Source organism: Caballeronia ptereochthonis (assembly GCF_001545075.1).
GTDB classification, from domain to species: domain Bacteria; phylum Pseudomonadota; class Gammaproteobacteria; order Burkholderiales; family Burkholderiaceae; genus Caballeronia; species Caballeronia ptereochthonis.
On sequence record NZ_FCOB02000016.1, the window covers coordinates 111,902 to 166,460 of the forward strand.

General features: G+C 63.8%; 60 protein-coding genes and 1 tRNA gene (1 of these 61 only partly in view). 35 read left to right on the forward strand and 26 right to left on the reverse strand.

What is annotated here, in order from left to right; genetic code table 11:
* Positions 1-76: 76 nt before the first annotated feature.
* The 6 genes from AWB83_RS18185 to AWB83_RS18210 all read right to left on the reverse strand — a co-directional run bounded on the left by AWB83_RS18185 (position 77) and on the right by AWB83_RS18210 (position 5,998).
* Positions 77-1,141, reverse strand: coding sequence for a CobW family GTP-binding protein (locus tag AWB83_RS18185; RefSeq protein WP_087047010.1), 1,065 nt, complete (start codon positions 1,139-1,141; stop codon positions 77-79).
* A 132-nt stretch (positions 1,142-1,273) separates the two neighbouring features.
* Positions 1,274-2,473 (reverse strand): class I SAM-dependent rRNA methyltransferase, encoded by a 1,200-nt coding sequence (locus AWB83_RS18190; RefSeq protein ID WP_087047011.1) that lies wholly within the window; start codon positions 2,471-2,473, stop codon positions 1,274-1,276.
* A 35-nt stretch (positions 2,474-2,508) separates the two neighbouring features.
* Entirely contained in the window at positions 2,509-3,432 is a 924-nt protein-coding gene (xerC, locus tag AWB83_RS18195) for a tyrosine recombinase XerC (RefSeq protein ID WP_087047012.1), read from the reverse strand.
* 22 nt (positions 3,433-3,454) lie between these two features.
* Positions 3,455-4,174, reverse strand: coding sequence for a DUF484 family protein (locus tag AWB83_RS18200; protein ID WP_087047013.1), 720 nt, complete (start codon positions 4,172-4,174; stop codon positions 3,455-3,457).
* Positions 4,175-4,190: 16 nt separating this feature from the next.
* Positions 4,191-5,063, reverse strand: coding sequence for a diaminopimelate epimerase (dapF, locus tag AWB83_RS18205; RefSeq protein ID WP_087047014.1), 873 nt, complete (start codon positions 5,061-5,063; stop codon positions 4,191-4,193).
* 50 nt (positions 5,064-5,113) lie between these two features.
* The gene (locus AWB83_RS18210; RefSeq protein WP_087047015.1) at positions 5,114-5,998 is read right to left on the reverse strand and encodes a lipid A biosynthesis lauroyl acyltransferase; all 885 of its coding nucleotides are present in this window, start codon (positions 5,996-5,998) and stop codon (positions 5,114-5,116) included.
* A 278-nt stretch (positions 5,999-6,276) separates the two neighbouring features.
* Between AWB83_RS18210 and metK the strand changes: the two genes are divergently transcribed.
* Both metK and AWB83_RS18220 read left to right on the forward strand, forming a co-directional pair.
* Positions 6,277-7,464 carry a methionine adenosyltransferase gene (gene metK, locus AWB83_RS18215; protein WP_087047016.1) on the forward strand — a complete coding sequence of 396 codons (1,188 nt, stop codon included), beginning with the start codon at positions 6,277-6,279 and terminating at the stop codon, positions 7,462-7,464.
* A gap of 123 nt (positions 7,465-7,587) precedes the next feature.
* On the forward strand, positions 7,588-8,685 hold the full coding sequence (locus tag AWB83_RS18220; protein ID WP_087047017.1) for an alkene reductase: 1,098 nt from the start codon (positions 7,588-7,590) through the stop codon (positions 8,683-8,685).
* Between the two features lie 9 nt (positions 8,686-8,694).
* On the opposite strand, the gene AWB83_RS37290 is transcribed toward AWB83_RS18220, so the two are convergent.
* Positions 8,695-8,976, reverse strand: a complete 282-nt coding sequence (locus tag AWB83_RS37290; protein ID WP_087047018.1) for a hypothetical protein — start codon at positions 8,974-8,976, stop codon at positions 8,695-8,697.
* On the opposite strand from AWB83_RS37290, the gene AWB83_RS36820 reads away from it, so the two are divergent.
* Positions 8,914-9,312, forward strand: a complete 399-nt coding sequence (locus tag AWB83_RS36820) for a hypothetical protein (protein ID WP_167389126.1) — start codon at positions 8,914-8,916, stop codon at positions 9,310-9,312. The two genes, AWB83_RS37290 and AWB83_RS36820, sit on opposite strands and share 63 nt — an antisense overlap.
* Positions 9,313-9,360: 48 nt before the next feature.
* Positions 9,361-10,137: a phytanoyl-CoA dioxygenase family protein gene (locus AWB83_RS18230; protein ID WP_087047019.1), complete on the forward strand. Its 777-nt coding sequence runs from the start codon at positions 9,361-9,363 to the stop codon at positions 10,135-10,137.
* 12 nt (positions 10,138-10,149) lie between these two features.
* Here AWB83_RS18230 and AWB83_RS18235 read toward each other — a convergent pair whose 3' ends face one another.
* Both AWB83_RS18235 and AWB83_RS18240 read right to left on the reverse strand, forming a co-directional pair.
* On the reverse strand, positions 10,150-10,353 hold the full coding sequence (locus AWB83_RS18235) for a DUF3185 family protein (RefSeq protein ID WP_087047020.1): 204 nt from the start codon (positions 10,351-10,353) through the stop codon (positions 10,150-10,152).
* Positions 10,354-10,385: 32 nt separating this feature from the next.
* Positions 10,386-11,210 (reverse strand): mechanosensitive ion channel family protein, encoded by an 825-nt coding sequence (locus tag AWB83_RS18240; RefSeq protein ID WP_087047021.1) that lies wholly within the window; start codon positions 11,208-11,210, stop codon positions 10,386-10,388.
* 224 nt (positions 11,211-11,434) lie between these two features.
* Here AWB83_RS18240 and mgrA point away from each other — a divergent pair, with 224 nt between their 5' ends.
* Positions 11,435-12,478 carry an L-glyceraldehyde 3-phosphate reductase gene (mgrA, locus tag AWB83_RS18245; protein WP_087047022.1) on the forward strand — a complete coding sequence of 348 codons (1,044 nt, stop codon included), beginning with the start codon at positions 11,435-11,437 and terminating at the stop codon, positions 12,476-12,478.
* 66 nt (positions 12,479-12,544) lie between these two features.
* Here the strand turns inward: mgrA and AWB83_RS37540 are convergent, their stop codons facing one another.
* Positions 12,545-12,670 (reverse strand): hypothetical protein, encoded by a 126-nt coding sequence (locus AWB83_RS37540; protein WP_279629089.1) that lies wholly within the window; start codon positions 12,668-12,670, stop codon positions 12,545-12,547.
* Between the two features lie 311 nt (positions 12,671-12,981).
* Between AWB83_RS37540 and AWB83_RS18250 the strand changes: the two genes are divergently transcribed.
* The 12 genes from AWB83_RS18250 (at position 12,982) to dinD (ending at position 25,713) form a co-directional block, all read left to right on the forward strand.
* Positions 12,982-13,752 carry a ferredoxin--NADP reductase gene (locus tag AWB83_RS18250; RefSeq protein ID WP_087047023.1) on the forward strand — a complete coding sequence of 257 codons (771 nt, stop codon included), beginning with the start codon at positions 12,982-12,984 and terminating at the stop codon, positions 13,750-13,752.
* Positions 13,753-14,103: 351 nt separating this feature from the next.
* Positions 14,104-14,979: a sensor histidine kinase gene (locus AWB83_RS18255; protein WP_087047024.1), complete on the forward strand. Its 876-nt coding sequence runs from the start codon at positions 14,104-14,106 to the stop codon at positions 14,977-14,979.
* 11 nt (positions 14,980-14,990) lie between these two features.
* Complete coding sequence (gene rqpR / locus AWB83_RS18260; protein WP_087047025.1) at positions 14,991-15,644, forward strand: response regulator transcription factor RqpR; 654 nt, start codon at positions 14,991-14,993, stop codon at positions 15,642-15,644.
* A gap of 157 nt (positions 15,645-15,801) precedes the next feature.
* Positions 15,802-17,244: a branched-chain amino acid transporter BcaP gene (gene bcaP / locus AWB83_RS18265; RefSeq protein WP_087047026.1), complete on the forward strand. Its 1,443-nt coding sequence runs from the start codon at positions 15,802-15,804 to the stop codon at positions 17,242-17,244.
* Between the two features lie 243 nt (positions 17,245-17,487).
* Positions 17,488-17,964 (forward strand): (2Fe-2S)-binding protein, encoded by a 477-nt coding sequence (locus AWB83_RS18270; protein WP_087047027.1) that lies wholly within the window; start codon positions 17,488-17,490, stop codon positions 17,962-17,964.
* 62 nt (positions 17,965-18,026) lie between these two features.
* The gene (locus tag AWB83_RS18275; protein WP_087047028.1) at positions 18,027-20,408 is read left to right on the forward strand and encodes a xanthine dehydrogenase family protein molybdopterin-binding subunit; all 2,382 of its coding nucleotides are present in this window, start codon (positions 18,027-18,029) and stop codon (positions 20,406-20,408) included.
* 11 nt (positions 20,409-20,419) lie between these two features.
* Entirely contained in the window at positions 20,420-21,226 is an 807-nt protein-coding gene (locus AWB83_RS18280; protein ID WP_087047029.1) for an FAD binding domain-containing protein, read from the forward strand.
* The gene (locus AWB83_RS18285) at positions 21,226-22,119 is read left to right on the forward strand and encodes an AAA family ATPase (RefSeq protein ID WP_087047030.1); all 894 of its coding nucleotides are present in this window, start codon (positions 21,226-21,228) and stop codon (positions 22,117-22,119) included. The genes AWB83_RS18280 and AWB83_RS18285 overlap by 1 nt, the downstream gene beginning before the upstream one ends.
* A 12-nt stretch (positions 22,120-22,131) precedes the next feature.
* On the forward strand, positions 22,132-23,337 hold the full coding sequence (locus AWB83_RS18290) for a vWA domain-containing protein (RefSeq protein WP_087047031.1): 1,206 nt from the start codon (positions 22,132-22,134) through the stop codon (positions 23,335-23,337).
* Positions 23,328-23,870 (forward strand): SRPBCC family protein, encoded by a 543-nt coding sequence (locus AWB83_RS18295; RefSeq protein ID WP_087047032.1) that lies wholly within the window; start codon positions 23,328-23,330, stop codon positions 23,868-23,870. The genes AWB83_RS18290 and AWB83_RS18295 overlap by 10 nt, the downstream gene beginning before the upstream one ends.
* Positions 23,843-24,862, forward strand: coding sequence for an XdhC family protein (locus tag AWB83_RS18300; RefSeq protein WP_087047033.1), 1,020 nt, complete (start codon positions 23,843-23,845; stop codon positions 24,860-24,862). The genes AWB83_RS18295 and AWB83_RS18300 overlap by 28 nt, the downstream gene beginning before the upstream one ends.
* A 128-nt stretch (positions 24,863-24,990) precedes the next feature.
* On the forward strand, positions 24,991-25,713 hold the full coding sequence (dinD, locus tag AWB83_RS18305; RefSeq protein WP_279629092.1) for a DNA damage-inducible protein D: 723 nt from the start codon (positions 24,991-24,993) through the stop codon (positions 25,711-25,713).
* A gap of 47 nt (positions 25,714-25,760) precedes the next feature.
* On the opposite strand, the gene AWB83_RS18310 is transcribed toward dinD, so the two are convergent.
* From AWB83_RS18310 to AWB83_RS18320, 3 genes are all read right to left on the reverse strand, one after another.
* Positions 25,761-26,489, reverse strand: a complete 729-nt coding sequence (locus AWB83_RS18310; RefSeq protein WP_087047072.1) for a PepSY-associated TM helix domain-containing protein — start codon at positions 26,487-26,489, stop codon at positions 25,761-25,763.
* 178 nt (positions 26,490-26,667) lie between these two features.
* Positions 26,668-27,711, reverse strand: coding sequence for a serine/threonine protein kinase (locus AWB83_RS18315; RefSeq protein WP_087047035.1), 1,044 nt, complete (start codon positions 27,709-27,711; stop codon positions 26,668-26,670).
* Positions 27,712-27,781: 70 nt separating this feature from the next.
* Positions 27,782-27,994, reverse strand: a complete 213-nt coding sequence (locus AWB83_RS18320) for a hypothetical protein (protein ID WP_087047036.1) — start codon at positions 27,992-27,994, stop codon at positions 27,782-27,784.
* A 325-nt stretch (positions 27,995-28,319) separates the two neighbouring features.
* On the opposite strand from AWB83_RS18320, the gene AWB83_RS18325 reads away from it, so the two are divergent.
* Positions 28,320-29,582 (forward strand): MFS transporter, encoded by a 1,263-nt coding sequence (locus AWB83_RS18325; RefSeq protein WP_087047037.1) that lies wholly within the window; start codon positions 28,320-28,322, stop codon positions 29,580-29,582.
* A 226-nt stretch (positions 29,583-29,808) separates the two neighbouring features.
* Positions 29,809-29,991, forward strand: a complete 183-nt coding sequence (locus AWB83_RS18330) for a hypothetical protein (protein ID WP_041730863.1) — start codon at positions 29,809-29,811, stop codon at positions 29,989-29,991.
* Positions 29,992-30,100: 109 nt separating this feature from the next.
* Here AWB83_RS18330 and AWB83_RS18335 read toward each other — a convergent pair whose 3' ends face one another.
* Positions 30,101-30,805 carry a dienelactone hydrolase family protein gene (locus tag AWB83_RS18335; RefSeq protein WP_087047038.1) on the reverse strand — a complete coding sequence of 235 codons (705 nt, stop codon included), beginning with the start codon at positions 30,803-30,805 and terminating at the stop codon, positions 30,101-30,103.
* A gap of 544 nt (positions 30,806-31,349) precedes the next feature.
* Here AWB83_RS18335 and AWB83_RS18340 point away from each other — a divergent pair.
* On the forward strand, positions 31,350-32,495 hold the full coding sequence (locus AWB83_RS18340) for a branched-chain amino acid ABC transporter substrate-binding protein (protein WP_087047039.1): 1,146 nt from the start codon (positions 31,350-31,352) through the stop codon (positions 32,493-32,495).
* Between the two features lie 57 nt (positions 32,496-32,552).
* Here the strand turns inward: AWB83_RS18340 and AWB83_RS18345 are convergent, their stop codons facing one another.
* The gene (locus AWB83_RS18345) at positions 32,553-33,779 is read right to left on the reverse strand and encodes an MFS transporter (protein ID WP_087047073.1); all 1,227 of its coding nucleotides are present in this window, start codon (positions 33,777-33,779) and stop codon (positions 32,553-32,555) included.
* 155 nt (positions 33,780-33,934) lie between these two features.
* Here AWB83_RS18345 and AWB83_RS18350 point away from each other — a divergent pair, with 155 nt between their 5' ends.
* The 3 genes from AWB83_RS18350 to AWB83_RS18360 all read left to right on the forward strand — a co-directional run bounded on the left by AWB83_RS18350 (position 33,935) and on the right by AWB83_RS18360 (position 36,669).
* Positions 33,935-34,600, forward strand: coding sequence for a HugZ family pyridoxamine 5'-phosphate oxidase (locus tag AWB83_RS18350; protein WP_087047040.1), 666 nt, complete (start codon positions 33,935-33,937; stop codon positions 34,598-34,600).
* A 364-nt stretch (positions 34,601-34,964) separates the two neighbouring features.
* Positions 34,965-35,270: an H-NS histone family protein gene (locus AWB83_RS18355; protein ID WP_087047041.1), complete on the forward strand. Its 306-nt coding sequence runs from the start codon at positions 34,965-34,967 to the stop codon at positions 35,268-35,270.
* A 214-nt stretch (positions 35,271-35,484) separates the two neighbouring features.
* The gene (locus tag AWB83_RS18360; protein ID WP_087047042.1) at positions 35,485-36,669 is read left to right on the forward strand and encodes a cation diffusion facilitator family transporter; all 1,185 of its coding nucleotides are present in this window, start codon (positions 35,485-35,487) and stop codon (positions 36,667-36,669) included.
* Positions 36,670-36,678: 9 nt separating this feature from the next.
* On the opposite strand, the gene AWB83_RS18365 is transcribed toward AWB83_RS18360, so the two are convergent.
* The 3 genes from AWB83_RS18365 to AWB83_RS18375 form a co-directional block, all read right to left on the reverse strand.
* Positions 36,679-37,137, reverse strand: coding sequence for an Lrp/AsnC family transcriptional regulator (locus tag AWB83_RS18365; protein ID WP_008352298.1), 459 nt, complete (start codon positions 37,135-37,137; stop codon positions 36,679-36,681).
* Positions 37,138-37,232: 95 nt separating this feature from the next.
* Positions 37,233-37,868: a 3'-5' exonuclease family protein gene (locus AWB83_RS18370; protein ID WP_087047043.1), complete on the reverse strand. Its 636-nt coding sequence runs from the start codon at positions 37,866-37,868 to the stop codon at positions 37,233-37,235.
* Positions 37,865-38,509: an MBL fold metallo-hydrolase gene (locus tag AWB83_RS18375; protein WP_087047044.1), complete on the reverse strand. Its 645-nt coding sequence runs from the start codon at positions 38,507-38,509 to the stop codon at positions 37,865-37,867. The genes AWB83_RS18370 and AWB83_RS18375 overlap by 4 nt, the downstream gene beginning before the upstream one ends.
* Before the next feature lie 665 nt (positions 38,510-39,174).
* Here AWB83_RS18375 and AWB83_RS18380 point away from each other — a divergent pair.
* Positions 39,175-39,780, forward strand: a complete 606-nt coding sequence (locus AWB83_RS18380; protein WP_087047045.1) for a septal ring lytic transglycosylase RlpA family protein — start codon at positions 39,175-39,177, stop codon at positions 39,778-39,780.
* A gap of 62 nt (positions 39,781-39,842) precedes the next feature.
* On the opposite strand, the gene rsmI is transcribed toward AWB83_RS18380, so the two are convergent.
* Entirely contained in the window at positions 39,843-40,733 is an 891-nt protein-coding gene (gene rsmI, locus AWB83_RS18385; protein WP_087047074.1) for a 16S rRNA (cytidine(1402)-2'-O)-methyltransferase, read from the reverse strand.
* Between the two features lie 80 nt (positions 40,734-40,813).
* On the opposite strand from rsmI, the gene AWB83_RS18390 reads away from it, so the two are divergent.
* The 6 genes from AWB83_RS18390 to AWB83_RS18415 all read left to right on the forward strand — a co-directional run bounded on the left by AWB83_RS18390 (position 40,814) and on the right by AWB83_RS18415 (position 43,713).
* Complete coding sequence (locus AWB83_RS18390) at positions 40,814-41,167, forward strand: YraN family protein (protein ID WP_087047046.1); 354 nt, start codon at positions 40,814-40,816, stop codon at positions 41,165-41,167.
* Between the two features lie 126 nt (positions 41,168-41,293).
* Positions 41,294-41,881: a phosphoheptose isomerase gene (locus AWB83_RS18395; protein ID WP_087047047.1), complete on the forward strand. Its 588-nt coding sequence runs from the start codon at positions 41,294-41,296 to the stop codon at positions 41,879-41,881.
* Between the two features lie 23 nt (positions 41,882-41,904).
* Positions 41,905-42,711, forward strand: a complete 807-nt coding sequence (locus AWB83_RS18400; RefSeq protein ID WP_087047048.1) for a BON domain-containing protein — start codon at positions 41,905-41,907, stop codon at positions 42,709-42,711.
* Entirely contained in the window at positions 42,708-43,061 is a 354-nt protein-coding gene (locus AWB83_RS18405) for a c-type cytochrome (protein ID WP_167389128.1), read from the forward strand. The genes AWB83_RS18400 and AWB83_RS18405 overlap by 4 nt, the downstream gene beginning before the upstream one ends.
* Before the next feature lie 60 nt (positions 43,062-43,121).
* Positions 43,122-43,197 (forward strand) — tRNA-Ala (locus tag AWB83_RS18410).
* A gap of 108 nt (positions 43,198-43,305) precedes the next feature.
* The gene (locus AWB83_RS18415; RefSeq protein ID WP_087047049.1) at positions 43,306-43,713 is read left to right on the forward strand and encodes a VOC family protein; all 408 of its coding nucleotides are present in this window, start codon (positions 43,306-43,308) and stop codon (positions 43,711-43,713) included.
* A 3-nt stretch (positions 43,714-43,716) separates the two neighbouring features.
* Here the strand turns inward: AWB83_RS18415 and AWB83_RS18420 are convergent, their stop codons facing one another.
* Together AWB83_RS18420 and sap1 are read right to left on the reverse strand one after the other, a co-directional pair.
* Positions 43,717-44,268 carry a YaeQ family protein gene (locus AWB83_RS18420; RefSeq protein ID WP_087047050.1) on the reverse strand — a complete coding sequence of 184 codons (552 nt, stop codon included), beginning with the start codon at positions 44,266-44,268 and terminating at the stop codon, positions 43,717-43,719.
* Positions 44,269-44,558: 290 nt separating this feature from the next.
* Positions 44,559-44,903 carry a surface attachment protein Sap1 gene (gene sap1 / locus AWB83_RS18425; RefSeq protein ID WP_087047051.1) on the reverse strand — a complete coding sequence of 115 codons (345 nt, stop codon included), beginning with the start codon at positions 44,901-44,903 and terminating at the stop codon, positions 44,559-44,561.
* Positions 44,904-45,301: 398 nt separating this feature from the next.
* Here sap1 and AWB83_RS18430 point away from each other — a divergent pair, with 398 nt between their 5' ends.
* Positions 45,302-45,928, forward strand: a complete 627-nt coding sequence (locus AWB83_RS18430) for a LysE family translocator (RefSeq protein ID WP_087047052.1) — start codon at positions 45,302-45,304, stop codon at positions 45,926-45,928.
* The gene (locus tag AWB83_RS18435; protein ID WP_087047076.1) at positions 45,925-46,395 is read left to right on the forward strand and encodes an SgcJ/EcaC family oxidoreductase; all 471 of its coding nucleotides are present in this window, start codon (positions 45,925-45,927) and stop codon (positions 46,393-46,395) included. The genes AWB83_RS18430 and AWB83_RS18435 overlap by 4 nt, the downstream gene beginning before the upstream one ends.
* A gap of 2 nt (positions 46,396-46,397) precedes the next feature.
* Here the strand turns inward: AWB83_RS18435 and mnmE are convergent, their stop codons facing one another.
* Entirely contained in the window at positions 46,398-47,786 is a 1,389-nt protein-coding gene (gene mnmE / locus AWB83_RS18440) for a tRNA uridine-5-carboxymethylaminomethyl(34) synthesis GTPase MnmE (RefSeq protein WP_087047053.1), read from the reverse strand.
* A gap of 310 nt (positions 47,787-48,096) precedes the next feature.
* Here mnmE and AWB83_RS18445 point away from each other — a divergent pair, with 310 nt between their 5' ends.
* The gene (locus tag AWB83_RS18445) at positions 48,097-48,513 is read left to right on the forward strand and encodes a transcriptional regulator (RefSeq protein WP_087047054.1); all 417 of its coding nucleotides are present in this window, start codon (positions 48,097-48,099) and stop codon (positions 48,511-48,513) included.
* Between the two features lie 92 nt (positions 48,514-48,605).
* Here AWB83_RS18445 and yidC read toward each other — a convergent pair whose 3' ends face one another.
* The 4 genes from yidC to rpmH form a co-directional block, all read right to left on the reverse strand.
* Positions 48,606-50,276, reverse strand: coding sequence for a membrane protein insertase YidC (gene yidC, locus AWB83_RS18450; protein WP_087047055.1), 1,671 nt, complete (start codon positions 50,274-50,276; stop codon positions 48,606-48,608).
* Positions 50,277-50,284: 8 nt separating this feature from the next.
* Positions 50,285-50,620, reverse strand: coding sequence for a membrane protein insertion efficiency factor YidD (gene yidD / locus AWB83_RS18455; protein WP_208636768.1), 336 nt, complete (start codon positions 50,618-50,620; stop codon positions 50,285-50,287).
* A gap of 58 nt (positions 50,621-50,678) precedes the next feature.
* Entirely contained in the window at positions 50,679-51,152 is a 474-nt protein-coding gene (gene rnpA, locus AWB83_RS18460; protein ID WP_087047056.1) for a ribonuclease P protein component, read from the reverse strand.
* Positions 51,153-51,241: 89 nt separating this feature from the next.
* Entirely contained in the window at positions 51,242-51,376 is a 135-nt protein-coding gene (gene rpmH / locus AWB83_RS18465; RefSeq protein ID WP_006998755.1) for a 50S ribosomal protein L34, read from the reverse strand.
* 407 nt (positions 51,377-51,783) lie between these two features.
* On the opposite strand from rpmH, the gene dnaA reads away from it, so the two are divergent.
* The gene (dnaA, locus tag AWB83_RS18470) at positions 51,784-53,358 is read left to right on the forward strand and encodes a chromosomal replication initiator protein DnaA (protein WP_087047057.1); all 1,575 of its coding nucleotides are present in this window, start codon (positions 51,784-51,786) and stop codon (positions 53,356-53,358) included.
* A gap of 262 nt (positions 53,359-53,620) precedes the next feature.
* Positions 53,621-54,559: the 5' portion of a DNA polymerase III subunit beta gene (gene dnaN / locus AWB83_RS18475; protein WP_087047058.1), read on the forward strand. 165 nt of this gene lie beyond the right edge of the window; 939 of the gene's 1,104 nt are visible here — the first part of the coding sequence; the start codon lies at positions 53,621-53,623; its stop codon lies off the right edge, out of view.

The following is a 54,559-nucleotide window of genomic DNA, read 5'->3' on the forward strand; positions in this document are numbered from 1 at the left end:
TCGCGGCGGCGTTTTTCTTTTCAAGCCCGATTTTGCCCGCCGCGAACCGCGGAACTCCAGCGAGATGCGTGCCGATTTACTTGACGAGGCACGCGTCGAGCCCGTCGGTGATCAGATCCTTCGGCAGCTCGATGCCGATGAACACCATCTTGCTGTTCTTCTTCTCGATCGGCATCCACTTGCCGGCAAGATCGCTGCCCATCATCTGATGCACGCCCTGGAACACGACCTTGCGATCGACGCCCTTCATGTACAGCACGCCCTTGTAGCGCAGCAGGCGTTCGCCATAGATCTGCAGAATGCCGCCGAGGAAGTCTTCGAGGCGGTTCGGATCGAACGGCTTGTCGCTGCGGTACACGAACGACTTGATCTTGTCGTCGTGATGCGCGTGATGGTGGTCGTGGTGATGCTCGTGATCGTGGCTATGATCGTGACCGCAGGTCGAGTGATCATGATCGTGGTCGTGATCATGGTCATGGTCGTGCTCGTCTTCAGCGAGGAAATCCGGATCGATTTCGAGCTTCGCGTTCAGGTTGAAGCCGCGCAGATCGAAGATTTCCTTGATGTCCGCGTCGCCGAAATTCACGACCTTGATCGCCGCGCGCGGATTCATGTGCAGCAGGCGATGCTTGAGCGCGTCGAGCGCGGCGGCATCGACGAGATCGGACTTGGTGATGAACAGCCGGTCCGCGAAACCGACCTGACGCTGCACGACTTCCTGCTGGTCGAGCTGCGCATTCGCGTGCTTCGCATCGACGAGCGTGATGATCGCATCGAGCAGGAATTCGTCGGCGACGGTGTTGTCCATGAAGAACGTCTGCGCGACCGGGCCCGGATTCGCGAGGCCGGTGGTCTCGATCACGACGCGGTCGAAATCCAGCGTGCCCGCCTTCTTGCGGTTGGCGAGATCTTCGAGCGCACGCGCCAGATCGCCGCGAATTGTGCAGCAGATGCAGCCGTTGCTCATCTGGATGATCTGCTCGTTCGTATCCTGCACGAGGATTTCGTTGTCGATGTTCTCTTCGCCGAACTCGTTTTCGATCACGGCGATCTTCATGCCGTGCTGCTCGTTCAGGATGCGCTTGAGCAGCGTGGTTTTGCCGCTGCCCAGAAAGCCGGTCAGGATGGTTACGGGAATCATGGTGTCGCCTGTGTCCTTGTCTGTGTTCGGTCGTCCGTGTTGCGGGATGCGCTGAATCGGCTATTGAAACATATTTGTCAAGCCGACGCTTCGGCAGCCCGGCGAGCGCTCGTTGCGGCTAGATCGGGGCGCTCAAGCGATTTGCAACAGTAGCCCTTTCAGGTATTCGCCTTCCGGGAACGCCGTCAGCAGCGGATGATCGACGCCCGCGCCCAGACGCTTCAGGATGCGCGCATCGACGCGCGCGTCCGCCGCCGCGCTCGCGACGATCTTCTGGAACAGGTCCGAATCGATCGCGCCGGAGCACGAGTAGGTGAACAGCAGGCCGCCCGGACGCAGCAATTTGAAGCCGCTCAGGTTGATGTCCTTGTACGCGCGCGCGGCACGATCGACGGTTTCCTTCGATGGCGCGAACTTCGGCGGATCGAGCACGATCAGGTCGAAGCGCTGGCCTTCGTCGTAGAGACGCCGGAGCGTCTTGAAGGCGTCTGCATCCAGCCATTCGGCTTTTTCGGCGTCGAAACCGTTTGCCTTGACGTTCTCACGTGCCAGCGCGAGCGCCTCGCCCGACGAATCCACCGACACGACGCGCGTCGCGCCGCCCTTGAGCGCGGCGAGCGAGAAGCCGCCCGTGTAGCAGAAGCAGTTCAGCACTTCGCGCCCTGCCGCGTTCTGTTGCACGAGCACGCGGTTGTCGCGCTGATCGACGTAGAAGCCCGTCTTGTGGCCGTTGCGCACGTCGACGTGGTACCGCACGCCGCATTCGTTCGTGATCAGCGTCTCGGGCGGCGCGTCGCCGGCGAGCACGCCGGTCGTCTGTTCGAGCCCTTCCTTCTGGCGGATCGAGACGTCCGAGCGCTCGAAGACGTTCGGGCAGCCCGTCGCGCCGATCAGCGCCTGCACGATCGCTTCCTTCCACGCTTCGACGCCGGTCGCCATGAACTGGCAGACGAGCTGCGCGTGCGCGCCTTCATCGGCGACGTAGTAATCGACGATCAGTCCCGGCAGGCCGTCCGCTTCGCCGAAGATGAGGCGCGTCGCGCCGGTGTCCTTCACCATCGCCTGCCGGTGCGCGACCGCGCGCTGCACGCGCCGCTTGAAGAACGCGTGATCGACCGGCTCGCTTTCGTCGAACGTCCAGACGCGTGCACGGATCTGCGATTGCGGGCTGTACGAGGCGCGCGCGAGAAAGCGTCCGTCGGCCGCGCGCACGGCGACGGTCGCGCCCGGCGCGGGATTCCCGTCGATGCGCGCAATGGCGTTCGCGTAAATCCACGGATGGCGGCGAACGAGCGATTTGTCCTTCGCCGGTTTGAGCGTGATGGTGTTCATTGCAATGCGGATGAAGCGCACGAGGCGCTGTCGAATTAGTCGCGCTTCTTCGCGCGCGGATGCGCCGAGTCGTAAACGCGGGCGAGATGCTGAAAATCGAGCGACGTATAGACCTGCGTGGCCGTGATGCTCGCGTGGCCGAGCAGTTCCTGCACCGCGCGCAGATCGCCGCTCGACTGCAGGACATGCGTCGCGAACGAATGGCGCAGCACGTGCGGATGCACGTTCGACGGAATGCCCGCTTGGAGCGCAAGGCGCTTCACGCGCTCGCGCACCACGCCGGGCGACATGCGGTTGCCGCGCACGGAGAGAAAAAGCGCATGCGGATCGAGCCTGACGAAGTCGCCGCGCACGTCGATCCACGCGCGCAGCGCTTCGATCGCCTTCCTGCCGACCGGCACGGAGCGGCGGCGATTACCCTTGCCGAGCACGGTCACTTCCTCGTGCACGAGATCGAGCCAGCCTGCGGACCTGTGCTCCCTGGTATCGACGAAATAGACGTCGAGCCCGACCAGCTCCGCGAGCCGCAGGCCCGAGGAGTAGAAGAGTTCGAGCATCGCGTGATCGCGCAGCGCTTCGGGCGAGCCGGATTGCGGCGCATCCATGAGCGCCATGGCATCGTCGACGGAAAGCGCCTTCGGCAGCGTTTTTTCGCGCTTGGGCGCGCGCACCGTCGCGACCGGATTCGCTGGCATCTCGACGCGCTCGGCGAGCCAGCGGTAGAACGCGCGCCACGCCGACAGCCGGTGCGCGATCGAACGCGACGACAGCCCCGCCGCGTGCGCCCGCACGACCGCGCCGCGAATATCGGCGGCGGTGAGCGTCTGCAACGGACGGTCCTTGGCAAGCGCGCGCAGCTCGCTCAGCTCATGTGTGTAGCCGCGCAGCGTGTGCTCCGACAGACGCCGTTCGTGCTCGAGCATCGCGAGATAGGTGGCGATGGCGTCGGCGCTGTCCATTTTCGATGTGGTCGCTCGTTGCTCAGTGCGGCAGCAGGCGCGAGAGCGCCGCGCTCGCGAGCGCGCCGATCTGCGTCAGGAAGTCGGTGGCCATGCCGTCGTGGAAGCGCCGCGGATCGGGCGAGCCCATCACGAGCAGGCCGAAGCTTGGCGCATCGGGGCCGGTTTGCGGATCGCGCAAGGCGATGAGCGCGACGGATTCAACCTGGCGTTCCGTGTCGGGGGGCCCTTCGCTCGGCGCGACCGTCGCCGTTGCCGAGTTCGCGGCGCCGAGCCACTGCGCGGCGGCGAAGCCCGAATTCGCGCCGCAGTACGGTGCGGTGAGGCTGTTCGCGAAAATGCGCACTTCCTCTCCCACCTGGCGCGCGAAGTCCGCCTGTCGATAAGCTTCGTCGATGTCCCACACGCGCAGCGCGGCGTGCGGCACGTCGAATACTTCGCACAAGCCTCTGCTGATGGTGGCGGGCAACGCGTACGGGTCGCGCTGGGAAATCACGCGCACGGTCCAGCGGCTGAACTTGGTCGAGATGCTGTCGTTTTCGTGGCCATAGCGCAGCAACTCGGCCAGACGCCGCTCGAGCTGCTTGTTCTTTTCGCGCAGCATTTCCATCTGGCGCTCCTGCAGCGACACGGCGGCCTTGCCGTGCGGATTCGAGAGCCGGATGGTGCCGAGCAGCTCCGCGTGCTCGACGAAGAAATCGGGGTTGTCGAGCAGGTAGTCGGCGACTTCGCGTGGATTCATGGTGATGTGTATGGCGTTAGACGATGCGGTCGAGCTCGATCTCGCCCTCGAAGACCGTCGCGGCGGGCCCGGCCATGAAGAGCGCGGAGGATCCGTCGCGCGCGCCGTCCCAGCTGATCGTGAGCGTGCCGCCGTGCGTCTCGACGCGCACGGGCGTGTCGAGCAGGCCGCGGCGGATGCCCGCGGCCACCGCCGCGCACGCGCCCGTGCCGCAGGCGAGCGTTTCGCCCGCGCCGCGCTCGTAGACGCGCAGCTTGACCGAATGGCGATCGACGATCTGCATGAAACCCGCGTTCACGCGCTTCGGAAAGCGCGCGTGGCGCTCGATCAGCGGGCCTTCCGTCAGCACGGGATACGTCTCGACGTCGTCGACGACCTGCACCGCGTGCGGATTGCCCATCGATACGACGGAAATCCAGCGCGTTTCACCGTTCACGTCGAGCGGCCAGAGCGTGTCGTTGCCTTGCCGGCGCCCTTCGAGGCCTTGCGCGTCGAACGGCACTTCCGGCGGATCGAAGACAGGCGTGCTCATGTCGACGACGACCTCGCCGTTCTCCTGCATCGTCAGCGTGATGATGCCGTTTTGCACCTGTACGCGTACGCTCGATGCGTCGGTCAGCCGACGATCGCGCACGAACTTCACGAAGCAGCGCGCGCCGTTGCCGCAATGCTCGACCTCGCCGCCATCGCAGTTGAAGATGCGGTACTTGAAGTCGACGCCGCCGATCGTGGGCCTTTCCACGAGCAGCAGCTGATCCGCGCCCACGCCGAAATGGCGGTTCGCGAGCGCGCGCACCTGCTCGGGGCTCAGATCGAGCGCCTGCGTGTAGCCGTCGAGCACGACGAAGTCGTTGCCCGCGCCTTGCATTTTCGTGAATTTGAGTTTCATGGCCGCTATTGTATGTGACCCGTCACGTCGCGTTTCGCGCCGCTCACGCCTCAATAAAAGCTCGGCTCGCCCGGAGGCCGCGTCTTGAAGCGCTTGTGCACCCAGTAATATTGCTCCGGCATGTGCGGAATCTGCTCTTCCAGGAACGCGTTCATGCGGCGCGCGTCGGCTTCGTCGTCGCCGGTCGGGTAGTTGTCCCAGGGCTCGAAGATCTTGAGCCGATAGCCCTTGTAGTTCGGCAGCACCTCGCCGATGAACGGCACGACCTGCGCGCGGCCCGTCTTCGCGAGCCGGCCGACGGCGGTCAGCGTGCACGTCGGGATGCCGAAGAACGGCACGAACGTGGAGTTGCGCATGCCGTAATCCATGTCCGCGCCGAGCATCACGGGCTTGCGGTCGCGCAGCCAGCGCAGCACGATGCGCGCGCTGTCGGCGCGGCTCGCCATGTCCGCACCGAAGCGGGCGCGCTGGGTCTTCGCCAGTTCCTCGATCTGCGGATTCGAGAACGGCTGATACAGCGAGCCGCACTGCCGATGCAGCGAGTAATTGAGGAAGATCGAGCCCGCCTCGATGCCGACGAAGTGCAGGCCGAGAAACAGCGTGGGCGGCAGATCTGGATCGGTGAGATCGACGGCGCTGTCCACTTCGATCAGCTTTTCGAGCTTTTTCGCCGAGCCGAACCATTGCACGCTGCGCTCCACGTAGCTGCGGATCGCGTGCCGGAAGTGCTTCTGCGCGATGTCCTCGCGCTTCTCGTCGGACCACTCCGGGAAGCAGAGCTTCAGGTTTGTATGGACGATGCGCTTGCGGCGGCTCGGAATCTGATAGAGCAGCCAGCCGAGGCCGTCGCCGAAACGGGCGGTGATGCCGTAAGGGATGATCGCCAGGAACTTGAGGAACCCGATCGCGAGCGCCACGCCGATGCGCCCTAGCATGATGTGCTCCAGCGTACGGACTGTCGGCCGCTATGAACGGATGATTGGGATGGGGCGAATGGCGACAAGCGTTCGGCTCTGTGAAATCGAGGGAAACCGGTATAATAAAACCTTCGCCGAGTTAATGGACAACTTGCGGGGCGAAGCAGGCCGGAGTCTTCATGTGTTATATGAAGGCGCTGGCCTGGAAAATTGACATCCGCTAAAGCGTCGCCGCTTCAGACTCCGAACGAAGTCGGCTACGTGAATAACAACCGTACTCAACTGGAGTCTGAAGCGTGTCGAACGACTATCTCTTTACTTCCGAATCCGTTTCCGAAGGCCACCCGGACAAGGTCGCCGATCAAATCTCCGACGCCATCCTCGACGCCATCCTGTCGCAGGACAAGTATTCGCGCGTCGCGGCGGAAACGCTCTGCAACACCGGTCTGGTCGTCCTCGCGGGCGAAATCACGACCACGGCCAACGTCGATTACATCCAGGTTGCCCGCGACACCATCAAGCGCATCGGTTACGACAACACCGACTTCGGCATCGACTATCGCGGCTGCGCGGTGCTCGTCGCTTACGACAAGCAATCGCCGGATATCGCGCAAGGCGTGAACAAGGCGCATGACGACAATCTCGATCAGGGCGCCGGCGACCAGGGCCTCATGTTCGGCTATGCCTGCGACGAAACGCCCGAGCTGATGCCGCTGCCGATCCACCTTTCGCACCGTCTGGTCGAGCGCCAGGCGAACCTGCGCCGCGACGGCCGCCTGCCTTGGCTGCGCCCGGACGCGAAGTCGCAAGTCACCGTGCGCTACGTGGACGGCAAGGCGCATTCGATCGACACCGTCGTGCTCTCGACGCAGCACTCGCCGGACATCGACCTGCCGCAGCTGCGCGAAGCGGTGATCGAGGAAGTCATCAAGCCGACGCTGCCGAAGGAGCTCATCAAGGGCGACATCAAGTTCCTGGTGAACCCGACGGGGCGCTTCGTCATCGGCGGTCCGCAAGGGGACTGCGGCCTGACGGGCCGCAAGATCATCGTCGATACGTACGGCGGCGCGGCTCCTCACGGCGGCGGCGCGTTCTCCGGCAAGGATCCGTCGAAGGTGGACCGCTCGGCGGCTTACGCCGGCCGTTACGTCGCGAAGAACATCGTCGCCGCGGGTCTCGCATCGCGCGCGCTGATTCAGGTTTCGTACGCGATCGGCGTGGCGCGCCCGACATCGGTGATGGTCAACACGTTTGGCACGGGCCGCGTGTCGGACGCCGAGATCACGAAGCTCGTGCTCGAGCACTTCGATCTGCGTCCGAAGGGCATCATCCAGATGCTCGACCTGCTGCGCCCGATCTACGAAAAAACGGCGGCATACGGCCACTTCGGCCGCGAAGAGCCGGAATTTTCGTGGGAAGCCGCTGACAAGGCGCTCGCGCTCGCCGAAGCGGCCGGCACGGAACCGGTGGCGAGCGTCGCGTAACGCCATCGGCTGAACGGCAGGACGAAAACCGGCAGGCGTTGCGCTTGCCGGTTTTTTTATGCGCACGCGGCGCGTTTCTTGCGGTCCGGTTGGACAGCGAATCGGATTATCCGCGGAGCCGCCATGCCGTACGAAACGCTTCTTTCTCCCGTCACGATCGGCAATCTCGAACTGCCGAATCGCGTCGTGATGGCGCCGCTCGCACGCCGTCGCGCGTCGCAGCCGGGCAACGTGCCCACCGAAATGGACGCCCACTACTACGTGCAACGCGCGAGCGCCGGGCTGATCGTCACCGAACCCGCGCAAATCTCACCGCGAGGCCAGGGCGACCTGGCCACGCCGGGTACTCACTCGGACGCGCAGGAAGCAGGCTGGAAAAGCATCGCCGGCGCGGTGCACGCGCGACAGGGACGCATTGCGCTGCACTTGTGGCATGCGGGGCGCATGTCGCATCGGCGCTTGCAGGAGGATGGCGCGCCGCCCGTCGCGCCCTCCGCGATCCGTGCGCGCGGCGCGAAGGTGGTCGTGCAGGCGGACGACGGCACGCTCGATCTCGTCGATGCGGATGATCCTCGTCCTCTCGAAACGGATGAGATAGCTGGAATCGTGCTCCAGTACGTCGATGCTGCGCACCGCGCCGCTCGCGCGGGCTTCGACATGATCGAGATCGATGCCGCGAACGGCTATCTGCTGCATCAGTTCATGGCGACCGGCACGAACCGGCGCACCGATGAGTATGGCGGCAGCGTCGAAAACCGCGTACGGCTCGTTGTCGAGGTGATGGAAGCGGTATCAGGCGTGATCGGCGCGAATCGCGTCGGGATTCGCCTGTCGCCGGGGTTCACGGGCGCCGATATCGAGGACGACGAAGCACCGGAATCGTCACTGCGTCTGGCCGAAGAGCTGAAACGCATCGGCATCGTGTATGTGCAACTGGCCGAAGCCGACGACGACCTTCGCCGCGCCCTGCGCGATGCTTACGACGGCGCGATCATCGCGTCCGGCGACTGGACGGCTCGGGAAGCGAATGCGCGCATCGAACGCCGCGAAGCCGATGCCGCGGCATTCGGCCGCGCATTCGTCGCGAACCCTGATCTGGTGGAGCGTTTGAAGACCGGTACGCCGCTGGCCGAACCCGATCCGGTCACGTTCAACGGCGGCGAAAAGGGTGACACGGACTATCCGGCGCCGGATGAAGCGCAAGGAAACCGAAACGATTAGCGCGCACGTTCAACGCGCGGCGAACGCGTACCAGCCGGCGCTGCTGGTCGACAAACGGCGCGGACGGCGGCTCGTCAGCGCGGCGGCCTTCGGCTTGGGCGACGGCGCGCGCAACTGCGTCGGACGCCGCAACAGCGCCCGCAACGACACCCCGCGCGATGCCGTACGCGCGCGAAGGCTGAAGAAGAAACCGCGGAACCACGACCGGATGCCATCCACCGGATGCACGTGCTTCAACTGCTCGGCGAGCAACTGGGTGCGGGCGGAGTGATGGCGCAACGCGCGGATCATGCCGCGGCGGGCGGGACGTGCGGCGCGCGCGGCAGCACGAGTAAGGCCGATAGCGATTCGGTGGTTCATGTCAGCGGAAAGGTCGGTTGCGTGGAAGCAAACTCGACGATAGTCGTCTCAAAAATAGCGTTCAAGGAATTCGATTCAACTCGATTCGCCAAGTTGCACCAAATTGACGCGGCCAATGTACAAGACCTTTATTACCCGGGTAAGTCCGCGTTTTCCCTGCGTTTTTATGAAGCGGCTGCTGATGAATATGCAGCGATGCCAGCTCGCGCGGGCCTTTGCGCGGCGCCGGATTTACAATCCCCGTATTCGCCCCAATTCCGGATATAGCGTCGACGGCATGAATCCATTCGAAAGCCGCTGGGCGCACCAACTGAAATGTCTGATCAAAACTCGCTGAAATCGAAGAAAGAGCAGGTGCACGAGCTGCGCGAAACGGGCTTCGTCGTCGTGAAGGGGCTCGTCGCGAATGACCGTTGCGATGCCATGCGCGAGGTGGCGCGGCAACAACTCGCCGAAGCGGCCGCGCCGGTCGAGTTCGAAGCCGACCTGAAATATCCCGGCGCGCCCGATTCGAAAGACGCGCCCGGTGGCCATACCGTGCGCCGCCTGCTCGACGCCTACGCGCGGCATCCGCTGTTCGCGGAGTTCGCGACCTCGCCCGAAGTGCGCGGCTGGATGGAGCTCTATTTCGGCGAGACGCCGTACCTTTCGCGCGCGCATCACAACTGCACGATGACGAAGCACCCGGCGTACGGCAGCTTGACCGGCTGGCATCGCGACGTGCGCTATTGGGCGTTCGAGCGCGACGATCTGGTTTCCGCGTGGCTCGCGCTCGGCGACGAGACGGTCGATAACGGCGCGCTGTGGTTCGTGCCGGCATCGCACAAGCTGCCGTTCACGTCCGATCGCTTCGACGAGGCGAAATTCTTCCGCTCCGATCTGCCCGAGAACGCCGCGCTGATCCGCACGGCGGTGTCGCCCGAACTGGAGCCGGGCGACGTGGTGTTCTTTCATTGCAATACGCTGCACTCGGCGGGCAAGAATCTCACCGATCAGGTGAAGTTCTCGCTCGTCTTCACGTATCGCGGCGCGAGCAACGCGGCGCTGCCCGGCACGCGTTCGGCGTCGAAGCCCGAAGTGCCGCTGGTCTGACGTTTCGGCGTTTCAGCGTTTCGAGGGAATCGCCAGGCCGATCAGGCCCGCGAGCGTCGCGACGATCCCGCCCGCGATCAGCCAGATGGTCTTGTTCGTGGGCGAGCCCGTGAAGAAGCGTGCGACGTCGTTGGATAACGAATGAAACGACTGGCCGCCGAAATAGAGCAGCACAATGCCGCCAACCAGCAGCGCAACGGAAATCGCTCGGGTCATGAGGTGGTCTCGTTTCTGAAAGGCGCGTCAGGTTAGCTGGTCTGAACGGGCGCGTCCACTGGGGCCGCGGGCGCCGGCTCGCGCGTCAACGGCTGGATCTTGCGCAGCAGATCGGCCTGCACGGTCTGATGATCGCTCGCGCGTGTCCACGCGCCGAGATTGAACTTGACGCCGGTATCGGTGTAATCGGTCACCGCGACCCACGGCGCCGACGGCCCGTCCTGCACGATGCGCGGATCGTCGCTCATCAGCCTGCGCAATTCTCCGAGCACGTGTTCGACCTTCAGCCCGTGCTGCGCCTGAAAGTTGATGACGACGCGCCGGCGTTCGTTCGCGCTGTAGTTGGTCACCGGGTTCGCCCAGATCGTGCTGTTCGGCACGTACATGGCGATGCCGTCGGCCTTCGTGAGGCGCGTGGTGAAGAGTCCGATCTCGTTTACGGTGCCGGCCGTCGTGCCGATGCCTTCGATGTAGTCGCCGACGCGAAACGGCCGCAGCAGCAACAGCATCAAGCCGGCCGCGATGTTCTGCAGCGTGCCCTGCAGCGCGAGACCGATGGCGAGGCCGGCGGCGCCGAGCACGGTCAGGATGCTTGCCGCCGCGATGCCGAACTTGCCGAGCGCAGCCACGATGGCGACGACGCGGATCGCCCACATCGCGAGGCTGACGAGTATCGGCGTGAGCGTGGCGTCGACGTTGGTGCGGGCGAGCGTGCGACGCAGCGCGTTCGCGACCGCGTTCGAGATCCACCATCCAACGGCGACGATGATGATCGCAAGCAGGAGGTCGACGCCGTAAGTGACCGCGATGGCGGAAATGGTGTCGTAGGTGGGTCGCAGTCTGTCGATTGGGTCCATCGGTCAAGCTCCTTCATACGGAATCTGCATTGGTCCGGGTTCGTGCCCGATCGTTCCTTTGCCGGCTGTTCGGCCGGGTGCCGAATAGCGGGACGGCAGAGCGGCCCGTGCGCGCTCCGCCCGGATTGGCTTACCATTGACGCCCTTGGCAGGTGGCGTGCCCGTGTGCCCGCTGCCCTTCGGCCGCAATCCGTTCAATTCGCAATCCGCAGAGGAATTCCGTCATGGCCTACGAAGCAGCGTCCGAGCGATACACGCAGATGCAATACCGCACCTGCGGCAAGAGCGGTTTGAAATTGCCCGCGGTGTCGCTGGGCTTGTGGCACAACTTCGGCGACACGACGCCGATCTCCACGCAACGCGAGATCCTGCGCACCGCGTTCGATCTCGGCATCACTCATTTCGATCTCGCGAACAACTACGGCCCGCCGTACGGCAGCGCCGAGACGAATTTCGGGCGCATCTTCAAGGACGACTTCCGGCCGTATCGCGACGAGTTGCTGATTTCGTCGAAGGCCGGCTGGGACATGTGGCCCGGCCCGTACGGCCAGGGCGGCGGCTCGCGCAAGTACGTGCTCGCGAGCCTCGACCAGAGCCTGAAGCGCATGGGCCTCGATTACGTCGACATCTTCTACTCGCATCGTTTCGATGCCGACACGCCGCCAGAGGAAACCGCAGGCGCGCTCGCGACCGCCGTGCATTCCGGCAAGGCGCTCTACGTGGGGATTTCGTCGTACTCGGCGGCGAAAACGCGCGAAATGGCGAAGCTGCTGGCCGAGCACAAGGTGCCGCTGCTGATTCATCAGCCTTCGTACAACATGCTGAACCGCTGGATCGAAAAGGATCTGCTCGACACGCTCGACGATATCGGCGCGGGCAGCATCGCGTTCACGCCGCTCGCCCAGGGGCTTCTGACGAACAAGTATCTGAGCGGCGTGCCGCAGGACGCGCGCGTGAACAAGCCGGGCGGCGCCTCGCTCAAGCAGGAGCATTTGAGCGAGGCGAATCTCGCGCACGTGCGCAAGCTCAACGAACTCGCGCAGAAGCGCGGTCAGAGCCTCGCGCAGATGGCGCTCGCCTGGGCGTTGCGCGGCGGGCGCGTGACATCCGTGCTGATCGGCGCGAGCCGCGCGGAGCAGGTCGCGGAAAACGTCGGCGCGCTGAAGAACCTCGATTTCACGAAGGAAGAGCTCGCCGAAATCGATCAGCACGCGCAGGAGGGCGGCGTCAATCTGTGGGAGAAGCCGTCGACCGATCAGCGCATCTGACGCCCGGAGCGCGCGCAAGCCTTTCGGGAGAAAGGGTATTTCGGGATAGCGCGGGAACCATTGCTATCATGCTGGCTCGGCGGCTTTCGGCAGCGGCTTTTCGGCAGCAAGTGCGATCAGCGCCGGAATGCCGGCCGTAGCCAGCAATTTGCCAGCCGAAAGCGCCTTGTTTCCGCGCGCATGTTCGCCCACGAGGCCACGTGCGCGCCTTTGCCGCGACGGCGCCTGGCGCGGCGCCCGACGACACCGACCGGCTATCGGGTTAAAATACTCGATTGCGCCGGCTGTCTGGTTTTTCGCGCGACGTTCACGCAAGGCGCGGCGTGAATCGCTGCCTTCGCATCGAACGCGCGGCCATCCGTCACTATTCGATCGTCCTTTCGCGCAGCGCAGCGCCTTCGTAGCGCGCTCTCATCGCGGCGTCGGGCCCGGCGTGGCAGGGATTGCCCGCAAGTCAGCCGCGAGCGTCGGAGCGCCACCGTTTTCGCAAAGTTCAAGAAGCCATGAGCAACCTTAATTCTCAAACCGTTCTGAGCGTCCATCACTGGACCGACACGCTTTTCAGTTTCACCTGCACCCGCGACTCCTCGTTTCGCTTCGAGAACGGCCAGTTCACGATGGTGGGCCTCGAAGTCGATGGCAAGCCGCTCCTGCGCGCCTACAGCCTCGCGAGCGCGAACTACGAAGAGCATCTCGAATTTTTGAGCATCAAGGTTCCCGACGGCCCGCTCACCTCGCGCCTGCAGCACCTGAAGGTCGGCGATTCCGTGCTGATCGGCAAGAAGCCGACGGGCACGCTCGTCGCCGATAACCTGCTGCCCGGCAAGACGCTGTGGCTGCTGTCCACGGGCACGGGTCTCGCGCCGTTCATGTCGATTATCAAGGATCCGGACGTGTACGACCGCTACGAGAAGATCGTGCTGACGCACACCTGCCGTTTCGTCGATGAACTCGCGTACAAGGACTTCATCACGGAGCACCTGCCGGCGCACGAGCACATCGGCGAGATCGTCTCCGAGAAGCTCCTCTACTATCCGACCGTCACGCGCGAGGAGTTCGCGAACCGCGGCCGCATCACGGATCTGATCGAAACGAAGAAGCTGTTCGCGGATCTCTCGGTGGATCCGTTCTCGGTCGAGAACGACCGCGTGATGCTCTGCGGCAGCCCGCACATGCTGCGCGACACGCGCCAGTTGCTCGACGCAATGGGCTTCCAGGAAGGCAGCAATAATCATCCTGGCCACTATGTCGTGGAGAAGGCCTTCGTCGGCTGATTAGCAAGTCGCCGCATTCAGGAAAACCGGAGCTTCGTGTTCCGGTTTTTTTTCGTCCTCGACGGTGGCGCGGGGACGTCCGCTGTTACAAATTCGGCGCAACCGCCGGTTCGGCGTAGGTATTTTTCCTACGTATTGTGTGCGCCAAACTTGCCAAACGACATGAAGTTCGTCCATTGAAGCCTTGTCGGACACGGATCTATAATATTTTTGAGATATGATCCAGTCACGCTGAGACGACGAGCGCCACCGCGCAGTCCGTCTTCGATGTTACAGAGTGTAAATTTAGTTACGCCGCTCGTGGGTTCGCCGAGGACGTAGCTCCAGTTGCGCTCAAAGCGAGGATAGTAAATGAACCTGTCGGCCATGGCCCCGCTCGATGAGAGCCCGATTCGCCGCGCCCCGCTGCGCGGGGTTTCGTCGCCGGCGCCGGAATGTGCCGGTTCGTCTTTTGCCCTTCCTTCCTCCTCTCCTTATTCCGCGCTGATCGACGCCAAGCTGGAGGGCGATCGCCAGATCCAGCGCCTCACCGCCCGTGTCCAGGAACTGGCCGCCCTGCTCGCCGCCACCGAAGAGCGCGCGCGCCAGGCGCTTGCCCAGGATCTCCACGACGAAACCGGCGCCGCGCTCACCGTCGCCAATCTCGCGCTCGCGCGCGCGGAGCACTGGCTGCCCGCCGACGCGCCCGCCGCGCTCGGCGACGCGCTGCGTCAGGCGCGCGAAGCATTGGCGGATGTCAGCGAGACGAGTCATCGCATCGTCGAAGGGCTGCAAATGCCGACCTTCGATGCCGGCTTCGCATCCGTGCTCGACGGATGGATCGAGCGCTTTCGCGCGCGCACGGCGATTTCCGTCGATTTTTCCTGCCCGGCCGACGCACGGCTGGAACGTCTGTCGCACGACATGTCGCTCGCGCTCTTTCGCGTGACGCAGGAGGCGCTCGGCAACGTCGCGCGCCACGCGGGCGCGGCGAGGGCGAGCGTGAAAGTCGACGTCGACCGAAACGACGTGACGCTGACCGTCGAGGACGACGGCGTCGGCATCAGCGCGGCCGTGCGGCGCAAGGGCGGGCGCTTCGGTCTCTCCGGCATGCGCGCGCGCTGCGAGGCGCTCGGCGGCAGCTTGCGCGTGGTCGCGGCGAAGCCGGCCGGAACCAGCGTGCGTGCCCGCCTGCCATGGACGGCGGCGCGTCCCGGGCTGTTCGCGCTCAGCGTGGTCAACGCCTGAGGCCGCCCGCGATGCTCAGAATCCTGCTCGCCGACGATCACGCCATCGTGCGCCGCGGCGTCGCGCAACTGCTGCTGGAACGCGGCGTCGCAACCGAAGTATCGGAGGCCGAGACCGGCATGCAGGCGCTCGCGCTCGCCGCGCGCTGTCCGCTCGACGTCGTGATGCTCGATATCTCGCTGCCGGACGTCAACGGAATCGATCTGCTCAAGCGCATCAAGCGCGAGACGCCGCGCCTGCCGGTGCTGATGTTCTCGATGTATCGCGAGGATCAGTACGCGGTGCGCGCGCTGAAGGCGGGCGCGTCGGGCTATTTGTCGAAGACGGCGGACCCCGCGCTCATGATCGGCGCGATCCAGCAGGTCGCGGCGGGCCGCAAGTACGTGAGCCCGGAAATGGCCGAAGCGCTCGCGACCTACGTTTCGCTCGACACCGACCGCATGCCGCACGAGAAGCTCTCGGACCGCGAATATCAGACGCTGTGCATGCTGGCGTCCGGGAAACGGCTGACGGATATCGCGAACGCGCTATCGCTTTCCGTGAAAACGGTGAGCGTTTATCGCGCGCGGTTGTTGGAGAAGATGAAGCTGGCCAATAACGCAGAACTCACGTTCTACGTGATGAGCAACCGTCTCGTCGACATGAATCCGGCCATCGCTGGTTGAAGATTTATCGTGAATAAGATAAATCGCGGCTGAACTGTAAAAAATCACCACAGCAGCGCGCTACCTGCCCGATTTCTGGGCAATCTCCGAGTCTCCGATAAAATGGCGGGTTTTCCCGCAGCAAGGGCGCCCGCGCGCCAGAAGGAGACTCATCGCAATGTCGTTGTTCCGCAAGAAAAACATCGAGCACATGCTGGCCGGTGCGCACAGCACGTCGCTCAAGAAGACGCTCGGCGCCCTCGATCTGACCTTCCTCGGCATCGGCGCCATCATCGGCACGGGGATTTTCGTGCTCACGGGTACGGGCGCCGTGCAGGCCGGCCCGGCGCTCATGGTCTCGTTCATCGTCGCGGCGATCGCGTGCTGCTTCGCCGCCCTCGCCTACGCCGAGTTTTCATCGACGATTCCCGTCGCCGGCTCCATTTATACCTATTCGTACGCGACGCTCGGCGAGCTGGCCGCGTGGATCATCGGCTGGGATCTGATGCTCGAGTACGGGCTCGCGACGTCCGCCGTGTCGGTCGGCTGGTCGGGCTATCTGCAATCGCTGCTGTCGGGCTTCGGCATCTCGCTGCCGACCGCGCTCACGGCCGCGCCCGGCGCTCTGCCCGGTCATCTCACGTACTTCAACCTGCCCGCCTTTCTCGTGATGATGGCGATCACCTCGCTGCTCTCCGTCGGCGTGAAGGAGTCCACCCGCGTGAACAACATCATGGTCGCGATCAAGGTGACCGTCGTGCTGCTGGTGATCGCCGTGGGCGTGTTCCACGTCAAGCCGGCGAACTGGCAGCCGTTCATGCCGAATGGCTGGTCCGGCGTGTTCGGCGCCGCGGCCGTGATGTTCTTCGCGTTCATCGGCTTCGATTCGGTGTCGTCGGCGGCCGAGGAAGTGAAGAATCCGAAGCGTGATCTGCCGATCGGCATCATCTCGTCGCTCGCGGTGTGCGCCGTGCTGTACGTGGCGGTCGCGGCGGTCGTGACGGGCATCGTGCCGTCGGCGCAGTTCGCGAACAATCCGCATCCGGTTTCATTCGCGCTGCAGGTGGCCGGTCAGAACTGGGTGGCGGGCTTCATCGATCTCGGCGCGGTGCTCGGCATGCTCACGGTGATTCTCGTGATGAGCTACGGCCAGACGCGCATCATCTACGCGATGTCGCGCGACGGCCTCCTGCCCGCGCGGCTCTCGAAGGTGCATCCGCGCTTCTCGACGCCCTTCTTCACGACCTGGCTCGTGGGCATCTTCTTCGGGCTGGTCGGCGCGCTGGTGCCGCTCAACGTGCTCGCCGAGCTGATCAACATCGGCACCCTCGCTGCGTTCTCCATGGTCTCGATCGCCGTGCTGATCCTGCGCCGCACGCATCCGCAACTGCCGCGCGCGTTCCGCTGCCCGGGCGTGCCGGTCGTGCCGGTTCTGGCGGTCGCCTCGTGCCTCTTCCTGATGGCCAATCTTCAGGCGATGACGTGGATCGCGTTCGGCGTGTGGCTCGTGATCGGCCTCGCGATCTACTTCCTGTATTCGCGCCGAAACGCACTGCTTGGCCGGCCGGGCGCCGACGTCCCGCGCGCCAGGCCGACGAAGCGCGAAACCGTCGCGAACTGAGCGTTCCAACGACACCCGTTCCGCAGCAAAGCGCCGCCCGAGGGGCGGCGCTTCGCATTTGGGGGACGCGCGACACGCGCTGCGCCGCGAAATTGGGACGGGCGTTCGACGGATAGCGACGCCCGCGGATTTGTGTTTTACTCGTTGTCACAAGCACATAACACCAAATCCGGCTGAACGCTCACGGCGGCAGTAGGCAGGTGCGTGACGCGAAGCTGGTCCCATCCCCTAGGAGACAGTGAAATGGCGCTCAGCATCAGCCTGACGGTCAACGGAAAACCCGTGACCGCCACCGTCGAACCGCATCTTCTGCTCGTCCAGTTTCTCCGCGATCAACTGAGGCTCACCGGCACGCATGTCGGCTGCGATACCGCGCAGTGCGGCGCGTGCACCGTTCATCTCGATGGCCGCGCGATCAAGTCGTGCAACATGCTCGCCGCGCAGGCGGACGGCATGGCAGTGACCACCATCGAAGGCATGGCGAAAGACGGCCAGCTTCATCCGATGCAGGCGGCCTTCAGGGAATGCCACGGCTTGCAGTGCGGCTTCTGTACGCCGGGCATGGTGATGTGCGCGAGCGCGCTGGCCGCGCAATCGGCCAATCTCTCCGAGGAAGAAGTGCGCGAGCAGCTCGACGGCAATCTGTGCCGCTGTACCGGCTATCACAACATCGTGAAAGCGGTTCTGCAGGGCGCGCAAGCCATGAAAGCCGGCGCGTGACGTAATCCGCGCCGCGCAAACCCACATCTCCCAGATGAATCGCGCCTACACAGGAGACCGCGATGAATGCCCCTGAGCAATCAAAATTGATCGGCGCCGGCGTCAAGCGCAAGGAAGACTATCGCTTCCTGACGGGCGCGGGCCAGTACACGGACGACATCGTCCTGCCGCAGCAAAGCTATGGCGTGTTCGTGCGCTCGCCGCACGCGCACGCGAAGATCAAGAGCCTCGATATCGAAGCGGCGAAGGCGTCGCCGGGCGTGATCGGCATCTTCACCGGACGCGACATGGCGGGCGAGAACGTCGGCGGCCTGCCGTGCGGCTGGCTCATCCACAGCATCGACGGCTCGCCGATGCACGAACCGCCGCATCCCGTCATCGCGAATGACAAGGTGCTGCATGTGGGCGATCAGGTCGCGCTCGTCGTCGCGGAATCGGTGAAGGAGGCGAAGGACGCGGCCGAGCTCATCGAGGTCGATTACGACGTGCTGCCCGCCGTGGTGGACACGGCGAGCGCGTCGGACGCGGGCCAGCCGCTCGTGCATGACAGCGTGCCGAACAACGTCTGCTACAACTGGGGCCACGGCGACAAGGCCCGGACCGACGCGGCGTTCGCGCAGGCCGCGCACGTGACGACGCTCGACATCGTGAATCAGCGCCTCGTGCCGAATGCGATCGAGCCGCGCGCCGTGAATGCGAGCTATTCGAAGCACGACGAAAGCTATACGGTCTATGTCGCGAATCAGAATCCGCACGTCGAGCGACTGCTGATGGCGGCGTTCGTGCTGCAACTGCCGGAATCGAAGTTGCGCGTGATCGCGCCGGACGTGGGCGGCGGCTTCGGCTCGAAGATTTTCCTGTATCCGGAAGATGTCGCGCTGACGTGGGCATCGAAGAAGGTGGGGCGGCCGATCAAATGGACCGCCGAGCGCTCCGAAGCGTTTCTCTCCGACGCGCAGGGTCGGGACCACGTGACGAAAGCCGAACTCGCGCTCGACAAGGACGGCAAGTTCATCGGCATGCGCGTGCACACGACGGCGAACATGGGCGCGTATCTGTCGACGTTCGCCTCGTCGATTCCGACCGTGCTCTACGCGACGCTCCTCGCCGGCCAATACACGACGCCTGCGATCTACGCCGAAGTGAAAGCGGTGTTCACGAACACGGTGCCCGTCGATGCCTATCGCGGCGCGGGCCGCCCCGAAGCGACGTACGTCGTCGAGCGGCTGGTGGAAACCGCGGCGCGCGAGCTGAACATCGATCCGGTCGACTTGCGCCGTCGCAATTTCATCCGCGAATTTCCGTATGCGACGCCGGTCGGCCTCACCTACGACACCGGCGATTACGACGCCTGCCTCGATCGCGCGCTGGAACTCGCCGACGTGAAGGGCTTCGCCGCGCGCAGGGAAGAATCGAAGCAGAACGGCAAGCTGCGCGGGCTCGGCTATTCGTGCTACATCGAGGCGTGCGGGCTCGCACCGTCGAACGTCGCGGGCGCGCTGGGCGCGCGTGCGGGCTTGTTCGAAGCGGGCGAAGTGCGCGTGCATCCGACCGGCTCCGTCACCGTGTTTACCGGCTCGCACAGCCACGGCCAGGGACACGAAACGACCTTCGCGCAAGTCGTCGCGGACCGGCTCGGCGTCGCGATCGAGAACGTCGAGATCATTCACGGCGATACCGGACGCATTCCGTTCGGCATGGGCACGTACGGCTCGCGTTCGATCTCGGTCGGCGGCTCCGCGATCATGAAGGCGCTCGACAAGGTGGAAGCGAAGGCGAAGAAGATCGCCGCGCACCTGCTCGAAGCGGCGGCGGAGGACATCGAGTTCAAGAACGGCGTGTTCCGCGTCGCGGGCACGGATCGCACCAAGACCTTCGTCGACGTATCGCTCGCTGCCTACGTGCCGCACAACTTCCCGCTCGATCAGATGGAGCCGGGCCTCAACGAAAACGCGTTCTACGATCCGACCAACTTCACGTACCCGTCGGGCGCGTACGTGTGCGAGGTCGAGGTCGATCCGGACACGGGCGAGACGCGCATTCTGAAATTCACGGCGGTCGACGACTTCGGCAACGTGATCAATCCGATGATCGTCGAAGGGCAAGTGCATGGCGGGCTGGGGCAGGGCATCGGCCAGGCGATGCTGGAGCGCTGCGTCTACGACGACAGCACCGGCCAGCTGCTTTCCGGCTCGTTCATGGATTACGCGATGCCGCACGCCATCGATCTGCCCAGCTTCACCGTGGAAACGGCGAAGGGCACGCCGTGCACGCACAATCCGCTCGGCGTGAAGGGCTGCGGCGAGGCGGGCGCGATCGGCTCGCCGCCTGCCGTCATCAACGCGATTCTCGATGCGCTCGCGCCGCTCGGCGTGAAGGACTTGCAGATGCCCGCGACGCCGCATCGCGTATGGACCGCCATGCATAACGCCCAACACGCATAAGGAGACCGGCCATGTACTCATTCGACTATCAACGGCCGGGCGAAGCGAAGGCGGCGGTCGCGGCGCTTTCCGCCAACGGCGACGCCAAGTATCTCGCGGGTGGCCAGAGCCTCCTGCCGACGATGCGCCTGCGCCTCGCGCAGCCGTCCGCCCTCGTCGACGTGACGCGCATCGCCGCGATGAAAACCGTCACGCTCGATGGCGACAAGCTGACCATCGGCGGCGCGATGTGCCACGCGGATGTCGCGTCGAACCCGGACGTGAGGAAGGCGCTGCCGGGTCTCGCGGACCTCGCCGGCCGTATCGGCGACAGGCAGGTGCGCGAGCGCGGGACGATCGGCGGCTCGCTCGCCAACGACGATCCGGCGGCGTGCTATCCGTCTGCCGTGCTCGCGCTGAACGCGACGGTCGTGACGGACAGAAGGCGCATCGCAGCGGACGATTTCTTCATCGACATGTATCAGACCGCGCTCGAACCCGACGAACTGATCACCGCCGTCGAATTTCCGCTGGCCGAGCGTGCGGGCTACGAGAAGTTTCGCAATCCCGCGTCGCACTTCGCGCTCGTCGGCGTGTTCGTCGCGAAGTTCAAGGATGGCGTGCGCGTCGCCGTGACGGGTGCGGCGTCTTCGGTGTTTCGTCCGGCCGAGCTGGAAGCGGCGTTGTCGAAGGACTTTTCGGTCGCATCGGCGCGCAGCGTGACGATCCTGCCCGACGAGCTCAACGACGACATGCACGCCAGCGCGGACTATCGCGCGCATCTGATTCCGGTGCTCGCGGGCCGCGCGATCGAGCGCGCACTGTCGTTCCAGGCGTGATGCCGGGCGAGCCCGATTCCATCGACGACACGCTCGCGCGTCTGCGCGAGCATCGGTACTTTGCGAATCGCGAGCTCGCGACGGCGCTCTTTCTCGCGCTGAAAATGCAGCGGCCGCTGTTTCTCGAAGGCGAGCCGGGCGTGGGCAAGACCGAGCTCGCGAAGGCGGCGGCGGGCTTGTGCGGCACGACGCTCTTGCGCCTGCAATGCTACGAAGGGCTCGACACCGCGAGCGCGCTGTACGAGTGGGACTATCCGCGGCAGATCATGGCGCTGCGGCTCGCGGAAGCATCGGGCGAAACGCCGTCGAACGATTCGCTGTATCGCGGCGAGTTTCTGCTGAAGCGTCCGCTGCTGCAGGCGCTCCTGCCCGATCCGGAGAATCCCGACGCGCGCCGCGTCTTGCTGATCGACGAAATCGATCGCGCGGACGAGCCGTTCGAAGCGTTCCTGCTCGAACTGCTGTCGGACTTTCAGGTGTCGATTCCCGAATACGGCACCGTGCGCGCAGCCCAGCCGCCGCTCGTTGTGATGACGTCGAACCGCACGCGCGAAGTGCACGATGCGTTGAAGCGCCGCTGTCTCTACCAGTGGATCGGCTATCCGGAGCGCGATGTCGAACTGGCGATCGTCGCGGCGCGCGCGCCGGAAGCGGGTCAGACGTTGCAGACGCGCGCCGTGGCGTTCGTGCACGAACTGCGCACGATGGATCTGTTCAAGGCGCCGGGCGTCGCGGAAACGATCGACTGGTGCCGCGCGCTCGCGGCGCTGTCGGTTTCGGAGCTCGATCCGCAATCGGTGCAGGACACGCTCGGCGTGCTCCTCAAGTATCAGGACGATCTCGCGCGCATGGACGCCGATACGCTCGCGCGCTGTCTCTCCGCATCGGCTTGAGGCGTGACGATCATGGAGCCGTTCGCCCGCAACGTCGTGCATTTCGTGAGGCTTCTTCGAGGCGCGGGCCTCGGCATGTCGCCGGCGCATGCGGTCGATGCGCTCGACGCGCTGCGCTTCGTCGATCTGAACCGCCGCGATGATGTGCGCGCGACGCTCGCGTGCCTGCTCGTTCACGCGAGCGACGAGCGCGAGATCTTCGACGCGGCGTTCGATCTCTTCTGGCGAGATCCGGACTGGGAAGGCAAGCTGCGCGCGCTGCTCCTGCCGAAGGTGACGAACGGCATGCCGCCGCCGTTGCGCAACAACCGCCTCGCCGATGCGCTCGCCGCGCGTGCCGCTTGCGCGCGCGATCGACGCGAGCCGCCGTCCAAATCGAAGCCGGAAGAAGCGCATGCGCGCGTCACGTTCAGCTCGCAGGAACGCCTGAGTCATCGCGATTTCGATACGCTCAGCGCCGACGAATGGCGCAAGCTGCGGCATCAGATCCGCGCGCATCGGCTGCCGCTCGCGACCGAGCCGACGCGCAGGCTGAAGGCCGCGTCGCGCGGCACGCACGCGGACCTGAAGGCGAGCGCGCGTCACGCCGTGCGCTCGGGCGGCGACTGGACCGTGTGGAAATATCGCGCGGCGCTCGAGCGCAGGCCGCCGCTCGTCCTGCTGCTCGACATCTCCGGATCGATGAGCGCGTACTCGCGCGCCGTGCTCTATTTCTGCCACGCGCTCCTGCAATCGCGCGAGCGCCTGCAGGTATTTCTCTTCGGCACGCGCCTCACCAATGCGACGCGCGCCTTGCGGGAGCGCGATCCCGATGTCGCCATCGCGACGCTCGGGCAAAACGTGGCGGACTGGTCGGGCGGCACGCGCATCGGCGCGGCGCTTGCGGAGTTCAATCGACGCTGGGCGCGCCGCGTGCTTGGCGGCAGGGCGACGGTGCTGCTCGTCACCGATGGCCTCGATCATGAAGCCATCGACGTGCTCGATGCCGAGATGCAAAGGCTCAGGCGCTTCGCGCATCGGCTGGTATGGCTCAATCCGCTGTTGCGCTTCGCCGATTTCACGCCGCGCGCGCGAGGCGTGCGCGCGATCCTGCCGCATGTCGATGCGATGCTCGCGGCCCATAACCTCGACAGCCTCGGCGCTGTCGGTCGGGAACTGGCGGCGCTGTCGCGACGCAGCGCACCCCATACGCTCCTTGGAGACACGAGATGGAACTGACCGAAACACACACCTTGCCGGTGCCGCAGGCGCGCGCGTGGGAAGCGCTCAACGACACGTCGATCCTGAAGGTCTGCATCCCCGGCTGCGACAGCATCGAGGCGGACGGCGAGAACGCGTACAACGTCGGGATGACGGCGGCGGTAGGCCCCGTGAAGGCGCGCTTCAAGGGAAGAATGGAGCTTACGAATATTGACGCCCCGCATACTTACACGATCGTGTTCGAAGGGCAGGGCGGCGCGGCCGGCTTCAGCAAGGGCAGCGCGACAGTGAACCTCGAGCCTGGAGACGAAGCGGACACGACGAAGCTCATCTACAGCGCGAACGCGCAGGTCGGCGGCAAGCTGGCGCAAATTGGCTCGCGGCTCATCGACGGCGCGGCGCGTAAGATTGCGGGAGAATTTTTCAAGCGATTCAGCGCGCAGTTGCAGGGCGGGCAGGAATCGCAGGATGCCGCCGCCGGCGATGAAAGCGGCGACGAAGTGCAGGAAAAGGGAAAGAAATCATGGACAGCGTGGATCTCGAAGTCCTGAAGAACAGCGCGCGGTGGCTCGAGGAAGGGCATCGCATTTTGCTCGTCACGGTGGTGAAGACGTGGGGCTCGTCGCCGCGTCCCGAGGGCGCGATGCTCGCCGTGCGCGGTGACGGACACGTCGTCGGCTCGGTATCGGGCGGATGCATCGAGGACGACCTCATCGACCGCGTGCGGCAGCGGGGCATCGAGCAGACGAAGCCCGAAGCGGTGAAATACGGCATCAGCGCGGAAGAGGCGCATCGCTTCGGCTTGCCGTGCGGCGGGACGATCCAGCTCGTGCTGGAGCCTCTGACGCGCGAGAGCGGCATCGCCGAGCTGTGCGCGGCGGTGGAAAGCGGCAGGCTCGTCGCGCGCACGCTCGACATGGCGACGGGCGAGGCGCGCCTCGAACCCGCGCGGGCGACCGATGGCGTGCTCTTCGACGAGAAGCAGCTCCTGACGATTCACGGCCCGCGCTATCGCATGCTCGTGATCGGCGCGGGGCAGCTGTCGCGGTATCTGTGCAGCATCGCGGTCGGGCTCGACTATCAGGTCACCGTCTGCGATCCGCGCGAGGAATACACGGAAGAGTGGGACGTGCCCGGCACGACGATCGTGCGCACCATGCCCGACGACACCGTCATGGACATGAAGCTCGACGAGCGTTGCGCGGTGATCGCGCTCACGCACGATCCCAAGCTCGACGATCTCGCGCTGATGGAAGCGTTGAAGACGCCGGCGTTTTACGTCGGCGCGCTCGGCTCGCGGCGCAATAACGCGGCGCGGCGCGAGCGTCTGAAGGAGTTCGATCTGAGCGATGCCGAGCTCGCGCGGCTGCATGGCCCGGTGGGCATCTATATCGGCAGCCGGACGCCGCCCGAGATCGCCGTGTCGATCCTCGCGGAAGTGACGGCGGCGAAGAACGGCGTGTCGCTGCCCGAATTGCTGCAGGTGGAGGGCGCGAAGGCAGCGCGCGAAATCGCGGGGAAGGGCGAAGTGTGCCGCGTTTGAGCGCGCTGACATTATCGCGAAGACCGGCCGCGCCGATGGGATCAGCCAGATGGCTAACGCCCAAAACGTCGGACTGCTGCCAGTTCCGTGAGCGAGGGAAGCTGTAAATTCGTGAATCCGACGGAAAACTGCGCTGGCGGAACTTTCTCCAGGTGATCGACAAGGCAAAGGTGGCGTGCGAGCGGTCCGGCCACCGCGTTCGGGACCATTTTGTTGAACTCGACAAAATGGTCCCCCTTGGACCCGGCGCGATGCGCTCTGTCGCCGATTACAGACTTTCCCGCTACGCGTGCTATCTGATCGTGCAGAACGGCGATCCTTCGAAAACCGTGATCGCCAACGGCCAGACGTACTTCGCCTTGCAGACGCGCCGCCAGGAGCTCGGCGACGAGAAGGCATTCGCGGGCATGTCGGAAGATCAGCGTCGCCTGATGCTGCGTGGGGAGCTTACGCATCACACCAAGGCGCTCGGTGCCGCCGCGCGCGTCGCAGGCGTGACGACGGCGATGGATTATGCGGTAGTTCAGGACCACGGCTACAGAGGGCTTTATGGCGGACTGAGCGCGAAGGACATTCATATCCGGAAGCGCCTGAAGAAGAGCCAGAAGATCCTGGACCATATGGGAAGCACGGAACTCGCGGCCAATCTGTTCCGCGCGACCCAGACGGAAGAAAAGCTGCGACGCGACGGCGTCGCCGGCAAGCAGCGAGCCAATCAGACTCATCTGGACGTAGGGACCAAGGTCCGCGAAACCATTCAGGAACTCGGCGGCACGATGCCGGAGGCCTTACCTACTCCGGAAACAAGCATTCAACAGCTCGAGCGCGCGCAGAGGAAGCTGCCGCAGTGATCTTTCTTCGATGCGTTCGCCCTCGGTTAAGGGGACGGCCTCATCGATCAAATCAACCCGCAAACAATCGCCGCGACGAGCGAAACGGCGACGATCACCACGCCCGCCGTCCGGCGCTTGTTGAGCTCGGTCCACAGCAGCACGCCCGTCAGCGAGAGCAGGATGATGCTGCCCGCGAACGTATCGATGAGCAGCACCCAGCCCACGCTCAGGCCTACGCCTTTGTGCAGGTTGGTCATCATCGCGAGGAAGGTGTTCTCGGTGCGCTTCACGGAGACGAAGTTGTTGCCCACCCAGTATTCCGCCATCACGCTGCCGCCCGGCGACGCCACCATGACCGACCATTGCTCCGGCTGCATCGTGCTTTTGTCGCCCCAGCCGACCGGATGCGCGGGCTCGCGACGCGTGCGGCCCAGATTGCCTTCGATCTTCAATTCCTTCTTGAGCCACATGCCCATGTCGCGCGGCGTCTTGAAACCTTCGGCCGGCAGCGGCATCTGCACCTGAGAAACCTGGGGTTCGCCGGTGGAAATGCGCAGCGGCGGCGCGCGGTGATTCAGCAGGAAGCCCGTCACGCCGAACAGCAAGCCGAGCAGCGCGCCCCACAAGCCGATCCAGCCATGCACCTTGCGCAGCCATTTCAGGAACGTCGAGCGGCGCGAGCGGTTCTTGCGCACGAATTGCTCGGCGTCGTCGATCAGGCGGCCGTGCGGCCGGTAGTGCGTCGAGCCGCTCGTCACGGGCGGCTGCGGATTGAGGGTGTCAGGCGCGTTCACGCGTCGCTCCAGGGATTCGGGATTGGCCAGGCAAAGCCACGACCCGATCGGCAAGACGCGGACTCAGGCGCGGCGATCGATGAGTGGCGAGCAAATGAGAATTGTTATCATTACACGCGCGAAATCGCTTTTCAATCTTTTGCGATTGCCTGACAGTGCGCTTTTGTGACGAAAAATTTCAAACTGGCCACAGCGGGCCTTCCTGCATCGCGCCAACCTGCTCGCGCAATTCGAGGATGCGGTCTTCCCAGTAGCGCTGCGTGTTGAACCAGGGAAAGGCGGCGGGAAACGCCGGATCGTTCCAGCGCCGCGCGAGCCAGGCCGAATAGTGAATCAGCCGCAGCGTGCGCAGTGCCTCGATGAGATGCAGTTCGCGCGGGTCGAACTCGCAGAAGTCTTCATATCCGGCGAGCAGATCGGTGAGCGCGCGCGATGCGTCCGCGCGGCCGGCGGGCAGCAGCAGCCACAGATCCTGGATCGCCGGACCCATGCGGCTGTCGTCGAAATCGACGAAATGCGGGCCGGCTTCGGTCCAGAGCACGTTGCTCGGATGGCAGTCGCCGTGCAGGCGCAAATGCCGCACGTCGCCCGCGCGGTCGAAGCATTGCGCGACGCCTTCGAGCGCCATCGACACGACGGTTTCGTAGGCCTCGCGCACATCGGCGGGAACGAAGCCGTGCGTCAGCAGATAGTCGCGCGGCTCGTAGCCGAACGTCTCGATATCGAGCGTCGGCCGCTCGCGATATGGCTCGATCGCGCCCACCGCGTGAATCCGCCCGATGAAACGTCCGAGCCATTCGAGCGTGTCACTGCGGTCGAGATCGGGGGCGCGGCCGCCGCGCCGCTCGAAGACGGAAAAGCGAAAGCCGTCGAATTCGTGCAGCGTCGTGCCTTCGAGCACGCGCGCCGGAACCGCCGGAATCTCGCGTGCGACGAGACTCGCGACGAATGCATGCTCTTCGAGAATCGCCGCATTCGACCAGCGTTTCGGCCGATAGAACTTGGCGACGACCGGCGCGCCGTCTTCGACGCCCACCTGATAGACGCGGTTCTCGTAACTGTTGAGCGGCAGCAGGCGGCCGTCGGTGCGCACGCCCGTGGGCATCAGCACGCGGTCGAGCGCATCGAGCACGCACTCGGGCGTGAGGCCGGCGAAGGGCGGCGCGTCGTCGCCGTCATGCGGCAAGGGCGCGCCCTGGGAATCGGGATGGTTCGGGTTCATCCCGGCATTGTGCCCCGCCTTGGCGCCGACGACATCAATGCATCAGCGTATCAACGCGGCACGCCGTCTCTCAATGGACGACCGTGTTCGCCGGGCGCACGATGTCGCCCGTATCAATCAGGTCTTCGAGAAAGAACGGCTCCGTATTGAGCAGCTTGGTCACGCCGGGCTCGCCCGCGTACCACGCGACCATCGCCATGTCACCGAGAATGCGCATCACGATGCCGCGCGCACCATGAGGCACGGCAATATGCACGGAGCGGACAATCGAACCGATTTGCATGATGAATTCCCCGTTTCAACGCCGGCTGAGGATAGTGCGCCGGTCATATATTTCACCAAGCACAGGCTTTTAACGGCTCGTGCACCAGACTTTTCGCCGCGTCATTGTTGCGGGACGCGCGACGCGCGCGGCTTTCATGAACGATTGTGCTCTAACTTTAGCGCATCGCGGCGCGCGGACGCGATGCCAATCGCCGCGTTATGTTACCGATCGCAGGCGATTGGCAACAATTATCCGGTGATCGTCGCCGAAAGCGACCCGTCGTATTGGGCAAAACCCTTATATCGGCGTATCGTTGAGGACTTTGTTGGCGGAGACTTAAAACGTGAACGCTTCACCGGCGCCGCAGCCCCCGAATTCCGAAGGCAACGCAGACCGGTCTGCCGACGCGGCTCCGTATCTCGAACGCGGTTCACGTGCGTACTGGCGCGCTTCGCTTGCCCTGCTGTTCGCCGGTTATGCAACCTTTTCGCTGCTGTATTGCGTGCAGCCGCTGCTTCCCGAGTTTACCAAGGCATTCGGCGTCAGTCCGGCGGTGAGCGCACTCACGGTGTCGGTGAGCACGGCGGCGCTGGCGGTCGCGATTTTCATCGCGGGATTCGTTTCCGAAAGCTGGAGCCGTCACCGGCTGATGACCCTCTCGTTGCTCGCGTCGTCATTGTTGACGGTCGTCGCGGCCATGTTGCCCGACTGGCACGCGCTGCTCGTCGTGCGCGCGCTCGAAGGCTTCGCGCTCGGCGGCGTGCCTGCGGTCGCGATGGCGTATCTCGCGGAGGAAGTGCATCCCGAAGGTCTCGGTCTCGCGATGGGCCTGTACGTCGGCGGGACGGCCATCGGCGGCATGGCGGGGCGCGTGATCAGCGGCATCCTCGCGGATCTGTTCGGCTGGCGCGTCGCGATCGGCGGAATCGGACTGCTGGGCCTGCTCGCCACGCTCGCGTTCCGTTCGCTTCTCCCGCCGTCGCGGCGCTTCAAGCCGCGGCGCGGCGTCGGGTTTGCCCATCATCGGCGCTCGCTTGCCGGGCACTTGCGGCATCGCGGCTTGCCGTTCCTCTTCCTGATCGGCTTCGTGCTGATGGGCAGTTTCGTCACGCTCTACAACTATGTCGGCTACCGGTTGCTGGGCGCGCCGTTTCAGCTGAATCAGACGGAAATCGGCGCGATTTTCACCGTGTATCTGACGGGCGTGGTCGCTTCGCCCTGGTCCGGCAAGATGGCCGACGCCTTCGGACGCGGCCGCGTGCTGATCACCAGCCTCTTGCTGATGATGCTCGGCATCGCGCTGACGTTGTCGTTGTCCTTGCCGGTGATCATCGCGGGCATTGCCTGCCTGACGTTCGGCTTCTTCGCAGGGCACTCGGTCGCGAGCGGCTGGGTCGGACGGCTCGCCGCGCAGGCGAAAGGGCAGGCCGCCGCGCTTTATCTGCTCGCGTATTACATCGGCTCGAGCCTGATCGGATCGTATGGCGGCCACTTCTGGACCGCGTTCGGATGGCCTGGCGTGGCCGGATTGATCGGCGTCCTGCTGCTCGTGGGCCTGGCGGGCGCGGCGTACCTGAACCGGCGCGAGCGCGCTGCGGCCGCTTGAATCGCCGAAAGCGGTTTGAAATAAGAGGAATCTAAGGGTTTTTACGTGGCCGTTTAAATAGTGCCGCGCGCAAGGCCTTATGGCGTAAGGCATTTACCGACGCAATCGTTTCCCGTCGCACGAAGATGGGCCGACGCTTCGCATGGAGCGGCCTATACTCGAATCGTCGAGGCGGATTTCATCGCGCGACGATCAAAGCTACAAGCTGGACGATGGGAGACGCACTATGACGTATTTCACGATCGGCGACTTCATCCTGATCATCCCGATGGCGCTGGCCGGCGCCCTGTTCCTCGGGGCCATTCCCTGCGCGACGCATTTCAAGAACAACGTGCTGCGCGTATTCGGCGCGCTGCTGGGTGTGCTGGCCGCCTTTCTGCTCGTCGAAGGGCTGCCTGCGCTGATATAGCGCCGTTCGGCCTGAGGCGCGGTTTCGACGATGCGCGTTCGCCGCGCATCGGCGCACGCACGATCTCCCGTCAAAGGCACGGCGCACCGTGCCTGCCTCTCTCTCCTTATTACAGATGCTCGCCGAGGAACGTCAGCGTGCGCCCGTGCGCGAGCCCTGACGCCTTCGCGTTGTACGAGGCGCGATCGCCGCAATTGAAGCCGTGATCGGCCTGCGGGTACACGTAGAGTTCCGCATCCTTGCGGCCCGCGAAACGTTGGCGCACGGCGTCCACGGCGTCGGCCGGAATGTGCGCGTCGAGTTCGCCGTAGTGGAATTGGATCGGCACCTTGATCTGATCGGCCTTGTCGAGCGCGTTCTGAATGCCGCCACCGTAGTAGGCCACCGCGAGATCCACCGATCCCTGCGCCGCCGCGAGATAGGCGAGCCGGCCGCCGAAGCAGTAGCCGATCGCCGCGACCTTGCCCGTCACTTCGGGCAGCGCACGCAGTGCCTTCGCCGCCGCGCCGACATCGGCGACCGCGGCATCCGCGTTGGTCTTTTGCAGCAGCTCCATCGCCTTCTCGCGATCCGCGCCTTCGTAGCCCAGCTCGACGCGCGGCTGCGTGCGCCAGAAGACATCGGGCGCGAGCGCGATATAGCCGTCGGCCGCGTACTGGTCCGCGACGCTGCGGATATGCCCGTTCACGCCGAAGATCTCCTGCAGGATGATCACGGCCGGCCCGGTGCCCGTCTTGGGCAGCGCGAGATAACCCTGGAAGCTGCCGCCATCGGTGGGAATGTCGATCCAGCGCGAAGTCACGGATACGGTCACGTCGAAGCTCCTTGTGCTTGTGGAAAGGTTGATCGAGCGAGTTTGCCAGCTTTCCCTTTCATACGCCCTGGACACTCGCGGCGCCCCTGGCACATCGTTTGACGCACGGACGGATTTTTAGAGGCGCTGGTCTAAACACAAGCTAAAAGCAGCTTTAAAAAACAGGCTAATAGATGACAGCAGGCAGAGACTATCGGCGCGCTTCCGTCAATCTTGAATGGCGGCCAAACCTTTGCGCGCCGATGTCGCGGAAACCCGCATGTACTGGGCATCTTCGCGCAGACGCCACCACAAACGGCGGCGTCTCACAACTGGCCGCTAATTGGTAGTGACACCAGTATCTTAAAAAACTTCCCTAAATTAATTTGACAACCCTACACTTGCGCGCAGTGCGGACGGCGGCTGTCACAAACGGCATGCCGGAAGGACTTGCCAAGTGCATGACGATGCATCCGGCGTGGTCGTCCACGGGACTGAGCGATCGTGATGAAAGACGGGGCACAGGGCGATTACGTTGTTTTTGGGACCGAAACTGGAGACTTACATGAACACCAAGCTTCACAAACTGTTGCCGATCAGCGCCGCAGCCGTGCTGTTCGCTACGTTGGCAACGTCCGCAGCAGCCGACCAGGTCGTCAAGATCGGTCACGTCGCTCCGCTGACCGGCGGCATTGCTCACCTGGGCAAGGACAACGAAAACGGCGCGCGGCTCGCAGTCGAAGAGATCAATGCGAAGGGTCTCACGATCGGCGGCGAGAAGATCACGCTGCAACTGGACCCGCAAGACGATGCCGCTGACCCGCGTACCGCCACGCAGGTCGCACAGAAGCTCGTCGACGACAAGGTCGTTGCGGTCGTCGGTCACCTGAACTCCGGCACGTCGATCCCGGCGTCGAAGATCTACAGCGATGCGGGCATCGTCCAGATTTCCCCGTCGGCAACGAATCCGACCTACACGCAGCAAGGCTTCAAGACGACGTACCGCGTCGTCGCGACCGATGCGCAGCAAGGCCCGGCGCTCGCCAACTATGCGGCCAAGCAACTGAAGGTGAAGAGCGTGGCCGTGGTCGACGACTCAACCGCTTACGGCCAGGGTCTCGCGAACGAGTTCGAGAAGACCGCCAAGTCGCTCGGCCTGAAGGTGATCTCGCACGACGCGACCAACGACAAGGCTGTCGATTTCCGCGCGATTCTGACCAAGATCAAGGGTGAGAATCCCGACGCCGTGATGTACGGCGGCATGGACGCCACCGGCGGCCCGTTCGCCAAGCAGGCGAAGCAGCTCGGCCTGCGCGCGAAGGTTCTCGCGGGCGACGGCGTCTGCACGGAAAAGCTGGCTGATCTCGCCGGCGACGCGACCGACAACGTCGTGTGCTCGGAAGCCGGCATGGCGCTCGAGAAGATGGAAGGCGGCGCGGCGTTCGCGGCGAAGTTCCAGAAGCGCTTCGGCCAGCCGATCCAGATCTACGCGCCGTTCACGTATGACGCGGTGTACATCATCGTCGACGCGATGAAGCGCGCGAACTCGGTCGATCCGGCCAAGATTCTCGCCGCGATGCCGAACACGGACTACAAGGGTGTGATCGGCCAGACGACCTTCGATTCGAAGGGCGACCTGAAGCACGGCGTGATCTCGCTGTACGACTACAAGAAGGGCAAGAAGACCCTGCTGGACGTCGTGAAGATGTAAGTGCCGCAGGACTTGGGTCCCGGGAAACGCGCGGATTCGCAGGATCCGCGCGTTTTTTCATATCTTCAGGCGCTTGAGAATCTTCGGCCCGATGAGCGTGATCACCGCGCAGCACGCCGCGACCACGCATAGCCCGATCGGCAGATTGCTGATTTGCGCGACGCCGCCGATCAGCACCGGCCCGAGCAGCAAGCCGAAATACGCGAGCCCCGCGACCTGCGCGAGACCTTCGGCCGCCGTCACGCCTTCGACTCGCGCCGCCGCCGCGAACAGCACCGGCATCATGTTCGCGAGACCGAGGCCCATCAACGTGAATCCGGTCATCGTGACGATGGTGTTCGGCAGCACGAGCGCCATCACCATGCCGATGAACGCGAGCCCGGCGCTGCCGAAAATCAGTTGCGGCGCGCCGAAGCGCGCGCGCACCGCGTCGCCGCCGAAGCGCCCCGCGGCCATGCCGCCGGAGAACGCCGCGTAAGCGGCGCTCGAGACCGAGGGCGAAGCCTCCACGACGTCGCGCATGTAGACGGTGGCCCAGTCGTACATCGCGCCTTCGGCGATCAGCGCAACGAGCGCCAGGCCGCCGAGCGCCCACAGCGCGCCCGAGCGCCAGCGGTTCGAGGACGACGCCTTTGCGTGTTCCTCGTGATGCGGCACGTGCGGCAGCACGGCGGGCATCGAAGCGAGCAGCACGAGCAGACTCAGGCCCGACGCCAGCGCGAGATGTGCGGCCGGTGCGAGCCCGTGCGCGAGCAGCGCGCCGCCCGCGGCCGCGCCCGCCATGCCGCCGATGCTGAACATGCCGTGCAGCGACGACATGATCGGCTGCCCCAGCGCCTGCTCGACCGCGCTCGCCTCGGCGTTCATCGCGACGTCGAGCGTCGCCATGCCGAAGCCGAACGCCGCGAGCACCACCAGCAGCAGCCAGAACCAGGGCGTCACGAGAATCAGCGAGCCGCAAATCATCATCGTGATGCCGCCCGCCATGCACGCCGTGCGCGTGCCGGCGCGCGCGATCCACGATCCGGTGGTGAGCATCGCGAAGATCGAGCCGCCCGCGACCGCGAGCAGCGCGAACGAGAGCATGCCCGGGCTCAGCGCGAACTTGTCGCGCACGGTCGGCACGTGCACGCCCCACGAGGCGTACATCATGCCCGCGATGAAGAAGACGGCCATCGTCGCGTGGCGCGCGCGGGCGCGGGTGGCGTGCGGAAGGCTGCGATGCAGCGCGAGCGTCGGATTGGACTCGCGGGCGGAAGCGGATGCGGTGGTCGAGTCGGACACAAAAAAGCCGTTCTGGAGAATTGCGCGAAACGAGAGGCAACCGGAGATGATGCCATCGCACGCGAAGGCTTTCGATTCTATCGAACGGCCAGGAGACACGCTCGATTGCGCTGCATTACCATCTTTCGACCAATTCGCAATCGCATGGGGTTCGGATGAATATTCCGTCGCAAGCGCCGCTACACCTGCTGCATCGCGTGCCGGAAGGCACGCTCGCCACGCATTCGCGCGAGCCGCGCGGCTTTCCGTATCCGACGGCGTTGCCGTTCGCGCTCACCGCGAACCACATGCCGATGCTGCTCATCAGCCATCTCGCCGAGCACACGCGCAATCTGCAGGCCGACCCGCGCGCCGGCTTTCTGGTTGCGCACGCGGCCCAAGGTGGCGTGCTGGAAGGACAACGCCTGACGATGCTTGGACGTTTCGCGCCCGTTTTGCCGGAAGCAAGCGGCGAACTCGCGCGGCGCTATTTGCGCTATCACCCGGAGGCCGGGCGTTATCTGGAACTCGGCGACTTCTGTTTCTGGGTGATGTCGCTCGAGCGAATGCGGTATATCGGCGGCTTTGGGGCGATGGGCTGGCTTGCCGGCGACGAACTCGATTCGCTGGCGCCGCTTTCGTACGAAGACGAAGCTTCCTTGTGCGAATATTTCGACGCTTATCCCGGACGCCCCGAGAATCTCCAATTATTGGGGATAGACCGGTATGGCTGCGATTTGCTGCTTGGAGGCACTCGCAATCGTTTTACATTCGATAAGCCGCGACTGACCACCGAGGAATTGAAGTCCGCGCTTATCGATTGTTTTGAGAGACAGAGCTGAGTTTTGCGCGTAGATAACGCTGTTGCGTCCCGAATTACATTACAGCACGACCGCAAAAGAGCGAGCGAAGTTGCCATTCCATGAAACCTTCCAATGCCAAAACCTGCCGTGCTTTCATTTTATGCCAACGCCAAGGTTCAATCTGCATGCAAGCAGCCTCTTTTAGCCCGGATCAACCGCTGCTCTCAATTTCGGAATATTCGGCAAATGTTACGAAGAAAGTCCCTAAACTTTTATTAAACGGCAATTCGCATATGCCGCGAAAATAAGATTTGTGTTAATCTGCGTGCCAGTCCGAGGCTATACTGATAACTGTAAGCGAGCGCGCCGATTCGCAAGTCAGCAAACCACTTAGGGAATTGCCATGCCTTCATACAAGGAACTCCTCGCACAGCGCGAGTCTCTCGAACGCCAGATTGAAGAAGCGAAGTCGCGTGAATACGCCGAAGTGCTTAATGAGATCAAGCAGAAAATGGCGGATTATGGCATCACGCTTCAGGAACTCGCAGGCGGCCGAGGTGCGAAGGCGTCGAAGGCATCGTCGCGCAGTCGCTCTGGCGTGGCGCCGAAATATCGCGACCCGGAAAGCGGCAGCACTTGGTCCGGCCGCGGAAAGCCGCCGAAGTGGATCGCCGGGCAAGATCGCGACAGTTTCCTGATCAGCAAGTAAGTTCAGAGTCGGATTTCGCATTCAAAGGCCGCGTCCGAGTGACGCGGCCTTTTCATTTGCGCCGCAGGCTTTTTCCGGTGTACGGCGTCATTCGGCCGGCGGGAAAGCGCGGCCCAATTAAATGTATGATTTGAAGGGCTTACTGCCGGCCTCCTCGAGACGGACACGCCTCGCGGGTGATAAAGTGCCTGCATAGTGGCCTGAGGCATATTACATGTCGCTTTCGACATCGCACGCTGCGGAAAAACAGGAGGTCGCGCGCCGAAGCACCTGGACGAGCATTGCGCTTAATAGCGGGCTTACTGCCGCGCAACTCGTCGTCGGCACTATTGGGCATTCTCAGGCACTCATTGCCGACGGCATTCATTCGCTGGCAGATATCGTGTCTGATTTTATCGTCTTGATTGCCAATCGACAGGCTGCCGCTGCGCCCGATGTGGACCATAACTACGGTCATAGCCGCTATGAAACCGTGGCGTCGTTATTCCTCGGTGGATTGTTGGTCGCGGTTGGCGTCGGAATGTTGTGGCGTGCCGGAACGCGGATCGTGAACCTTCAGGATATTCCGCCGGTGCACGCCGTCGCGCTCGCAGTCGCGATAATCGTCCTTGTTTCAAAGGAAGCGCTTTTTCGCTATATGCTTCGCGCCGCCGAACGCGTTCGTTCCGCCATGCTGGTCGCAAACGCCTGGCATGCCCGTTCCGATGCTGCCTCTTCACTCGTCGTCGCGCTCGGAATTATCGGCAGTCTGGCGGGATTTCGAATATTGGACCCGATCGCCGCAGCGCTCGTCGGATTTTTGATCGGCAAAATGGGGTGGACGTTCGCGTGGGATGCTTTACAGGATCTCTCCGATCGCGCGCTCGATCAATCGACCACGGAAGATTTGCGCGGCATTTTGCTGGGCACACCCGGTGTGCGCGAAGTTCATGAACTGCGCACGCGAAAAATGGGCGACCTGGCGATTGTCGATGCGCATATTCTCGTCGATCCGCTGATTTCGGTTTCGGAGGGACATTTCATCGCCGAATCGGCGCGCGCGCACGTGCTGGCCGATCCGCGCGTCATCGATGCGCTCATTCACGTCGATCCGGAAAGCGATGAGCTCAATCCGTTGCCGGGCAATTTTCCATTGCGTTCGACGGTAAGCGACGCCGTCCGCGCAGCGTTCGCGCAGCAGAGGATTCCCGTCGAGTCGCTGAACCTGCACTACCTGAGTGGCGGCTTCGATATCGACGTCGTGCTGCCGGCGTCGATCGCGCATGACGCGGCTTCCAGACTGAAAGCGATCGATTTCGCTGCGCTCAGGCGTCAGCTCGGCGCGCACGAAGTCCGCGTGACGCAGGCGCTCGATATCGCCGCGGCGACGTCCGGAAAGGCGGTCGGCACGCCGCGCTGAGGCCGCGCCTCAGAGCGGCAGTTGCGTGTCGAACTTGATTTCGCGGAGCACGACGCTGGTTCGCACCTGTGCCACGGCCGGTATCTTGAAGATGCGATCGTGCAGGAATGCGTCGTACGCCTTGATATCCGGTGCGACGATCTTGAGGATGTAGTCGGACTCGCCGGTGGTGCTGTAGCACTCGGTCACTTCCGGGCAAGTGGCGATTTCGCGTTCAAACTGCTCGACGCCGCCTTCCGTGTGCCGGGTCAGATGGATATGCGCGAGCGCGCACACGTGCAGGCCGAGCTTTTCCCGGTCGAGCAGCGCGGTATAGCGCTGAATGACGCCGGATTGCTCCATGTCCTTGATGCGTCGCCAGCACGGCGTGCTCGACAGGCCGACCTGATCCGAGATTTCCTGAACGGAGCGCCGTGCGTCCAGCTGCAGAAGACGCAAGATTTTTTGTGAGAATGTATCGAGAGTCAACTGCGCCTCCGTTCGGTCGCGATCTGACTCTAATGGTAGAGGCGCCGGAAAAGAAACGCAATGCAACGCGCCTGCACTGAGGTAGTTTCCCTAACTCACTGGCCTGCCTGCGCGTTTTTACCCTCCGTGTCGTCGTTCATGTCGGCCGACGTCCGCGAGGACGCGGCTTGGGACGCCCGCAGTTCCGCGAGCATGTTGCAGAAGAGCGCGCCTTGCTCGATCGCATCGTCGAGCGCGACGTGCGTGTGCGGCAGTTCGTCGAACCAGTGCTTCGGCAGGCGCGGCTTGATTGCCTTGCGGTACGGCAGACCCGTCATCGCGAACGCGAGCGTCTTGATGTCGAGCGCCGACCATGAAAACGGGCAGCGCTCGGCGAAGCGCATCATGTACCAGAACATATAGGTGAAGTCGAAGCCCGCCGGATAGGCGACGAACACCGGCTTGCCGGGCAGCGCTTCCACCCATTCGACATAGGCGGGCAGGGCGATTTCCGGTTTCTGCAGATCCTTGCGGCACGCGGCCCAGGCGTCCGGCTGCGTCTTCCACCAAGCGGCCTGGACCGGGTGCGGCGCCGCGCCCTCGAGCGTCTCGAGATTCGCGGAGAACGTGGCGATCAGCTGCTTGTCGGCCGTGAACGCCGCCGATGCGAAGCTCAGCATCGAATGCGGGCCGGGAATCGGGCCATCGGCTTCGACGTCCGTGCTGACGTAGATTTCGGGAATCGCGTTCACGCCGCCACCTCGTCACCGACGAACGGGTTGCTGCGCCGCTCGTCGCCGAATGTCGACGCGGGGCCGTGACCGGGAACGAACGTGACGTCTTCGCCGAGCGGCCAGAGCTTTTCCCGGATCGAGCGGATGAGGTCCGCGTGATTGCCGCGCGGAAAATCCGTCCGGCCGATCGAACCGGCGAACAGCACGTCGCCGACGAACGCCAGCTTGTGCTTGCGGCTGAAGAAAACCACATGGCCGGGCGTGTGGCCCGGGCAGAAATGGACTTCCATGGTTTCGTCGCCGAATTGCACGGAGTCGCCGTCGTCGAGCCAGCGCTCGGGCGTGAATGCCTGTGCGTCCGCAAAGCCGAATCGCTGGCTCTGGGCGGGCAACTGGTCGATCCAGAAAGCATCCTCCCGATGCGGACCTTCAATATTGATGCCGTAGTGGTCCGCGAGCGCCTTCGCGCCGCCGCAGTGATCGAGATGACCATGCGTCAGAAGAATCTTCTCGACGGTCACGCCCTGCCGTTCGACTTCCGCGATGATTCGCTCGATGTCGCCGCCGGGGTCGACGATCGCGGCGCGCTTCGTCGCCTCGCAGATCACGATGGAGCAGTTCTGCTGGAAGGGCGTCACGGGAACGAGAATGACTTTCATATGACTGTCGTCGATACAAGACGGCCTGTAAAAACGTTCATTGTACCGGTGCCGAAACATCCGCGACGCGGGCTGTTTCGGTCTTCAAAATGCGCCAAAACCCGGCAATTCTTACGCCCATAGCGAAAATCAATGACTGTTTGCGCAGTCTGACGAGCCGAACCCCGGTTTTTTTGTATAATGGCATCACTTGTGCATGGAGTTAACCATGCCGTCAATGGGCGAATGTCAGAACGCCAGTGCGTTTTTACAATCGCCATCAGTACGCTGTTGGGGGCCAAAAGCCTCGCAATTGCAACTCAAGCACCTCAGTAGGTGCACACGTCTTGTCCGGCCAGACGCCGCGCGTCTGTCAGTTGGCCCTTGCTGCCATCACGCCGGATGGGGCCTACGCCGCCGTTCCTGCGCTTGCACTTGGCCTTTTCAGCGCACGGATGTGATGCCACGTTCGATGGCGGCATGTGGGGTCTGGTCAGGCTGCCGGGGACAGGTTGCGCCAGACGTGAACAATAACCGGGCTTTGCGGCACGAGTACGCCGCATCCGAGCAGGGCTCGCCGTTCGCTTGACCGAACGGCGTTGTGCTTTGCGCGGGTCTTGCCTCGAGTGGCCTTGCGCGCGCCGACCAGCGCTGCGCGGCCGCTCATTTATCGTTGATACACGTCTATGAATGCTCGATTTATTCGACATGTGGGGAGCCTGCTGGCAGTTGGCGTGCTGGCGGGTTGCGCCGCGCCGGGTTCGGGCGATGTTGCATCCAATCCTCAGACCACAAACACTCTGAGCACGGGCGGTGCCCGCTCGACTGCGCCGCTCGCATTCGATTCGCACCTCTCCGCAGTCCCGGCCGAGAAGCCGAGCCAGGATCGGTCGCTCGCGAACGCCGAGCCGATCACGGCCGGTCCGGACGTCGGCAGCTTCGAACAGAAGGGCAAGGCCTCGTGGTACGGTCGCATGTTCCATGGCCGCAAGACCGCGAGCGGCGAGAAGTTCAACATGAACGCCATGACCGCGGCGCACCGCACGCTGCCGCTCGCGTCGTGGGTGCGCGTGACGAACGAGTCCAACCAGAAGACGGTGGTCGTGAAGATCAACGACCGCGGTCCTTACGTGCGCGGACGCGTGATCGACTTGTCGTACGCTGCCGCGGCGGCGCTCGGCATGCGCGGCGTCGGCACGCAGAAGGTGAAGATCGAGGGTCTGACGCAGCAGGAAGCGCGTTCGGCGCGCGAAGAGCAGGCTCAGTCTCTCGCCGACGACAACGTGAACTGATCGATCAGACTCGCTGCGGAAGTTTGCGAGCCATGACGGGCCGTCTTGCGACGGCCCGTTTTTCATTCCTCTTCGCTGTCACCGCGTTTCGCGAGCGCGAGCGCGCGCTCGTAAAGCGCGTTTCGCGACGCGCCCGTCAACGTCGCGGCGATGCGCGCCGCGCTCTTCACCGACAATTCCTCCAGCAGCGTCGAGAGCAGCCCATCGTGCGCGTCTTCCGCGTCCTGCGTTTCGGGCGCGCCTTCCACCACCAGGACGAATTCCCCGCGCTGACGATTCGCATCGGCCTCGAGCCACGCTGGCCCTTCGGCCAGGGTGCAGCGATGCAGGCTCTCATGTAACTTCGTCAATTCGCGGGCGATCAACAGTTGCCGCTCGCCGCCGAAAGCATCGGCGAGCGCGCGCGTCGTCTCGACGATGCGATGCGGCGCTTCGTAGAACACTAGCGCCATCGGATGACTCGCGAGCGTGCGCAGCTGCGTCGCGCGCTGCTTCGGTTTCGCGGGCAGAAAGCCGATGAAGGAAAAGCCGCGCACCCACGCGCCCGCCGCGCTCAGCGCCGTGGTGAGCGCGCTCGCGCCCGGCAGCGGAATGACGGGCAGCCCCGCTTCGCGCACGGCGTCGACGAGACGCGCGCCGGGATCGGAAATGCCGGGCGTGCCCGCGTCCGACACGCACGCGATGCGCTCGCCGTTCTTCAGATGCTCGATCACGCGCGCGGCGGCGCTGTTCTCGTTGTGCTCGTGCACCGCGATCGAAGGCTTCGAAATGCCATAGCGCGCGAGCAATTGCGCGGTGTTGCGCGTGTCCTCGGCGGCGATGCGGTCCACGAGCCCGAGCACATGGAGCGCGCGCACGGTGATGTCCGCGACGTTGCCGATCGGCGTGGCGACGACATACAGCGCGCCCGTCGGATAAGTCTGCCCGTCGGCGAGTTCGGAGAGCTGAAGCATGAGCGCGGGCGTCGAGGGAAAGGACGTCATTTTGCCACGCGTGAACCCGGTGGTCCTTCGACAACTTTTCTGGAGAAGTCGTGTCCAAAACGCTCGGCGACGCATTCGAGTCGCGCGCGCTCGAATTCCTGCAGCGGCAACGCCTGCGCCTCGTCGCGCGCAACGTGACGTGCCGGGGCGGCGAGATCGATCTCGTCATGATCGATGAACGCGGCGCGCTCGTATTCGTCGAAGTGCGGGCGAGAAGCAGCAGGCGGTTCGCGAATGCAGTGGCGAGCGTCGATGCGAGAAAGCGCGCGCGGCTCGTGCACGCCGCGCAGCATTTCCTCGCGACATGGCGTGGCGCGATGCCCGCGTGCCGCTTCGATGTCGTCGCGTTCGATGCCGGCCGCATCCATTGGCTGGCTGACGCTTTTCGCGCCGACGAGGCCTGAACCTGCGGTGCGCCGCGTGATGCTTGCGGTAAACTGCGCAACAACCTGCGCCCAGGCAATGATGCTTCGGGCGCTCAAGTCACGTGCCACACATCGCCGCACGCCGCGGCCGATAATCGAGAGTCGATGTCAGTCGAACGTATCCAACAGCATTTCCGCGACAACGCGGCGCTCACACTCGAAGCACTCGACACGCTGGCGGTCCCGATCGCGGCTGCCGTCGACACGCTGTTCGGCGCGCTCGCCAACGGCTCCAAGATTCTCGTTTGCGGCAACGGCGGATCCGCTGCCGATGCGCAACGCTTCGCCGCGCAATTGATCGGCCGCTTCGAGCGCGAGCGTCCCGGCTTGCCCGCCATTGCGCTTACGACCGACACGTCGATTCTCACGGCCATCGGCAACGACTACGCGTTCGAGCAGATCTTCTCGAATCAGGTGCGCGCGCTCGGCCAGGCGGGCGACGTGCTGCTTGCGCTCAGCACGTCGGGGAACTCCGTCAACGTGCTCGCGGCCGTTCAGGAAGCGCACGAGCGCGAAATGATCGTGATCGCGCTGACCGGCAATGGTGGCGGCGTGTTGTCCGAAGTGCTTGCCGAGACCGATATCCACATCTGCGTGCCTGCCGAGCGGACAGCGCGTATTCAGGAAGTCCATCTGCTGACCATTCACTGTCTGTGCGACGGCATCGATGCGATGCTGCTCGGCGACGATTGAAACTGAAAGGGGGAACGGAGTTGATGAACAAGACACGCGTCAAGGCGACGCTGGCCAACGCCACGCTGGTGGTGAGCATGTTGTCGGGAGTCGCATTGACGTTGCAGGGCTGCGCGCTCGCGGTCGTCGGCGCGGCTGCGGGCGGCACGTTGATCGCCACCGATCGCCGCACGCTCGGTGCGCAGACCGAAGACCGCGAGATTCAGGTGAAGGCGCTCTCGCGGATCAACGAAAACGTGCCCGATACGGCGCATGTCAACGTGACCGTCTTCAACCGGCGTGTGCTGCTGACCGGCGAAGTGCCTGATGAAGCGTCGAAGCAGAAGGCCGAGGCGGTCGTGCGCGACATCAACAACGTCGGCAGCATCGTGAACGAACTATCGGTTCAGGGCGCGAGCTCGATCTCGTCTCGCGCGAACGACTCGTATCTCGAAGGCCGCGTCAAGACCGCGATGGTCGGCGAGAAGGACTTGCGCGCGAACTACTACAAGGTCGTGTGCGAGCGAGGCGTCGTCTATCTGATGGGGCTCGTGACGCCGGACGAAGGCGCGCACGGCGCGGATGTCGCCGCGCGGGCGCCGGGTGTCGAGCAGGTCGTGAAGGTGTTCCAGTACATCAAGCCGGAAGAGGCGCGGGCGCTGGAAGCGGCAGCCGCATCCGATGCGAGCGCGGTGTCCACGGCGAGCGCGCCAGTTCCCGCCGAAGCGACGGTCGGTGCGGTCCCGGATTCGGGCGTGACTTCGCGTCCGCTGGATCAGCAGTCGCCCGCGCCGGTCAAGAACTCGGACGTGCATCCGGGTAATCCGAATCCGGCACCGGCGGCGAAATGACGATGTTGCGCGTGATGTCTGGCGCGGTGCTCGTCGCCGCGTCTTTCGGGGTGTTCGCTGCGGAGCAGCCCGTTTCTTCCGCCTCTTCCGCCGACGCAATGGCGGTTGCGCGCAGCAACGCGTGCATGGGATGTCACGCGATCGATCGCAAGCTCGTGGGGCCGTCGTTTCAGCAGGTCGCCGAGAAGTACAAGGGCGATGCCCAGGCGGGCGCCAAGCTCGAAAAGAAGGTGAAGAACGGCGGCGCTGGCGTCTGGGGCCCGATTCCGATGCCTTCGCATCCCAAGATGACCGACGCGGATATCAGGACCGTCGTCGCGTGGGTGCTGGCGGGCGCGCCGCAGAAGTAAGCTGACTCGTCGGAGGGCTTGCCTCTGGGCGCGGTGGCTGTGGTACAATTTTCATTCGTTGGGGGGGTAGCTCAGCTGGGAGAGCGTCGCGTTCGCAATGCGAAGGTCGGGAGTTCGATCCTCCTCCTCTCCACCAGAATTCAAAGGGCTTGGCTTAAACGCCAAGCCCTTTTTCATTCCCCTCCGCCTGTCCGCTTCCCCCTCACATTAAACTGATTCTCATATCCAACGTGAGAGGGGCGACATGCACTTCAGTATCCGCGAAATCGACCACGTCGTGATCCGCTGTGCCGATCTCGACAACATGGTGCATTTCTACCGCACCGTGCTCGGCTGTCCGGTCGAGAAGGAACAGCGCGACCTCGGTCTCGTGCAGATGCGCGCGGGCCGCTCGCTGATCGATCTGCTGGCCGTGGGCGCGAGGATCGACCGTCCGGAAAGCGGCCAGCCGGGCGCCGGCCGCAATATGGATCACTTGTGCGTGCGCGTCGAGCCGTTCGATCCGGATGCGTTGCGCGCGCATCTGGAAGAGCATGGCGCGCGCATCGGCGAAGAGGCGCGGCGTTATGGCGCCGAAGGCTTCGGTCCTTCGCTCTATCTGTTCGATCCCGAAGGCAACATGATCGAGCTCAAGGGGCCACCAGAAGCGTGAGCATCAGGCCGCGCCGCCCTTGAGCGCATTCCAGCGAATCGCAACGGGATCAATCTGCTCGCTGCCCAGCGACGCCTCGCCGTCCTGCACCATCAATTGCAGGCGCATCGTCCGCTCGGCGAGTTTGCCGAGCGCTTCGGCGACGCCATCCGCAAGCGACCAGACCGTCACGTTCTGCAGCCGCTCGACCTTGCCCTTCACGCCTTGCCACCAGATGTCCGCAGTCCTGCCTGAGTACGCGATGACGATCACGCGCTCCGAGCGGCCGCTCGCTTTCGAGATGCGGCGCTCGTCGGGCTGGCCCACTTCGATCCACGTCTGAATCTGTCCGGTGAGATCCTTTTGCCAGAGATCCGGCTCGTCGGTATCGGACAGACCCTTGCAGAACTCCAGGCGCTCGTCGGCAAAGAGGCCGAACGCGGCGACGCGCACCATCATCCGTTCGTCCGTCTCGGACGGATGACGCGCGATGGTCAGAGAATGATCGCCATAGTAGTGGCGGTCCATGTCGGCAATCTGGAGGTCTGCCTTGTAGATCGTGGATTTGAGAGCCATTCAGAGTCGGGGGCCGGTTCGTCGGCCGGCAAATTGGAGGTGAGCGGGATCGAAAGCCGATCGGTGCCACGCGCTCAGCCGCGCGCGACCGACATTGTGCGGCGAATTGACGAGAATTTGGAAGACAGCGAGGCGCGCGCGTGGACGATACGCCCGCCGCGCGGAAGAAAAAACACTGGTTGGAAAAGGCGCGGATTTATGCCGTCTATTAATTCGCGGCTAAATCGAAGCCTCGGCGCGATTCAAAAATCGCGCCGGATTGCAGAAGTGCGTCTACGTGGTGAGCCGGCTTATTGATCGATGAACCGGTCGGCAGTCCACATTCCCCGCGTATCGTTGTTGGCGGCATTGACGAATTCGACGTCATGCCCAACTACGCGCAGTACGCGAAAATGCGATTCGACCGGAGTCGAAATACATTCATAGCCTTCGAAATACTGCTGCATCTTCTGATGCTCGCCGGCTCTCGCGTGCTGGTCGGCCGAATCGAACTTGTCCTTGGACAAGCAGCCATACGAATTGGGCCGAAACGTGAATGTCTTCTGAGGCTGAATAACGCTATCTTGGGCTTGCGCTGCGGATACGACGGCGCACAAACCCATCATCGCGAAGAGAGCACTGGCGCGTTTCTTCATGTATATAGCCTCCAAACGAAAACCGTTTCGCAATTAGCTATGTATTTAAAAGCGGATGACCGCAAGAGTCATGCTAGTTGAGTGCGCTAAACTTGCAAGCATATGTTGTGTGCGGGCGCAACACGTCAGAATGTCACAGGGTTTTAAATCGACAATCTCCGTGCGTAAATCAAATGAAAATCTGCGAAATAGCGCTTTTAGAGAAATGAAAGCGTTTGATCAGTGCGGCTCGCCTGCGACAATCTGCCTCTTGGCGGCTTTTGGTGCGGCGCATTAGGAAGATGCGCGAAACCTACGCTTCTGGATCCGCACGCTGCGTCGTCAAGCTGGCTGAACGGCCTATTGCCACGCCAGCGCGTTCGTGGATAAATCGAAGCATCGAATCAAGGAGAACAAGAATGCCCCTTGCTCAATGGCTGCCGTTCGCGATCGCTTCGGCGATTCTCGTCGCGATTCCCGGGCCGACGGTGCTGCTCGTCGTGTCTTACGCGCTCGGCCACGGCCGCAAATACGCGCTCGCGACGACCGCCGGCGTCGCACTCGGCGATCTCACCGCGATGACCGCGTCGATGCTGGGCCTCGGCGTGCTGCTCGCGGCGTCCGCCGAACTGTTCATGGTCGTGAAGTGGGTCGGCGCGGCTTATCTCTTCTACCTCGGCATCAAGCTGTGGCGCGCGCCGGTGGTCGATGCGGACGCCGTGAAACCCACGGGAGAGCTGCGCGCGGGACGCATCATGGCGCACGCCTATGCCGTCACGACGCTCAATCCGAAGAGCCTCATTTTCTTCGTCGCGTTCGTTCCGCAATTCGTCGATCCGCATGCCGCGAGCGTGTCGCAGATCGCGATTCTCGAAGCGACCTTCATCGGCCTTGCTGCGGCCAATGCGTTCGCCTACGCGCTGCTGGCGTCCGGCGCGCGCAAGGCGATCCGCAAGCCTTCCGTGCAGCGCGCGGTCAATCGCACGGGCGGCGCGCTCCTGATGGGCGCGGGCGTCTTCGCGGCGGCATGGAAGAAAGCGGCATGAGTCAGCCCGAGGACTGGACCGCGAGCGCGCGGCGCGTGTATTTCGGCTTGCTGGACGACTGGAACCGGCAAGATGCGGCGGCAATGGCGGCGCGCTTCACGGAACGCGGCAGCCTGGTTGGCTTCGACGGGAGCCCGGTCGATGGGCGCGCGTGCATCGAAGCGCATCTTCAGCCGATCTTCGCGCAGCATCCGACGCCGCTTTTCGTCGCGAAGGTGCGCGAAGTGAGGCGCATGGCGAATGGGCAGACGCTGCTCGTGCGCGCGGTCGCGGGCATGTGGCCGCGCGGCGCGACGGAGCTCGATCCGCGCTTCAATGCGATTCAGACGATGGTGCTTTCGCTTTGCGACGGCGCATATCGGATCGAGATGTTCCAGAACACGCCGGCGGCGTTTCACGGGCGGCCGGAAGAGAGCGAGCAGCTCAGCGCGGAGTTGCGCGAGGTGGGCAAGCCGCAGGGCGCCTGATTTTATTTTCCGATGCAGAAGCGGCTGAAGATCACGCCCAGCAAGTCATCGGAAGTGAATTCTCCGGTGATCGAATTGAGATTGTCCTGCGCGAGCCGCAGTTCTTCCGCAAAGAGATCGAGCACCTGAGACTGTTGATCGGCATGCTCCGCGGCGAGCGCGAGATGATCGCGGGCCTCGCGCAACGCGATCAGATGCCGTTCGCGCGCGAGATACACGCTTTCCGCGCCCGCCTGCCAGCCGGCGATCTTGAGCAGTTCGTCGCGTAGCAGCGCGATTCCATCGCCGGTTTTCGCGGACAGATTCACCTCGCGCGCGTCGTCTTCACCGTCGCGCACCGCAGGCGGCACGCCCGCAAGGTCGGCCTTGTTCATCACGCGCACAATCGGCACGCCTTGCGGAAAGCGCGCGGCAATGACCTGATCCTCCGCCGTCGAACCGACGCGCGCATCGAGCAGATGCAGCACGACATCCGCTCGCTCGATCTCGCCCCACGTGCGCTCGATGCCGATGCGCTCCACTTCGTCCTGTGTCTCGCGCAAGCCCGCCGTATCGATGATATGCAGCGGAATGCCCTCGACCTGGATGGTTTGCGCAACCTTGTCGCGCGTGGTGCCGGCAATCGGCGTGACGATCGCGAGTTCCGCGCCCGCAAGCGCGTTCAGCAGCGACGACTTGCCGACGTTCGGCTGGCCCGCGAGCACGACCGACAGCCCTTCGCGCAAGAGCGCACCCTGACGCGCATCGGCAAGGACTGCATCCAGCCGTTGCCGGATGCGCGCGAGCTTGCCGCGCGCGTCCGCCGCTTCGAGAAAGTCGATCTCTTCCTCGGGAAAATCCAGCGTCGCCTCGACGAGCATGCGCAGATTGATCACGTCTTCGACGAGCGCGTGAATTTCCCGCGAAAACGCGCCGTCCAGGGAACGGCCGGCCGAGCGCGCGGCGGCTTCCGTGCTCGCTTCGATCAGATCGGCGACGGCTTCGGCCTGCGCGAGATCGAGCTTGTCGTTGAGAAAGGCGCGTCGGGTGAACTCGCCCGGCTCGGCGAGCCGCAGGCCGAAGTCGCGGCCCACTTCGATCGCGCGTTGCAGAACCAGCTGCAAGACGATCGGACCGCCGTGGCCCTGCAACTCCAGCACGTGTTCGCCCGTATAGGAGTGCGGCGCCGGGAAGTAGAGCGCGATGCCGCGATCGAGCGCTTCTCCCTTGACGTCGACGAACGGCACATAACTGGCGTGTCGCGGCGCGAGCGCCTGACCGCACAGCGCGTGCATGGCTTTCTGCGCGGCGGCTTCACCCGCTCGCCCAAACGACAGACGCACGACTCCGATTCCTCCGCGCCCGGGCGCGGTGGCGATTGCGACGATCGGATCGGTATCGTTGCTCAACATGACGGCGGTGCGGACAGGTGGTTTCGGAGTGCCGGCATTGTAGCGCGGCGGACAGTCCGCACCCTCCGGCGCTAGGTTTAGGAGGATTCTTGCGTTATCTTATTTAAGATACGCGATTGAATCGATTTTCGAGAAGATGTTTGCCCGGCGGACGAAGCGATGTCTCGACCCTACTGGCTATGGGCGCAAACAACGCTGCTAAAAGGCAGTTATATAAAACGCTCACATAAGATAAATGCATACAGGATTGGGCCAAATCTAGCGCAATTGGTTGACTTGTAAGCAGCGATTGCCTCGCACAATCCAGCCCATGCCTACACCACAAGAAAAGGCCGATTTCTCCGAGCGGCTCAAATTCTCGATGACCCGCGCACCCGAAAAGATGCGCGGCGCGACCGATCTCGCATTGCACTTCAACCTGCGCTACCAGGGGGAGCCGGTTTCGCCCCAGACGGCGCACAAGTGGCTCACCGCGCGTTCGATTCCAACCGTCGACAAGCTGAAGACGCTCGCCGAATGGTTCAAGGTCGATCAGCACTGGTTGCACTACGGGCCGCCGCCGAGCGGCAATCCGCAAGTAACGCCAAAGCCGCTCGCGCACGACGAGCAATATCCGGCATCGGAGGAAACGCTCGAACTGGCGACGAAGATCGAGGCGCTCTCGCCGCATCACCGGTACCTGCTCGAAGAACTGGTCGAGCAGTTTTATGGATCGATGAAGCGGTGAGCGCCGCGCCCTGACGCTTCCAGACGGCCGGCGAAAACGAAAACGCCCGGCAAGCCGGGCGTTTCCACGTTCAGATCAAGTCGGAAGAAGCCTCAGGCCGCTTTCTTCTTGCCCTGTCCCATCATCCGCGTGATGTAGTACTGCTGCGCGATCGACAGCACGTTGTTCACCACGTAGTACAGCACCAGACCGGCCGGGAAGAAGAAGAACATGACCGAGAACGCGATCGGCATGAACATCATCATCTTGGCCTGGACGGGGTCGGGCGGCGTCGGATTCAGCTTGGTCTGCACGAACATCGAGGCGGCCATCAGCACCGGCAGGATGAAGTACGGATCCTGTTGCGACAGATCGTGAATCCAGCCGATCCACGGCGCGCCGCGCATTTCCACCGACGACAGCAGCACCCAGTACAGCGAGATGAACACCGGAATCTGCACGACGACCGGCAGACAGCCGCCGAACGGATTGACCTTCTCGGTCTTGTACAGCTCCATGAGCGCGGCGTTCATCTTCTGCGGGTCGCTCTTGAAGCGCTCGCGGAGCTGCTGCATGCGCGGCGTGATTTCCTTCATGCGCGCCATCGACTTGTAGCTCGCCGCCGACAGCGGGAAGAACACGGCCTTGATGAGCAGCGTGAGCAGCACGATCGCCCAGCCCCAGTTGCCGACATAGCTGTGGATCTTCTCGAGCAGCCAGAAAAGCGGCTTGGCGATGATCGTCACCATGCCGTAGTCCTTCACCAGCTCCAGACCCGGCGCGATGCCTTCGAGCATGCGCTCTTCTTCCGGGCCGGCGAAAAGACGCGCATCGACATTCACGCTCTGTCCCGGCGCGATGGTCTGCACCGCCTGCGTGACGCCCACGCGATACAGGTCCGGATCGATCTTCTGCACGTAGATGTCGCGTTTCGCGCCTTGCTGCGGAATCCACGCGGACGCGAAGTAGTGCTGCACCATCGCGATCCAGCCGTTGTCGGCGGACGGCTCGAAGGTGGCCTTGTTCTTGTCGATGTCGGAGAAGTCGATCTTCTGGAAGTGCTTCTGATCCGTGTAGACCGCCGGCCCGATGAAGGTGTGCGAGAAGCGCGGCGTTTCGACCGGCGTGTTGTCGCGCACGAGCTCCATATAGAGCTTCGGCGAGACCGGCGCGGTGCCGACGTTCTCGATCTTCGTATCGACGTTGATCACGTAGCTGCCGCGCGTGAACGTGTAGGTCTTGATGACCTTCACGCCGCCCTTCACCGGCGATTCGAACGCGATCTTCAGCGTCTTCTCGTCGCCCGTGAGGGAGGTCTGGCCCGGCACCGGCGTGAAGATGTCGTTATGGTTCGGGAAGTCGCCGCCGAGCAGGCCCGTGCGCGCGAGGTACGTATGGTTCGCCGTGTGATCGAACAGCGTGATGTAGAGGTTCGGCTGCTTGCCATCGCCTTCCTTCATCAGCGAAAGCTTCGAGAGCGTGCCGCCGCGCGTGTCGATCTCACCGGAGTACACGTCCGTCGTGAACTTGACGAGCTGGGCTTGCGCCGTGGCGGGCGGCGTCGTCGCGCCGGGCGCGGCCGTGCCGGCCGGCGCGTTCGGCAGCTCGGACGGCTGCGCACCCGGCGTAGCCGTTCCCGGTGCGGGGTTGCTGGCGGTCTTGGCCGGTTGCGTCGCGCTCGGGAAGAACATCGACGGGCGCCCATGGTCGCGTTGCCAGTTGTCGAACAGCAAAACAACTGACACAAAGAAGATGACCCATAGGACGGTGCGTTTGATATCCATGCGTTGTCTCAGTGTCGATCGGAAAGCGCTTCAGCGCCGTTTAGTGTTGAAAGCTTGTCTCGCGGGGACTTGCCGGAGGACGCGGAATCCGGGCGCGAATCGGGCTTGTCGGGATCGCCGGCATGCCCGGGAGGCTGCGGCACGAGATCGACGCCGCCCGCCGAGAAAGGATGGCAGCGGCAGAGCCGCTTCACGGCGAGATACGTGCCATGCGCGGCGCCATGATACTGGATTGCTTCGCGCGCGTAGTCGGAACAGGAAGGATAAAAGCGGCACCGGTTGCCGAGCAGGGGGCTCAGAGCAACCTTGTAGAAGCGCAACAACGCGATGAGTGCCGTTTGCATAAGCTTCGCGCCGCACGCCCGGTTCGTCACGATGGACAAACCTGGCGCATCCTGCGCTTCATGACCCTGATGAACCGGTCGGGCCGGATGAATCGTCGACGGCGGGCGCATCAGGCGGCGCCGCCACGGGTTCGGCCGAGCGGCGCGCTGCTTCGCGCACGGCACGGTCGAGCAATGTTTCCAATTCGCTGCCGATGAGCGCCCTGAGCGGCGGGGAGCTCGCGCTCGGCATCGCCTTGCGGTCGATCTTCGTGTGCAGCCGCACGAGAATATCGAAACCGTTCAGCTGCTGACGGCGCAACCGGAACGCCTCCCGCGCAAGCCGCTTGATCAGGTTGCGCGTGACGGCGCGCGGCGCCTGCTTCTTGCCGATCACCAGCCCGAGCCGTGCTGCGTTCCCCGTCGGCTTGCCGTACAGCACGAAGTGCGGCGAGCGTCGCCAGGGGCGCAAACGAAAAACGGATGAGAACTCATCCGTTTTCAGCAGCCTTGCGGCCTTGGGGAACGCGGCCTGCGCCGGCAACTGAACGATGTCCTGTCTCCAGACTTCTGTGCGGCGCGTGAGCGACTCGTCGACGGGAAAGCCGCGAGCGGCTCGTTTAGCGAACCGTTCCGGCAGACTTAAACTGCCAGGCGCTTGCGGCCCTTCGCGCGGCGAGCGTTGATGACCTTGCGGCCGCCAGCGGTCTTCATGCGAACGCGGAAGCCATGGGTGCGCTTGCGGCGCGTCACGGAAGGTTGGTAAGTACGTTTCATGATGCTCTCACTTGAGTTGATTGACCGCGCGGGCTTGGCTCCAGTGTGGTCACTGCAAGCGCGATGGCCGGAGGTTCAGGAATTCTGTTTTCGCGGAACCCGCTATTTAAACCGTTTTCCTATTGACCGTCAATAGGTTAGCGAGAATAGACGCCGGAGCAGGGGCATTCCGGCGCGCTCCGACGCGCTGATGTGTCCCTGTGGATAACTCGCGCGACGCCCTCGTTTGGCGTTAGAATCTCGCCTTACTCCCAAATATCCGCCCGCTGCTTCGGCCCGCCATTCGCCCGCAAACCCTTGCGGCGTAAGCCTCCGGAGCACGCCTGCTCGGCTGTGCCGGGACTTGCCGATGAGCTTCGGCAAGCACGGCCGGCAGGTGCGCGGAGCAACCATAACGACCGCATTCGATGAACGATTTCTGGGAACACTGTTCCGCACTGCTCGCGCGCGAACTTACGCCGCAGCAGTACGTCACGTGGATCAAGCCGCTGACCCCGGTCGACTTCGATGCCGACGCGAACACCCTGCGCATCGCCGCTCCCAACCGCTTCAAGCTCGACTGGGTGAAGAGCCAGTTTTCGGGCCGTATCGCCGATGTGGCGCGCGATTTCTTCAGCGCGTCCATCGACGTGCAATTCGTCCTCGATCCGAAGGCCACTGCGCGCAACGCCATCGGCGGCGGCCTGAATGCCGCGCCGCGCGCGAGCGCGCCTGCGGCGCCGCGTGCGCCGGCGCCGTCTGCGGCCGTGCCGCAAGCGCCATCGGTCGTGGCGCATGCCAACGCCACTGCCCACATCAACGCGCTTGCAGCCGAAGCGGCGCAGCAGGCACAAGCGACGCAGGAAGATCAGGCCGATCTTGACCTCCCGAGCCTCGACGCCAACGAAGCCGCCGCCGGCCGACGCACATGGCGTCCGGGCGGCGCTCCTTCGGCCGCCAGTGAAAACGATTCCGCGTACGAGCGATCGAAGCTGAACCCGGTGCTGACCTTCGACAACTTCGTCACCGGCAAGGCGAACCAGCTCGCGCGCGCCGCGGCGATCCAGGTCGCCGACAACCCCGGCGTCTCGTACAACCCGCTCTTTCTGTATGGCGGCGTGGGGCTCGGCAAGACCCACCTGATTCACGCCATCGGCAACCAGTTGCTGATGGACAAGGCCGGCGCGCGCATCCGCTACATCCATGCGGAGCAGTACGTGTCCGATGTCGTGAAGGCATATCAGCGCAAGGCCTTTGACGACTTCAAGCGCTATTACCATTCGCTCGACCTGCTGCTCATCGACGATATTCAGTTCTTCTCCGGCAAGTCGCGCACGCAGGAAGAGTTCTTCTACGCGTTCGAGGCGCTCGTCGCGAACAAGGCGCAGGTCATCATCACGAGCGATACCTATCCGAAGGAAATCTCCGGCATCGACGATCGCCTGATCTCGCGCTTCGACTCCGGTTTGACGGTGGCGATCGAGCCGCCCGAGCTCGAAATGCGCGTCGCGATTCTGATGCGCAAGGCGCTGTCCGAAGGCGTGAGCCTGTCGGAGGACGTGGCGTTCTTCGTCGCGAAGCATCTGCGCTCGAACGTGCGCGAGCTCGAAGGCGCGCTGCGCAAGATCCTCGCGTACTCGAAGTTCCACGGCCGCGACATCACGATCGAGCTGACCAAGGAAGCGCTGAAAGACCTGTTGACGGTGCAGAACCGCCAGATCTCGGTGGAGAACATCCAGAAGACGGTCGCCGACTTCTACAACATCAAGGTCGCCGACATGTATTCGAAAAAAAGGCCGGCTAACATTGCGCGCCCGCGCCAGATCGCGATGTATCTGGCGAAGGAGCTGACGCAGAAGAGCCTGCCCGAGATCGGCGAGCTTTTTGGCGGACGCGACCACACGACGGTGCTGCACGCGGTGCGCAAGATCGCGTCCGAGCGTGGCACCGACGCGCAGCTGAATCACGAGTTGCACGTGCTCGAACAGACGCTGAAGGGCTAAAGGATCGAGCGGCGCGGCGCGAAGAAGGTACGCGTCAGATATTGCGCGCGAAAGCCTGTTTTTTGACGAAAACGCCCCCATTTTTAGGGGGCGCCTCCGTTTTGAGGCACAATATAGGTTTAGCCGCTCAAGGCCTGGGCGGCTTGGCGTCAAGCTTTCGCGAGTGACCGGCGGGGGGCCGGCAACGCGGGTTACGAGGTTGTCCGTCGGCAATAAGGTGGCGAAACCGACGGACGAGCCGTCACATCAACGAAGGAACTCTATGCAACTGGTCAAGACTGAACGAGACAATCTTCTAAGGCCGCTGCAAACCGTGAGCGGTATCGTAGAACGCCGCCATACGTTGCCGATCCTCGCCAATCTGCTCATTACCAAGAACGGCGCCGATGTGTCGTTCCTCTCGACCGACCTCGAACTCCAGATCACGACCCGCGCCGATTTCGGCGTCGGCAGCGACCAGGTCGCCACCACGGTCGCCGCGCGCAAGCTGCTCGACATTCTGCGCGCGATGCCCTCCGGCGAAGTCGTGCTCGATCTTTCCGACAAGCGCCTGACCGTGCGTTCCGGCAAGAGCCGTTTCGCGCTGCAGACGCTCGCCGCCGACGAATTTCCCACCGTCAACCAGGCTACTGACTTCGGCGCGAGCCTTTCGGTTCCGCAGAAGACGTTCCGCCAGCTGCTCGGCATGGTGTATTTCTCGATGGCCCAGCAGGACATCCGCTACTACCTGAACGGCATGCTGCTCGTGGTGGACGGCGACCAGCTGATGGCGGTCGCGACCGACGGCCACCGCCTCGCGTTCTCGTCGATGAAGATCGAAGGCTCGTTCCCGCGCCAGGAAGTCATCATCCCGCGCAAGACGATTCTCGAGCTTCAGCGTCTGCTGGAAGACATCGACGATACGCTGAAGATCGACATCGCCGCGACGCAGGTGAAGTTCAGCTTCGGGCAGGTGGAGCTGGTGTCGAAGCTCGTCGAGGGCAAGTTCCCCGACTTCCAGCGCGTGATTCCGAAGTCGCACAAGAACACGTTCGAAATCGGCCGTGAAGAATTGCAACGCTCGCTGCAGCGCGCGGCCATTCTGACCTCCGACAAGTTCAAGGGCGTGCGCTGCCTCGTCGAGCCGGGCCAGCTCAAGATCATGTCGACCAACGCCGACCAGGAAGAGGCGCAGGAAGAACTGGAGATCGCTTATCAGGGC

Coding starts and splice junctions, on each gene's coding strand:
- AWB83_RS18445 (WP_087047054.1), top strand. CDS start 48,097: ATGCCTACACCACAAGAAAAGGCCGATTTCTCCGAGCGGCTCAAATTC.
- AWB83_RS18350 (WP_087047040.1), top strand. CDS start 33,935: ATGAATATTCCGTCGCAAGCGCCGCTACACCTGCTGCATCGCGTGCCG.
- AWB83_RS37290 (WP_087047018.1), bottom strand. CDS start 8,976: ATGATCCGCGCGTTGCGCCATCACTCCGCCCGCACCCAGTTGCTCGCC.
- xerC (WP_087047012.1), bottom strand. CDS start 3,432: ATGGACAGCGCCGACGCCATCGCCACCTATCTCGCGATGCTCGAGCAC.
- AWB83_RS18300 (WP_087047033.1), top strand. CDS start 23,843: ATGGACAGCGTGGATCTCGAAGTCCTGAAGAACAGCGCGCGGTGGCTC.
- mgrA (WP_087047022.1), top strand. CDS start 11,435: ATGGCCTACGAAGCAGCGTCCGAGCGATACACGCAGATGCAATACCGC.
- mnmE (WP_087047053.1), bottom strand. CDS start 47,786: ATGTTGAGCAACGATACCGATCCGATCGTCGCAATCGCCACCGCGCCC.
- AWB83_RS18430 (WP_087047052.1), top strand. CDS start 45,302: ATGCCCCTTGCTCAATGGCTGCCGTTCGCGATCGCTTCGGCGATTCTC.
- AWB83_RS18405 (WP_167389128.1), top strand. CDS start 42,708: ATGACGATGTTGCGCGTGATGTCTGGCGCGGTGCTCGTCGCCGCGTCT.
- AWB83_RS18240 (WP_087047021.1), bottom strand. CDS start 11,210: ATGGACCCAATCGACAGACTGCGACCCACCTACGACACCATTTCCGCC.
- AWB83_RS18320 (WP_087047036.1), bottom strand. CDS start 27,994: ATGCAAATCGGTTCGATTGTCCGCTCCGTGCATATTGCCGTGCCTCAT.
- AWB83_RS18315 (WP_087047035.1), bottom strand. CDS start 27,711: ATGAACCCGAACCATCCCGATTCCCAGGGCGCGCCCTTGCCGCATGAC.
- AWB83_RS18255 (WP_087047024.1), top strand. CDS start 14,104: ATGAACCTGTCGGCCATGGCCCCGCTCGATGAGAGCCCGATTCGCCGC.
- AWB83_RS18275 (WP_087047028.1), top strand. CDS start 18,027: ATGAATGCCCCTGAGCAATCAAAATTGATCGGCGCCGGCGTCAAGCGC.
- AWB83_RS18400 (WP_087047048.1), top strand. CDS start 41,905: ATGAACAAGACACGCGTCAAGGCGACGCTGGCCAACGCCACGCTGGTG.
- AWB83_RS18285 (WP_087047030.1), top strand. CDS start 21,226: ATGCCGGGCGAGCCCGATTCCATCGACGACACGCTCGCGCGTCTGCGC.
- AWB83_RS18230 (WP_087047019.1), top strand. CDS start 9,361: ATGTCTGATCAAAACTCGCTGAAATCGAAGAAAGAGCAGGTGCACGAG.
- AWB83_RS18220 (WP_087047017.1), top strand. CDS start 7,588: ATGCCGTACGAAACGCTTCTTTCTCCCGTCACGATCGGCAATCTCGAA.
- AWB83_RS18235 (WP_087047020.1), bottom strand. CDS start 10,353: ATGACCCGAGCGATTTCCGTTGCGCTGCTGGTTGGCGGCATTGTGCTG.
- AWB83_RS18355 (WP_087047041.1), top strand. CDS start 34,965: ATGCCTTCATACAAGGAACTCCTCGCACAGCGCGAGTCTCTCGAACGC.
- bcaP (WP_087047026.1), top strand. CDS start 15,802: ATGTCGTTGTTCCGCAAGAAAAACATCGAGCACATGCTGGCCGGTGCG.
- AWB83_RS18330 (WP_041730863.1), top strand. CDS start 29,809: ATGACGTATTTCACGATCGGCGACTTCATCCTGATCATCCCGATGGCG.
- AWB83_RS18435 (WP_087047076.1), top strand. CDS start 45,925: ATGAGTCAGCCCGAGGACTGGACCGCGAGCGCGCGGCGCGTGTATTTC.
- sap1 (WP_087047051.1), bottom strand. CDS start 44,903: ATGAAGAAACGCGCCAGTGCTCTCTTCGCGATGATGGGTTTGTGCGCC.
- AWB83_RS18280 (WP_087047029.1), top strand. CDS start 20,420: ATGTACTCATTCGACTATCAACGGCCGGGCGAAGCGAAGGCGGCGGTC.
- AWB83_RS18210 (WP_087047015.1), bottom strand. CDS start 5,998: ATGCTAGGGCGCATCGGCGTGGCGCTCGCGATCGGGTTCCTCAAGTTC.
- AWB83_RS18250 (WP_087047023.1), top strand. CDS start 12,982: ATGAGCAACCTTAATTCTCAAACCGTTCTGAGCGTCCATCACTGGACC.
- AWB83_RS18185 (WP_087047010.1), bottom strand. CDS start 1,141: ATGATTCCCGTAACCATCCTGACCGGCTTTCTGGGCAGCGGCAAAACC.
- dnaA (WP_087047057.1), top strand. CDS start 51,784: ATGAACGATTTCTGGGAACACTGTTCCGCACTGCTCGCGCGCGAACTT.
- rpmH (WP_006998755.1), bottom strand. CDS start 51,376: ATGAAACGTACTTACCAACCTTCCGTGACGCGCCGCAAGCGCACCCAT.
- AWB83_RS18340 (WP_087047039.1), top strand. CDS start 31,350: ATGAACACCAAGCTTCACAAACTGTTGCCGATCAGCGCCGCAGCCGTG.
- rsmI (WP_087047074.1), bottom strand. CDS start 40,733: ATGCTTCAGCTCTCCGAACTCGCCGACGGGCAGACTTATCCGACGGGC.
- AWB83_RS18360 (WP_087047042.1), top strand. CDS start 35,485: ATGTCGCTTTCGACATCGCACGCTGCGGAAAAACAGGAGGTCGCGCGC.
- yidD (WP_208636768.1), bottom strand. CDS start 50,620: ATGCAAACGGCACTCATCGCGTTGTTGCGCTTCTACAAGGTTGCTCTG.
- dapF (WP_087047014.1), bottom strand. CDS start 5,063: ATGAAACTCAAATTCACGAAAATGCAAGGCGCGGGCAACGACTTCGTC.
- AWB83_RS18375 (WP_087047044.1), bottom strand. CDS start 38,509: ATGAAAGTCATTCTCGTTCCCGTGACGCCCTTCCAGCAGAACTGCTCC.
- AWB83_RS18395 (WP_087047047.1), top strand. CDS start 41,294: ATGTCAGTCGAACGTATCCAACAGCATTTCCGCGACAACGCGGCGCTC.
- AWB83_RS18270 (WP_087047027.1), top strand. CDS start 17,488: ATGGCGCTCAGCATCAGCCTGACGGTCAACGGAAAACCCGTGACCGCC.
- yidC (WP_087047055.1), bottom strand. CDS start 50,276: ATGGATATCAAACGCACCGTCCTATGGGTCATCTTCTTTGTGTCAGTT.
- AWB83_RS18290 (WP_087047031.1), top strand. CDS start 22,132: ATGGAGCCGTTCGCCCGCAACGTCGTGCATTTCGTGAGGCTTCTTCGA.
- AWB83_RS18190 (WP_087047011.1), bottom strand. CDS start 2,473: ATGAACACCATCACGCTCAAACCGGCGAAGGACAAATCGCTCGTTCGC.
- AWB83_RS18415 (WP_087047049.1), top strand. CDS start 43,306: ATGCACTTCAGTATCCGCGAAATCGACCACGTCGTGATCCGCTGTGCC.
- AWB83_RS18295 (WP_087047032.1), top strand. CDS start 23,328: ATGGAACTGACCGAAACACACACCTTGCCGGTGCCGCAGGCGCGCGCG.
- AWB83_RS18200 (WP_087047013.1), bottom strand. CDS start 4,174: ATGAATCCACGCGAAGTCGCCGACTACCTGCTCGACAACCCCGATTTC.
- AWB83_RS18380 (WP_087047045.1), top strand. CDS start 39,175: ATGAATGCTCGATTTATTCGACATGTGGGGAGCCTGCTGGCAGTTGGC.
- AWB83_RS18420 (WP_087047050.1), bottom strand. CDS start 44,268: ATGGCTCTCAAATCCACGATCTACAAGGCAGACCTCCAGATTGCCGAC.
- rqpR (WP_087047025.1), top strand. CDS start 14,991: ATGCTCAGAATCCTGCTCGCCGACGATCACGCCATCGTGCGCCGCGGC.